This window comes from Flavobacterium sp. W20_MBD1_R3 (genome assembly GCF_052119725.1).
Taxonomy (GTDB): domain Bacteria; phylum Bacteroidota; class Bacteroidia; order Flavobacteriales; family Flavobacteriaceae; genus Flavobacterium.
In genome coordinates this window covers 1-57671 of sequence record NZ_JBGQOR010000009.1, presented here as the reverse complement: position 1 = coordinate 57671, position 57671 = coordinate 1, and the positions used below count along the sequence as shown (strand labels likewise).

Annotated in this window: 61 protein-coding genes and 1 tRNA gene (1 of these 62 running past the window's edge); 11 read left to right on the top strand and 51 right to left on the bottom strand. The window is 35.0% G+C overall.

Translation table 11 applies throughout. The features are described 5' to 3' along the window. From ACEN2F_RS12065 to recR, 3 genes are all read right to left on the bottom strand, one after another. Positions 1 to 1885, bottom strand: partial view of a polysaccharide biosynthesis tyrosine autokinase gene (locus ACEN2F_RS12065; RefSeq protein WP_441739384.1) — the 5' portion only. The gene continues 572 nt to the left of window position 1, outside the view; 1885 of the gene's 2457 nt are visible here — the first part of the coding sequence; its start codon is at positions 1883 to 1885; its stop codon lies off the left edge, out of view. A gap of 15 nt (positions 1886 to 1900) precedes the next feature. Beyond that, positions 1901 to 2692 (bottom strand): polysaccharide biosynthesis/export family protein, encoded by a 792-nt coding sequence (locus ACEN2F_RS12060; protein WP_441739383.1) that lies wholly within the window; start codon positions 2690 to 2692, stop codon positions 1901 to 1903. A gap of 72 nt (positions 2693 to 2764) precedes the next feature. Beyond that, positions 2765 to 3385 (bottom strand): recombination mediator RecR, encoded by a 621-nt coding sequence (gene recR, locus ACEN2F_RS12055; protein WP_441739382.1) that lies wholly within the window; start codon positions 3383 to 3385, stop codon positions 2765 to 2767. A 750-nt stretch (positions 3386 to 4135) separates the two neighbouring features. Here recR and ACEN2F_RS12050 point away from each other — a divergent pair. Further along, positions 4136 to 5644, top strand: a complete 1509-nt coding sequence (locus tag ACEN2F_RS12050; RefSeq protein WP_441739380.1) for a sodium:solute symporter — start codon at positions 4136 to 4138, stop codon at positions 5642 to 5644. 96 nt (positions 5645 to 5740) lie between these two features. Here ACEN2F_RS12050 and ACEN2F_RS12045 read toward each other — a convergent pair whose 3' ends face one another. Beyond that, on the bottom strand, positions 5741 to 6106 hold the full coding sequence (locus ACEN2F_RS12045; RefSeq protein WP_441739447.1) for a CoA-binding protein: 366 nt from the start codon (positions 6104 to 6106) through the stop codon (positions 5741 to 5743). A 305-nt stretch (positions 6107 to 6411) separates the two neighbouring features. Between ACEN2F_RS12045 and ACEN2F_RS12040 the strand changes: the two genes are divergently transcribed. Then, complete coding sequence (locus ACEN2F_RS12040) at positions 6412 to 7041, top strand: MarC family NAAT transporter (RefSeq protein WP_441739379.1); 630 nt, start codon at positions 6412 to 6414, stop codon at positions 7039 to 7041. 46 nt (positions 7042 to 7087) lie between these two features. Here ACEN2F_RS12040 and ctlX read toward each other — a convergent pair whose 3' ends face one another. The 4 genes from ctlX to eno all read right to left on the bottom strand — a co-directional run bounded on the left by ctlX (position 7088) and on the right by eno (position 11848). After that, positions 7088 to 8023 (bottom strand): citrulline utilization hydrolase CtlX, encoded by a 936-nt coding sequence (gene ctlX, locus ACEN2F_RS12035; protein WP_441739377.1) that lies wholly within the window; start codon positions 8021 to 8023, stop codon positions 7088 to 7090. Positions 8024 to 8137: 114 nt separating this feature from the next. Next, on the bottom strand, positions 8138 to 9052 hold the full coding sequence (locus tag ACEN2F_RS12030; protein WP_441739375.1) for a dimethylarginine dimethylaminohydrolase family protein: 915 nt from the start codon (positions 9050 to 9052) through the stop codon (positions 8138 to 8140). 66 nt (positions 9053 to 9118) lie between these two features. After that, entirely contained in the window at positions 9119 to 10402 is a 1284-nt protein-coding gene (locus ACEN2F_RS12025; RefSeq protein WP_441739373.1) for a citrate synthase, read from the bottom strand. Between the two features lie 153 nt (positions 10403 to 10555). Further along, positions 10556 to 11848 (bottom strand): phosphopyruvate hydratase, encoded by a 1293-nt coding sequence (gene eno, locus ACEN2F_RS12020; RefSeq protein ID WP_441739371.1) that lies wholly within the window; start codon positions 11846 to 11848, stop codon positions 10556 to 10558. Between the two features lie 362 nt (positions 11849 to 12210). Between eno and ACEN2F_RS12015 the strand changes: the two genes are divergently transcribed. Next, a complete protein-coding gene (locus ACEN2F_RS12015) occupies positions 12211 to 13548 on the top strand; it encodes an erythromycin esterase family protein (protein WP_441739370.1) in 1338 nt (445 codons plus the stop codon). Between the two features lie 76 nt (positions 13549 to 13624). Here ACEN2F_RS12015 and carA read toward each other — a convergent pair whose 3' ends face one another. The 33 genes from carA to rpsL form a co-directional block, all read right to left on the bottom strand. Then, a complete protein-coding gene (gene carA, locus ACEN2F_RS12010) occupies positions 13625 to 14731 on the bottom strand; it encodes a glutamine-hydrolyzing carbamoyl-phosphate synthase small subunit (RefSeq protein WP_441739368.1) in 1107 nt (368 codons plus the stop codon). Between the two features lie 329 nt (positions 14732 to 15060). Further along, positions 15061 to 15546 (bottom strand): 50S ribosomal protein L17, encoded by a 486-nt coding sequence (gene rplQ / locus ACEN2F_RS12005; RefSeq protein ID WP_441739366.1) that lies wholly within the window; start codon positions 15544 to 15546, stop codon positions 15061 to 15063. Positions 15547 to 15577: 31 nt separating this feature from the next. After that, the gene (locus tag ACEN2F_RS12000) at positions 15578 to 16570 is read right to left on the bottom strand and encodes a DNA-directed RNA polymerase subunit alpha (protein ID WP_441739364.1); all 993 of its coding nucleotides are present in this window, start codon (positions 16568 to 16570) and stop codon (positions 15578 to 15580) included. A gap of 21 nt (positions 16571 to 16591) precedes the next feature. Beyond that, positions 16592 to 17197 carry a 30S ribosomal protein S4 gene (gene rpsD, locus ACEN2F_RS11995; RefSeq protein ID WP_441739362.1) on the bottom strand — a complete coding sequence of 202 codons (606 nt, stop codon included), beginning with the start codon at positions 17195 to 17197 and terminating at the stop codon, positions 16592 to 16594. An 84-nt stretch (positions 17198 to 17281) separates the two neighbouring features. Then, positions 17282 to 17665, bottom strand: coding sequence for a 30S ribosomal protein S11 (gene rpsK, locus ACEN2F_RS11990; protein ID WP_024981527.1), 384 nt, complete (start codon positions 17663 to 17665; stop codon positions 17282 to 17284). A gap of 8 nt (positions 17666 to 17673) precedes the next feature. Further along, positions 17674 to 18048, bottom strand: coding sequence for a 30S ribosomal protein S13 (gene rpsM, locus ACEN2F_RS11985; protein WP_091173715.1), 375 nt, complete (start codon positions 18046 to 18048; stop codon positions 17674 to 17676). A 2-nt stretch (positions 18049 to 18050) separates the two neighbouring features. Beyond that, positions 18051 to 18167 (bottom strand): type B 50S ribosomal protein L36, encoded by a 117-nt coding sequence (ykgO, locus tag ACEN2F_RS11980; protein WP_008992256.1) that lies wholly within the window; start codon positions 18165 to 18167, stop codon positions 18051 to 18053. Positions 18168 to 18179: 12 nt separating this feature from the next. Next, positions 18180 to 18395, bottom strand: a complete 216-nt coding sequence (gene infA / locus ACEN2F_RS11975) for a translation initiation factor IF-1 (RefSeq protein WP_007136545.1) — start codon at positions 18393 to 18395, stop codon at positions 18180 to 18182. Positions 18396 to 18398: 3 nt separating this feature from the next. Then, a complete protein-coding gene (secY, locus tag ACEN2F_RS11970; RefSeq protein WP_441739360.1) occupies positions 18399 to 19745 on the bottom strand; it encodes a preprotein translocase subunit SecY in 1347 nt (448 codons plus the stop codon). A gap of 13 nt (positions 19746 to 19758) precedes the next feature. Continuing rightward, positions 19759 to 20211, bottom strand: a complete 453-nt coding sequence (gene rplO, locus ACEN2F_RS11965; protein ID WP_066081007.1) for a 50S ribosomal protein L15 — start codon at positions 20209 to 20211, stop codon at positions 19759 to 19761. Positions 20212 to 20222: 11 nt separating this feature from the next. Further along, complete coding sequence (gene rpmD / locus ACEN2F_RS11960) at positions 20223 to 20405, bottom strand: 50S ribosomal protein L30 (protein WP_027310825.1); 183 nt, start codon at positions 20403 to 20405, stop codon at positions 20223 to 20225. A gap of 12 nt (positions 20406 to 20417) precedes the next feature. Next, positions 20418 to 20945, bottom strand: coding sequence for a 30S ribosomal protein S5 (gene rpsE / locus ACEN2F_RS11955; RefSeq protein WP_035668102.1), 528 nt, complete (start codon positions 20943 to 20945; stop codon positions 20418 to 20420). A 6-nt stretch (positions 20946 to 20951) separates the two neighbouring features. Then, positions 20952 to 21302, bottom strand: a complete 351-nt coding sequence (gene rplR / locus ACEN2F_RS11950) for a 50S ribosomal protein L18 (protein WP_416853915.1) — start codon at positions 21300 to 21302, stop codon at positions 20952 to 20954. An 11-nt stretch (positions 21303 to 21313) separates the two neighbouring features. Next, the gene (gene rplF, locus ACEN2F_RS11945; RefSeq protein WP_035668106.1) at positions 21314 to 21856 is read right to left on the bottom strand and encodes a 50S ribosomal protein L6; all 543 of its coding nucleotides are present in this window, start codon (positions 21854 to 21856) and stop codon (positions 21314 to 21316) included. Between the two features lie 17 nt (positions 21857 to 21873). Beyond that, positions 21874 to 22272: a 30S ribosomal protein S8 gene (gene rpsH, locus ACEN2F_RS11940; RefSeq protein ID WP_441739356.1), complete on the bottom strand. Its 399-nt coding sequence runs from the start codon at positions 22270 to 22272 to the stop codon at positions 21874 to 21876. Between the two features lie 121 nt (positions 22273 to 22393). After that, the gene (rpsN, locus tag ACEN2F_RS11935) at positions 22394 to 22663 is read right to left on the bottom strand and encodes a 30S ribosomal protein S14 (protein ID WP_441739354.1); all 270 of its coding nucleotides are present in this window, start codon (positions 22661 to 22663) and stop codon (positions 22394 to 22396) included. A 3-nt stretch (positions 22664 to 22666) separates the two neighbouring features. Further along, complete coding sequence (rplE, locus tag ACEN2F_RS11930) at positions 22667 to 23218, bottom strand: 50S ribosomal protein L5 (protein ID WP_441739352.1); 552 nt, start codon at positions 23216 to 23218, stop codon at positions 22667 to 22669. A 2-nt stretch (positions 23219 to 23220) separates the two neighbouring features. Beyond that, complete coding sequence (gene rplX / locus ACEN2F_RS11925; RefSeq protein WP_441739350.1) at positions 23221 to 23535, bottom strand: 50S ribosomal protein L24; 315 nt, start codon at positions 23533 to 23535, stop codon at positions 23221 to 23223. An 11-nt stretch (positions 23536 to 23546) separates the two neighbouring features. Continuing rightward, a complete protein-coding gene (gene rplN, locus ACEN2F_RS11920) occupies positions 23547 to 23915 on the bottom strand; it encodes a 50S ribosomal protein L14 (protein WP_026717863.1) in 369 nt (122 codons plus the stop codon). Positions 23916 to 23917: 2 nt separating this feature from the next. Beyond that, positions 23918 to 24178: a 30S ribosomal protein S17 gene (gene rpsQ, locus ACEN2F_RS11915; protein WP_066081027.1), complete on the bottom strand. Its 261-nt coding sequence runs from the start codon at positions 24176 to 24178 to the stop codon at positions 23918 to 23920. Positions 24179 to 24195: 17 nt separating this feature from the next. Next, positions 24196 to 24381, bottom strand: a complete 186-nt coding sequence (rpmC, locus tag ACEN2F_RS11910) for a 50S ribosomal protein L29 (protein WP_441739348.1) — start codon at positions 24379 to 24381, stop codon at positions 24196 to 24198. A gap of 13 nt (positions 24382 to 24394) precedes the next feature. Continuing rightward, the gene (rplP, locus tag ACEN2F_RS11905) at positions 24395 to 24820 is read right to left on the bottom strand and encodes a 50S ribosomal protein L16 (RefSeq protein ID WP_007803637.1); all 426 of its coding nucleotides are present in this window, start codon (positions 24818 to 24820) and stop codon (positions 24395 to 24397) included. 19 nt (positions 24821 to 24839) lie between these two features. After that, positions 24840 to 25598 carry a 30S ribosomal protein S3 gene (gene rpsC, locus ACEN2F_RS11900; RefSeq protein ID WP_441739347.1) on the bottom strand — a complete coding sequence of 253 codons (759 nt, stop codon included), beginning with the start codon at positions 25596 to 25598 and terminating at the stop codon, positions 24840 to 24842. 5 nt (positions 25599 to 25603) lie between these two features. Further along, complete coding sequence (gene rplV / locus ACEN2F_RS11895; RefSeq protein WP_007136561.1) at positions 25604 to 26014, bottom strand: 50S ribosomal protein L22; 411 nt, start codon at positions 26012 to 26014, stop codon at positions 25604 to 25606. Positions 26015 to 26020: 6 nt separating this feature from the next. Further along, positions 26021 to 26299: a 30S ribosomal protein S19 gene (gene rpsS, locus ACEN2F_RS11890; protein WP_007136562.1), complete on the bottom strand. Its 279-nt coding sequence runs from the start codon at positions 26297 to 26299 to the stop codon at positions 26021 to 26023. Between the two features lie 6 nt (positions 26300 to 26305). After that, entirely contained in the window at positions 26306 to 27130 is an 825-nt protein-coding gene (rplB, locus tag ACEN2F_RS11885; RefSeq protein ID WP_059114053.1) for a 50S ribosomal protein L2, read from the bottom strand. Between the two features lie 9 nt (positions 27131 to 27139). Then, on the bottom strand, positions 27140 to 27430 hold the full coding sequence (gene rplW / locus ACEN2F_RS11880; protein ID WP_066081040.1) for a 50S ribosomal protein L23: 291 nt from the start codon (positions 27428 to 27430) through the stop codon (positions 27140 to 27142). A gap of 6 nt (positions 27431 to 27436) precedes the next feature. Continuing rightward, on the bottom strand, positions 27437 to 28066 hold the full coding sequence (rplD, locus tag ACEN2F_RS11875; RefSeq protein WP_441739344.1) for a 50S ribosomal protein L4: 630 nt from the start codon (positions 28064 to 28066) through the stop codon (positions 27437 to 27439). Continuing rightward, positions 28066 to 28683 (bottom strand): 50S ribosomal protein L3, encoded by a 618-nt coding sequence (gene rplC / locus ACEN2F_RS11870; RefSeq protein WP_035619642.1) that lies wholly within the window; start codon positions 28681 to 28683, stop codon positions 28066 to 28068. Before rplC ends, rplD begins: the two co-directional genes overlap by 1 nt. 155 nt (positions 28684 to 28838) lie before the next feature. Then, positions 28839 to 29144 (bottom strand): 30S ribosomal protein S10, encoded by a 306-nt coding sequence (rpsJ, locus tag ACEN2F_RS11865; RefSeq protein WP_011963470.1) that lies wholly within the window; start codon positions 29142 to 29144, stop codon positions 28839 to 28841. A gap of 11 nt (positions 29145 to 29155) precedes the next feature. Next, entirely contained in the window at positions 29156 to 31312 is a 2157-nt protein-coding gene (gene fusA, locus ACEN2F_RS11860) for an elongation factor G (RefSeq protein ID WP_441739341.1), read from the bottom strand. Positions 31313 to 31322: 10 nt separating this feature from the next. Beyond that, positions 31323 to 31799: a 30S ribosomal protein S7 gene (rpsG, locus tag ACEN2F_RS11855; protein ID WP_441739339.1), complete on the bottom strand. Its 477-nt coding sequence runs from the start codon at positions 31797 to 31799 to the stop codon at positions 31323 to 31325. A gap of 99 nt (positions 31800 to 31898) precedes the next feature. Then, a complete protein-coding gene (rpsL, locus tag ACEN2F_RS11850) occupies positions 31899 to 32282 on the bottom strand; it encodes a 30S ribosomal protein S12 (protein WP_007136570.1) in 384 nt (127 codons plus the stop codon). 179 nt (positions 32283 to 32461) lie between these two features. Between rpsL and ACEN2F_RS11845 the strand changes: the two genes are divergently transcribed. The 5 genes from ACEN2F_RS11845 (at position 32462) to ACEN2F_RS11825 (ending at position 45335) form a co-directional block, all read left to right on the top strand. Further along, a complete protein-coding gene (locus tag ACEN2F_RS11845) occupies positions 32462 to 34171 on the top strand; it encodes a hypothetical protein (RefSeq protein ID WP_441739337.1) in 1710 nt (569 codons plus the stop codon). A 663-nt stretch (positions 34172 to 34834) separates the two neighbouring features. Further along, positions 34835 to 38005 carry a SusC/RagA family TonB-linked outer membrane protein gene (locus ACEN2F_RS11840; protein WP_441739336.1) on the top strand — a complete coding sequence of 1057 codons (3171 nt, stop codon included), beginning with the start codon at positions 34835 to 34837 and terminating at the stop codon, positions 38003 to 38005. A 12-nt stretch (positions 38006 to 38017) separates the two neighbouring features. Then, positions 38018 to 39655 (top strand): SusD/RagB family nutrient-binding outer membrane lipoprotein, encoded by a 1638-nt coding sequence (locus tag ACEN2F_RS11835; protein WP_441739334.1) that lies wholly within the window; start codon positions 38018 to 38020, stop codon positions 39653 to 39655. A gap of 978 nt (positions 39656 to 40633) precedes the next feature. Beyond that, positions 40634 to 43753, top strand: a complete 3120-nt coding sequence (locus ACEN2F_RS11830; protein WP_441739332.1) for a SusC/RagA family TonB-linked outer membrane protein — start codon at positions 40634 to 40636, stop codon at positions 43751 to 43753. A 10-nt stretch (positions 43754 to 43763) separates the two neighbouring features. Then, positions 43764 to 45335, top strand: a complete 1572-nt coding sequence (locus ACEN2F_RS11825; RefSeq protein WP_441739330.1) for a SusD/RagB family nutrient-binding outer membrane lipoprotein — start codon at positions 43764 to 43766, stop codon at positions 45333 to 45335. Positions 45336 to 45680: 345 nt separating this feature from the next. On the opposite strand, the gene ACEN2F_RS11820 is transcribed toward ACEN2F_RS11825, so the two are convergent. Next, positions 45681 to 46658, bottom strand: coding sequence for a polyprenyl synthetase family protein (locus ACEN2F_RS11820; RefSeq protein WP_441739328.1), 978 nt, complete (start codon positions 46656 to 46658; stop codon positions 45681 to 45683). A gap of 306 nt (positions 46659 to 46964) precedes the next feature. On the opposite strand from ACEN2F_RS11820, the gene ACEN2F_RS11815 reads away from it, so the two are divergent. Next, complete coding sequence (locus ACEN2F_RS11815) at positions 46965 to 47831, top strand: hypothetical protein (RefSeq protein ID WP_441739326.1); 867 nt, start codon at positions 46965 to 46967, stop codon at positions 47829 to 47831. Positions 47832 to 47881: 50 nt separating this feature from the next. On the opposite strand, the gene rlmN is transcribed toward ACEN2F_RS11815, so the two are convergent. Further along, complete coding sequence (gene rlmN / locus ACEN2F_RS11810) at positions 47882 to 48928, bottom strand: 23S rRNA (adenine(2503)-C(2))-methyltransferase RlmN (RefSeq protein WP_441739324.1); 1047 nt, start codon at positions 48926 to 48928, stop codon at positions 47882 to 47884. 633 nt (positions 48929 to 49561) lie between these two features. On the opposite strand from rlmN, the gene ACEN2F_RS11805 reads away from it, so the two are divergent. Then, complete coding sequence (locus tag ACEN2F_RS11805) at positions 49562 to 50203, top strand: O-methyltransferase (RefSeq protein ID WP_441739322.1); 642 nt, start codon at positions 49562 to 49564, stop codon at positions 50201 to 50203. Between the two features lie 110 nt (positions 50204 to 50313). Here the strand turns inward: ACEN2F_RS11805 and ACEN2F_RS11800 are convergent, their stop codons facing one another. The 7 genes from ACEN2F_RS11800 to ACEN2F_RS11770 form a co-directional block, all read right to left on the bottom strand. Next, a complete protein-coding gene (locus tag ACEN2F_RS11800; RefSeq protein ID WP_441739320.1) occupies positions 50314 to 50889 on the bottom strand; it encodes a phosphatase PAP2 family protein in 576 nt (191 codons plus the stop codon). Beyond that, positions 50889 to 51290 (bottom strand): Sec-independent protein translocase subunit TatA/TatB, encoded by a 402-nt coding sequence (locus ACEN2F_RS11795; RefSeq protein WP_441739445.1) that lies wholly within the window; start codon positions 51288 to 51290, stop codon positions 50889 to 50891. Before ACEN2F_RS11795 ends, ACEN2F_RS11800 begins: the two co-directional genes overlap by 1 nt. A gap of 110 nt (positions 51291 to 51400) precedes the next feature. Beyond that, positions 51401 to 53644 (bottom strand): M1 family metallopeptidase, encoded by a 2244-nt coding sequence (locus tag ACEN2F_RS11790; RefSeq protein ID WP_441739318.1) that lies wholly within the window; start codon positions 53642 to 53644, stop codon positions 51401 to 51403. A 59-nt stretch (positions 53645 to 53703) separates the two neighbouring features. Then, the gene (locus ACEN2F_RS11785) at positions 53704 to 54210 is read right to left on the bottom strand and encodes a DUF6702 family protein (RefSeq protein WP_441739316.1); all 507 of its coding nucleotides are present in this window, start codon (positions 54208 to 54210) and stop codon (positions 53704 to 53706) included. Then, on the bottom strand, positions 54207 to 54962 hold the full coding sequence (locus ACEN2F_RS11780; RefSeq protein WP_441739314.1) for a hypothetical protein: 756 nt from the start codon (positions 54960 to 54962) through the stop codon (positions 54207 to 54209). Before ACEN2F_RS11780 ends, ACEN2F_RS11785 begins: the two co-directional genes overlap by 4 nt. Positions 54963 to 55214: 252 nt before the next feature. Continuing rightward, complete coding sequence (locus ACEN2F_RS11775) at positions 55215 to 55943, bottom strand: carboxypeptidase-like regulatory domain-containing protein (RefSeq protein WP_441739312.1); 729 nt, start codon at positions 55941 to 55943, stop codon at positions 55215 to 55217. Continuing rightward, complete coding sequence (locus ACEN2F_RS11770; RefSeq protein WP_441739310.1) at positions 55933 to 56688, bottom strand: hypothetical protein; 756 nt, start codon at positions 56686 to 56688, stop codon at positions 55933 to 55935. Before ACEN2F_RS11770 ends, ACEN2F_RS11775 begins: the two co-directional genes overlap by 11 nt. 145 nt (positions 56689 to 56833) lie before the next feature. Here ACEN2F_RS11770 and pepE point away from each other — a divergent pair, with 145 nt between their 5' ends. Beyond that, the gene (pepE, locus tag ACEN2F_RS11765; RefSeq protein WP_441739308.1) at positions 56834 to 57541 is read left to right on the top strand and encodes a dipeptidase PepE; all 708 of its coding nucleotides are present in this window, start codon (positions 56834 to 56836) and stop codon (positions 57539 to 57541) included. A 57-nt stretch (positions 57542 to 57598) separates the two neighbouring features. Here pepE and ACEN2F_RS11760 read toward each other — a convergent pair. Next, positions 57599 to 57671: transfer RNA gene (locus ACEN2F_RS11760), tRNA-Gly, on the bottom strand.

The window sequence follows — 57671 nt, the reverse complement described above, 5'->3', positions numbered from 1 at the left end:
CGCTCAATGCAAATACGGTAGCAATATTTATCGAACAAAAGGTTTTTCCTTCGCCACTGACAGAGGAGGTAATCATCAGTGTTTTGGCACCACCTACATTTTGTTGTTTGTACAAAAACTGAAGAGAAGACCGAATAGCTCTAAAGGATTCCGACAAAGCCGATTTGGGTCGGTCATAAACCGCTAAATTTGTATTTTCTTTATTGACACCCACAACACCAATCAACGGAATTTTTGTCATTTTACTGATATCCTCCGCATTTTGAATCGAATTATTGACAAAGAAAATTGCAAAAACAAAAATTAATGGAACTAATATTCCCAGAAACGCAGCCAAAATATAATTTACCGATGTTTTAGGTCCAATCAATCCGCCACCTGTATCTTTTGCTGGATCTATAAATTGAATATCCGACAAATTAGCCGCTTTAACAATATCGGCTTCACTCCTTTTTTGGAGAAAGGTGCTGTAGATGTTATCACTCAAATCATATTTTCTTTTGATTTTAATGAGCTCTTGCTGATCATCCGGCAATTGTTTTATTGTGCTTTCTGCTTCATTAATTTTACTGCTCACTTGCGCTAAATCATATTGCAATGCTGCTTTTGCCGTAGCAATATTCTCTAACAACACACTTTTGACGGCCTCCATTTGATTGTCAAAATCCTGAAATATTTTCTCGCTTTTTACGGCATACGCCATTTCAGATCTTTGTGTAGACAATGCAATCAATTTAGAAACATTAACTACAATATTAGGATCTTCAATTCCCGCTACCGAAGGTGCAGGGAGTTTTGCATAATTAGTGCTGTTTTTCAAATAAGCCTTCAGCGAATTGTAATAGGCTACTTGGCGGGTAACTTCATCCTTAGCAACATCAAATTCCAGAATTTTATCTGAGAACTTGGCACCACCGGCTTCAATATCATATATATTTTTACCCTGTCTGAAGGTCTTGAGCTCATTACCAGTTTCCTTAAGTTGAGATTCCATAGCAATCAAAGTACTGTCTATAAAAGCTATTGTATTGGTAGCAAACTGATTCTTGCTGTCTAATTTTCGTTTGATCAACATGGCAACAGTCGCATTCAAATACTCGACCATTCTGGCTTTATTGGTTCCCTGCATTCCCAAGGTCATTATAGAACCGCCTTTTTCATCGGAACGCACACTGAGACCTTTGTATCCTGCAACCGTTCCGTCAAAATCACTAAAACTAACATAATATTCATTCCCTTTGTATAAACCAGGATTGTCTTTTATTTGTAATTTCCAATTCAAAAATGGCAAAGATACTTGCTGTCCCACTTTGTATCTTTTGACAAAGTCTCCCGTTGCAACCGCTGTGTTGCTGTATGAATTTGTAGCATAAGTGAGCACTGAAGCATTTTGATTTTCAAATGGGATTAGGATTTCATACTCACTTTCACTGAGAAACGTAATTTTAATTAAATTTCCGGACAGTTGCCCTTTGGATTTGTCAATACTTACATAAAACGGAACTGCTCCATAAGCATCGATTTTTTTAAATTCGCCTTGTGCTAAATAATTAATGTAATACTGCAATTTATCAACCACTAACTCATTGTGTGATCTGGATTGTAATGTGGTAGAGATAGACTGAACCTGATCCGAAGTACCGCCCCAATTAAAAACCAAACTGGTATTAGAGGTAAAAAGAGGATTACTTTCTTCCTTGACGGCAATAAGGCTTTCCATACCATAAATTTTTTCTTTACGGATATTAACCTGATAAGCAATAGTAAAAGTGATCAACAAACTTAGTACGAACCACTTCCAATAACTTCCAATTTTTATCAGAAAACCTTTAAAATCAAAGTTGACTTGATTTTCAAAAATCGAAAAATCTTTTATATCTAACATTTTAGGAACGCTGTTTTAATTTCTTAATAATAAAAAGGTGGTTGTAGCCAAAGATAGTAACGTAATTATTGTCCCCAAGGATTCGATACCCGTTTTTCCGGTTCCCCACGTTTTTTGTTTCAGCGGTTTGATATAAATATAATCATTAGGCTGCAAATAATAATAGGGCGATTGCATTACATTAATGTCTGTAAGATCTAAATCATGCATTTGAATTCCTATTGGCGTTTTTCTCATGATGGTCACAGCTTTTCTATTTCCGGTAATAGAAATATCTCCTGCATTAGCAATTGCTTCCATTATAGTTACGTGTTCTTGGAATAATGTTTTAGTTCCCGTACTACCAATTTCCCCATTAATAGTATACCTAAATCCAGCTAATTTCACGGTTACAAAAATATTAGCCTCTTTATTAAAGTACTCCGCTAATAATTGCTTTTCGATTCTAACCCTGATTTCATCCAGCGTGTACCCAATTACCGTAATTTCTCCTAGTACTGGAATGCGTATGGCTCCATGATCATCTACGGTAAAACCGTCAAAATATAATCCTGACTCGGATTTTCCAGCCGCCGCACCTTCGCCTGTAGGACTAAAAATAGCGACTAATTTAGGATCTATAGCCTTTATGGTAATACTCAAAACATCACTTGTTTGCAATCGGTAAGGCTTAGCCTCTACTGCTGCGATAGCCGATGCTGAAGGAGCATTATCTTTTTTTTGTAGATAAATTAAATCTTTAGTTGGTATACATGAAGAGAGCAATACACTTACAATTAACAATAAACTCAGTACCGATCTGCTCATTTTCAATGTTTTTAGGCGACAAATATAGCTTTTCATTTACTATTTAAAAAGTGTCCCGATTCAATAAATGTATTAATTATTTTTAAAAGACTTTTCAAAAGGGACTCTTTGTAAGATGCTCCTTCCCAAGGTAACTTCATCTGCATATTCTAGCTCGTCACCCACCGAAATTCCTCTGGCGATTGTTGAAATTATAATTTCGCAATCTGTGATTTGCTTGTAAATATAAAAGTTAGTCGTATCACCTTCCATTGTAGAGCTTAAAGCAAATATAATTTCGTTGACACTCCCTGATTTTACTTTCTCGACTAATGTAGTGATATTAAGTTGACTTGGGCCAACCCCGTCAATAGGGGAAATTTTACCGCCCAACACATGGTAAATTCCTCTAAACTGTCCCGTATTTTCAATCGCCATGACATCGCGAATATCCTCGACAACACAAATAATGTGATGATTCCTGTTTTTGTTAGCACAAATTTCACACAGCGCGCTATCCGATATATTATGACAACTGGCGCAATACTTAATATCCTCTCGCATGGCCACCAAGGCTTGCGCCAAAAATCCTGTTTGTTCCTTTGGTTGTTTTAACAAATGCAACACCAGTCGCAATGCCGTTCGCTTACCAATTCCTGGCAACTGAGACATTTCATTGACTGCCTTTTCTATTAATTTTGATGAAAATTCCATAGCTGCAAATGTAGTAATTTGTTTAATTGATTATTTGTTGAATTGATTTTATACTACAGCTATTGTATTTTAAACCCTGTTTCTCGTATTTATCGAGTACACTATCTTTAAAGTTAAGCTCTTTCAACGGTTACTCTAAGCAATTTTGAATAGTAATTTGAAAGCTTAACGCTTGTAAATTATATCGATAAGCTATGAAAACATGCAGTTTCAGGAACCTTTACAGCTATTTTTTATCGCAAACTTATATTCAACTCGAACTGACGAATCCTTAACTTAATGACATTGCTTCTCGCCTGCACTCTAACTGACAATTAGATTTGGTTATAAGCAAGAAGAATAAAACAATGTCGCATTTTTTTTACCATATAAGTCATATAAGTTTAAGTTTCAATTGGGTTAGCCTTATGTAACTATAACAATAATAAGGTCATTTAAGGTTTAATTCTTATATGACTTATATGTTAAATATTATTTCACTCCTTTTTTAGTATGACATTAAATAGGTCCAACTACTTAATAGCTATGATGTAAAAAAGTCTTTTTTAGACAAAAGCACGTTAGATGTAAAACAATTCCATTGTTGGCTGCAGTATCGTCAAGCACTTATAATGCTGCACGCTAACCACCAATTAATTAGCAGCTAGTTGTGTTTCAAGAAATATAAGAGCTCAAGGCTAAAGGAAATAGCAAATTCAGATCTGAAGGATTGAACAAAAAATCGTATTTTGCTCCCTTTAAATTCAAGTCATGAGTCCATTCGCCATTCTATCGTTAATTGTAATCTACTTCGGAATTCTATTTTTGATTTCCCATTTTGTAAGCCGAAAGGACAGTGGTAATGCCGCTTTTTTTAAAGCGAACAAGAACTCGAAATGGTACTTAGTAGCTTTTGGAATGATTGGAACGGCACTTTCTGGCGTAACTTTTATTTCAGTACCGGGCGAAGTGGGTTCGCCAAACGGAGAGCAGTTCAAGTATTTTCAGTTTGTTCTGGGAAATGCAATTGGTTTCATCATTATTGCAAAAGTCTTGCTGCCGTTGTATTACCGCATGAACCTGACTTCTATATATGGTTATATTGAGCAACGGCTTGGCGTGTATTCCTATAAAACGGCTGCAACAATTTTCCTAATCAGCCGAACCATAGGATCTGCGTTTCGATTGTATCTTGTGGTGATTGTTTTACAGCGTTATGTTTTTGATTATTATAATATCCCATTTGCCGCTACCGTTTTGATTTCGCTGGCTTTGATCTTTGCCTATACCTATCGCGGCGGACTCAAAACGATTATTATTACGGATACGTTGCAAACTTTTTTCTTAGTGACTTCCGTTTTTATGACTATTTTCTTTATTTGCAGAAGCTTGAATTTAGATGCTTTTGAAGCTTTTGAAACCGTAAAAAACAGCAATTATTCTAAAGTATTTTTCTTTGAGGATTTCGTGTCGAGTAAGTTCCATTTTGTAAAACAAATTCTGGGAGGAATTTTTGTAACGATTGCTATGGTGGGATTAGATCAGGATTTAATGCAAAAAAACCTGAGCTGCAAGAATATTGGCGAAGCACAAAAAAACATGTATACATTTACCGGAATATTTGTACTTATCAATATATTTTTTCTCAGCGTAGGCGCGCTGCTATATGTTTATGCAGCCAAAAACGGAATTGAAGTTCCCACTGATTTAATCACCGGTAATCCCAGAACTGATTTGCTTTTCCCTGAGATTGCTTTTCATCATCTGACACTAATCCCATCGGTTATTTTCTTGTTGGGACTAACCGCGGCAACTTTTGCCACGACTGACTCCGCATTAACGGCCCTTACTACTTCGTTTTGTGTAGATTTTCTTGGCATGGACAAAGCGGAACATCAAAACAAACCCAATGTAGTCCGAAACAGACATCTGGTTCATGTTGCCTTTTCGTTTTTGATGTTTCTGGTTATACTATTTTTTAATGCTATTAATGACAGTTCTGTAGTAGGAATGATTTTCAGAGTAGCGTCGTACACGTATGGACCACTTTTGGGGCTGTACTGTTTTGGGCTATTTGTAAAGTCGAAAAAAGTCAAAGATAAACTGGTTCCGCTGATTTGTTTGTTGTCACCAGCACTCACTTATTTTGTCAGCGAAAATTCTAAAACATTGTTTTTTGGGTATGTATTTGACAATGAACTGATAATTATCAACGGACTAATTACTTTTGTTGGATTATTGTTGATCAGCCAAAAGACGACCTCAGGAACGAGATTTTAGTTGTAGCCCAGATGGCAGCGGCATCCTTTTCTTGTTCCGTTTTTTAACGGGGCAAGAAAAGATATAGCGTACAGCTGGAAAAAGCTCCTAAAAATATTAGTATTGGTTGGTACTCAATAAGACTAGGGTGCAGGATATTTCTACTTTGATATCATTCAGTTTCAGCAGTTGATATAATTCTGGGTTTTCAGTTCCTGGATTAAAAATGACACGTTTAGGTTTTGCCTCTACAATATAATTGTAATAATCGCGCTGGCGTGCAGGGTTCAAATAAAGGGTAACGGTATCGATGTTTTTTAGCGGAATGGCTTTGGTCTGGATTTTTACACCGGCAACTTCACCCGCGTTTTGACCTAGGGCAAGCACGGAATGTCCTTTATCTACGAGCATAGTGATCGCTTTGAAGGCGTATTTCTCCGGTTTAGTTGTTGCTCCAAGAACCAATGTTTTTTTATTCTTTATCATTTTCTATAAGTGTATCTGGCAAAAGTAATCAAAAAGGTTTATTCGTTCAGGAATTTTGCAGATTATACGATTTCTATTTTGAATTTTCTACCGAAAGATTTCAAAATTATTATCGTCTGTGCGAAGACCATGAAAAAGGGTTGGAATTGTTATAGCAGCCGCCCAAGATTTTTTTTACTACGATTTGAAAAAGGATTGCAGCATTTTGAAAGTCGAAAGGAATCCATTCTGCTGGCAATAAAAACATTTCCCTAACATTAAAAAATAAAAAAAGAGTATTTTTACACCCTTAAAAACAAAATATGGATCTTTTTATTTATCTGTTCGTCGCTCTTTTCTCTGTGTTAAATCCCATTGGGACTGTTCCTATTTTTGTGGGACTCACACAACACGACAGTAAAAAAGAACGATCCCGAATTTCGTTGTGGACCGCAATTAATGTGTTTATTATCTTGATTGTGTCGTTTTTTATTGGTCAGTATGTTCTAATATTTTTTGGAATTAGTATCGATGCACTTCGAATTGCCGGCGGACTAATCATTGTAAATTCTGGTTTTTCATTACTGTCAGGACAATTTAATAAAAAACGAGGTATCACTAAAAAAGCAGAAAACGATGCTCAAAAAAGAAATGACATCGCGTTGACACCACTCGCAATCCCCATGCTTGCAGGACCTGGATCTATTTCGTTGTTGATTGCTTTTTATCAAGAGCACAATGGTACAAGCGAAATTATCATTTCATCCCTTGCCATTCTTGCCATTGCAGTTGCGATTTTCATTATCCTAAAAAGTGCGCATTACTTATCAAAAATTCTTGGAGAGTCCGGAATTGTGGCAATTTCCAGAATTATTGGTTTCATTGTAATTGCGATAGGAATACAATATATTGTAAGTGCAATTATCAATATTATAAAGGGTAATTTGATTTAAATATTTAATTCAGGCAAATACTTTTCGCATTGCCTGAATTATAGAATTATTTTCTTGGCAAAAAGATTTCGGCCATCATACATCTAGCGCTTCCACCCCCACAAGCCTCAATAGTATCAAGACTTGAGCTCAATATCTCAGCATGTTGTTCCAGCTGCCCAATTTGTTTTGGAGTCAGACTCTGATGCGCAGCGGCACTCATCACTACGTATCTTTTGTCCATTGTACCTCGAATTTCAAGCATATTACCGGCAAAAGTATTCATTTGAGCTTCCGTAATTAAGATAATTTCTTTGCCGTTTTCTTTTAGATTGTCCAGCACCATTTTACGTTCTTTTTTATCATCGATACAATCAGCACAAATTACTGCAAACGTTTCTCCCAAACACATCATCACATTGGTATGGTAAATCAGTTTCCGTTCTGAATCGACAGTTTGATAGGCTTCGAAAATTACTGGCGCATAATCAAAATCCTCACAAAATTCGATAAATAATTCTTCATCTGCTCGTGGCGATAAAGCGCAATATGCTTTAGCGTTAGCTCTGTCCAGAAGCAAACTTCCTGTTCCTTCTAAATAGAATCCGTCTTCTTCAGCAGAAGTATAGTCGATAATATTATGAATCACGAATCCTTTGTCTTCCAGAACATCTAAAATTTCTTCGCGGCGCTCTTGACGTCTATTTTCAGCAAACATAGGATATAGGGCTACATCACCGTTTTCGTGAAAAGAAATCCAATTGTTAGGAAAAATACTGTCAGGTGTATCCGGGTTTAAAGTGTCGTCTATAACGGTTACATTTACCCCTACAGCTGTTAATTTTTCGACAAAAGCATCAAATTCCTGTTGTGCTTTAGCATTTACCGTAGCAGGCAGCAAACCGTCGATCACTTTTTGATAGTAATTATTTACCGCTGTTTGTTCGTTCATCCGAAAGGCCACGGGACGAATCATCAATATGGAATTTGTTGTTTGTTTCATGATTTTTTTGTTTTAAATTATTTCGTATGCAGAGACGCACTGCAGTGCGTCTCTAAGGTTACGTCTCTAAGGATGCGTCGCTACAGATGCGTCGCTGCGGTTGCGTTTCAATCTTTATTCCCGAATCAAAGGCAAGGTTGAACAGCGCAATAATCCTTCTTGCTTAGCGATTTCGGCATAAGGAACTTCTTCGACTACAAAACCGTTGGCACGCAACCAATTATTTAGTCGCGTGAAATTTCTTTCTGAAACAACAACTGCAGTATCGATAGAAAAAATATTTGAATTCATGTGATACATTTCGTCTCTGGTGATGTGAAATAAGTTTTCTTTCCCAAAAAGATTCACTAAAAACAAATAATCGGCTTCTTCACGAAAACCACCTTTGTATATAATTCCTTTGTTATTTCCTACAGGCTGAAAACAGCAATCTAGATGCAAGGCATTGTCACGAGCTTCAATTTTCGATTTTACTAAATCAAATTCCTTGACAATTTTATTTGGGAACAAATCTTTAATATATTGCACTCCTTGTACATTGGTTCGTGCCGTGATGTAGTCTTGATAATCGCTTCCTTTGTAGGTACCAACAAAAATATGATCGTTCCACAACATCACATCACCGCCTTCAATGTGCACTTCTGCTGGAGGGCGAACTACTTTTATAGGATCAACTTGGTCAATTATATACTGAATCGCATCTAATTCCCGCTCACGATCTGGTAATATGTTTGATTTTACAAACACGTCTCCAATTACAAATCCAATATCTCTCGTAAAAATTTGGTTATAGTTTTCAATCATTTCCGGGCGAAACACTTTTACATCATATTTAGTAAGGACGCGATTAAAGGCTTCCATTTCATTGACCATATCTTCCTCAATTGGATAGGTACCTGCCAATAGGTGTTCTAAAGATTTTGGATCATAGGCTTCTTCTTGTTTTGGAGTGGGCCCATTATCTATTGCTGTACCCAAAACAACTGCCTTGAGTTTTGAAGTTTCATTATTTATATTTAATTCTAACATATTTCTTTAGCTTTTGGCAAATATAAAAAAAGCTCCACAAATTTGTGAAGCTTTTTAACTATGAATTTATCTTTTATCAGCTGTTTTGAATTCGCGTAAAGGATGACCGGTGTAAATTTGTCTTGGTCTTCCGATGGGCTCTTTATTTTCACGCATTTCTTTCCATTGCGCGATCCAACCTGGTAACCGACCTATAGCGAACATTACTGTAAACATATCGGTAGGAATTCCCAGTGCTCTGTAAATAATTCCAGAGTAGAAATCTACATTAGGATATAAATTTCTGGATTTGAAGTATTCGTCTTCTAGTGCCGCTTCTTCCAGTTTCTTGGCAATTGCAAGAATTGGATCTTCAACACCAAGGGTTGCTAAAACTTCATTGGCTGCTTTTTTGATGATTTTAGCTCTTGGATCAAAGTTTTTATAAACTCTGTGACCAAAACCCATCAATCTAAAAGGATCATTTTTATCTTTGGCTTTAGCCATGTACTTATCAGCATCGCCGCCGTTTCTATGAATTTCTTCTAGCATTTCAAGAACTGCTTGATTTGCACCACCATGTAGTGGTCCCCAAAGTGCCGAAACTCCGGCAGATATTGATGCAAATAGCCCTGCATGTGATGAACCTACCATTCTAACGGTTGAAGTAGAACAGTTTTGTTCGTGATCTCCGTGAAGGATAAATAACTTATCTAGGGCATCTATAACTACAGGATTTGGCGTGTACGGCTCTGTAGGCAATTCAAACATTAAATGCATAAAATTCTCTACATAACCTTTGGTATTATCGTAATAATTCAAAGGGTATCCCATACTTTTTCTGTAGGTCCAAGAGGCAATAACCATGAATTTCCCCATAGTTTTACAAACGGCTTCATACATTTCTTTTTCATTGTCTACATTAACCGATTTTGGGTTGAATGCTGTCAATGCACTAGTCAAAGCTGCTAAAACGCCCATAGGGTGAGCCGTTTTTGGAAAACCATCAATGATGTTTTTCATTTCTTCATTGACAAGTGTGTATTTTCTGATATCCGTTTCAAATTGCACTAGCTGTTGAGCAGTTGGCAATTCTCCAAAGATTAAAAGGTAAGACACTTCTAGAAAATCAGCTTTCTCGGCTAAATCTTCAATAGAATACCCTCTGTAACGAAGAATTCCTAATTCTCCATCTAGAAAAGTAATATCACTTTTACAAGAACCTGAGTTTTTATAGCCCGGATCTAGTGTTATTATACCGGATAAATCACGTAATTTGTTAATATCGATGGCAACTTCATTTTCACTCCCTACAATTATAGGCAGTTCAATTTTTTTTCCGTCGATTTCTAATGTTGCTGTTTTTGACATAATATAGTTGAAAATAAACTTTTAAATAATAATTTATCAAATCTAGGGAATTAAACACTAATTAAAAAGAGAATAACACAATGATATTGTTAAATATTACCAAAAAAAAACCATTCACACGAAGTGAATGGCTAAAAAAGAGCTCAAAAGATGTTATTTTATTTTAAAAGCATTTTTTCCAGGAAAAAAAGCAGTTTCACCTAATTCTTCTTCAATTCGCAACAATTGATTGTATTTTGCCATACGATCTGAACGAGATGCAGAACCAGTTTTGATTTGTCCACAATTTAAAGCTACGGCTAAATCAGCAATGGTATTGTCCTCTGTCTCTCCAGAACGGTGTGACATTACAGAAGTAAATCCTGCATTTTTAGCCATATTAACTGCTGCAATAGTTTCAGTCAATGTTCCAATTTGGTTTACCTTAACCAAAATTGAATTGGCAATTCCTTTTTCAATACCGGTAGACAAACGCTCAACATTAGTAACGAATAAATCATCTCCAACTAATTGTACTTTATCGCCTATTTTGTCTGTAAGGTATTTCCATCCATCCCAGTCATTTTCATCCATTCCATCTTCGATAGAAATAATTGGATAATTTGCTGCTAAATCAGCTAAATAATCCGCTTGTTCTTCTGAAGTTCTAATTTTTCCTGTTTCTCCTTCAAATTTAGTGTAATCGTATTTTCCGTCTACAAAAAATTCTGAAGCAGCACAATCCAAGGCCACCATAACTTCATCGCCAAAAGTATAACCAGCTGCTTCAACCGCTTTTTTGATTGTATCTAAAGCATCTTCAGTACCTCCGGCAAGAGTTGGGGCAAAACCACCTTCGTCTCCTACAGCAGTACTCAATCCTCTATCGTGTAAAACTTTTTTAAGGCTGTGAAAAATCTCCGTTCCCATTTGCATGGCGTGCGTAAAAGTAGTGGCTTTTACCGGTATAATCATAAATTCCTGAAACGAAATAGGAGCATCAGAATGAGATCCTCCGTTGATGATATTCATCATAGGAACGGGCAATGTATTAGCAGAAACTCCACCTATGTATCTGTATAAAGGCAATCCTAATTCATTTGCAGCAGCTTTTGCAACAGCTAAGGAAACACCCAAGATTGCATTTGCTCCCAACTTAGATTTATTAGGTGTACCGTCTAAATCGATCATCATTTGATCAATGACGTTTTGTTCAAAAACGGAAACTCCAAGAAGTTCATCTGAAATAAGGGTATTCACATTTTTCACTGCATTCAAAACTCCTTTTCCAAGAAATGCTTTTCCTCCGTCACGTAACTCAACTGCTTCATGTTTCCCAGTAGAGGCTCCAGATGGCACTGCGGCTCTACCTAAAACTCCATTATCTGTAATTACATCTACTTCTATTGTAGGATTTCCTCTTGAATCGAAAATTTGTCTTGCGTGAATTTTGATAATAATACTCATATACTAAAATTTAAAATTATAATTACAAATATATTCTATCTATTGCAATGATTTAATGAAAATAATGAATGTTATTAACGATAACGTTATAATTTTTTCCCAAACAAATCATTTTTGCTTTTTAAAGAATTAATTTTCACAATATATGTTATTTTATAAATTTAAAATTAAATCATGGAAAGCCAATCTTGATCAAAAAAAAAACATCGCCAGTCAGAAACAAAAAAACAATTTAAATATGATTAAAATCCTTATTATCAATTATTTACATTAATTTTATATGTATTATAAGACCAAAAAAGATAGTATCAACACTACTTTTTGCTAAATTTTTTATGGTTTAATTTTTAAATAAAAAAGTAATGGAAACAAGAGGAAACCACAATAATTCAGCCCATTCTACTGATATAATAGAAATATTGGGCGGGATGACTACACCATTAGAAAACACATCAGATTTAGATCCATTAATCAAGTATATTGGAGAAGCAAAATATGTTCTTTTAGGAGAAGCCTCACATGGAACTCATGAATATTATACTTGGAGAGCTAAAATAACGCAACGTCTTATTCAGGAAAAAGGATTTTCTTTCATAGGTGTTGAAGGAGATTGGCCAGATTGTTATCGTCTGAACCGTTTCGCAAAAGGATATTTAGATTCCGGGAAAGACATCTTAAGCGTCATGAATGAATTCAAAAGATGGCCCACCTGGATGTGGGCAAATTGGGAAGTTGCCGCTTTTATAGATTGGCTCAAAAGCCATAATGAAAACATAACGGCCGATAAAAGAATTGGATTTTACGGCTTGGATGTATACAGCTTTAAAGAATCCATGCAAGCCATAATTCAATATTTAGAACAAAATGACCCAACGGCATTGGCTGTTGCCAAAAAAGCAATGGAATGTTTTGAACCGTACGAAAAAGACGAAGGTCAATCATATGCACGTGCCTCCTCATTTGTTCCAGAATTATGTGAAAAAGAAATACTGCACTTGCTTACTGAAATCTTAAAAAACAGTCCCAATTACAATCATGATCCAGAAAATGTTTTGAGCACAGAACAAAATGCGCACGTTATTCGAAATGCAGAAAAATACTATCGCGCCATGATCAAAAGAGGTTCTGCTTCATGGAATATTCGTGACGAACACATGGTTGCTACCATTGACCGACTTTTGAAATTCCATGGCAAAGATGCAAAAATAATAATTTGGGAGCACAACACCCACATTGGTGACGCACGAGCCACAGATATGGCAACTGAAGGAATGATCAACGTAGGTCAACTACTTAGGGAGCAACATGCCACAGAAGGCGTTGTAGCCGTAGGATTTGGATCATACAAAGGCAGCGTGGTTGCTGGCAGAGAATGGGGAGATTCCATGCGAAAAATTAAGGTTCCAGAAGCCGTTGAAGGCAGTTGGGAACATGCGATGCATTTAGCAAGTAAAGGTCAAAACCGCCTGTTATTGATGAACAAAATACAAACGGAAGAATGCATGTCTGCACCCATAGTTCATCGTGCAATAGGCGTAGTATACAATCCAGAACATGAAAAATTTGGCAATTATGTACCTACAATACTACCCAAAAGGTATGATGCTTTTATATATATTGATGAAACAACTGCTTTGCACCCTATAAATATCCCGCAGAATGGGGATCAAATACCTGCAACTTATCCCTTTGGTATGTAATCGTGATTACTAAAAAAAGGGCTGACAGGTAAATAAGTCAAGCCCTTTATAGTATTGTTTAAGCTTATCATTTACTCTAAATACTCCCCTTTATATTCTCAATAAACTGATCAAATAAATAAGAAGAATCATGTGGACCCGGGCTTGCCTCTGGATGGTATTGAACTGAAAAACAATTTTTGCTTTTCATACGCATACCTGCAACCGTTCCATCATTGAGATGAAGATGTGTAATTTCTAAATCAGGATGATTATCTAATTCTTCTTTATTAACGGCAAAACCATGATTTTGAGAAGTGATTTCTCCTTTTCCCGTGATTATATTTGTTACGGGATGATTAATCCCTCTGTGACCATTAAACATTTTATAGGTTGAAATGCCATTGGCTAAACCAATTATCTGATGTCCCAAACAAATTCCAAATAAGGGTTTGTCATTTTCAAGAATTTCCTTTGCAACCTGAATAGCTCCAAAAAGCGGCTCCGGATCACCGGGTCCGTTGGACAAAAAATATCCATCTGGATTGAATGCGGCTAAATCCTGATAAGTTGCATCAAAAGGATATACCTTGATATAACAATCTCTTTTAGCTAGATTACGGAGGATATTCATTTTTATTCCCAAATCTAGAGCGGAAATCTTATAGGTTGCATTCTCGTCACCAAAGAAATAAGGCTCCTTAGTTGATACTTTAGAAGCTAATTCTAACCCCTTCATGTCCGGAACTTTTGCCAATGCAATTTTTAAATCTTCAATTGAAGTTTCATCCGTGCAGATTACTGCATTCATCACACCATTATCACGAATGTAACTTACCAGAGCACGCGTATCAACATCAGAAATACAGATCAGGTTCTGCTTAATAAAATAATCTTCTAAACTCCCTGAAGCATCTTCACGAGAATAGTTGAAACTAAAATTTTTACAAACCAATCCAGCAATTTTGATGCTATCTGATTCTATTTCGTTCTCATTAACCCCATAATTTCCAATATGCGCATTTGTAGCAACCATTAATTGACCAAAATATGAAGGGTCAGTAAATATTTCTTGGTACCCTGTCATTCCTGTATTAAAACAAACTTCTCCAAAAGTCGTCCCTTTGATTCCAATAGATTTACCGTGGAAAATGGTGCCGTCACTTAATAGAAGAATTGCCTTTTGTCGTGTTGTATATTTCATTCGTTGATTTCTAATAATTTTTTTAAAGATGTCTTGTAACTAGAAAATGCGTTTTTATATGTAGTTAAATATTTTACAAATTTAATTGTTTAACGCAATGGATGCAAGTTTTTGAAATTTATTGCAAAAAAAAAATCAAAATAAATCGACCCAGATGATAACGTAGCCTTTTCAGGCACCTTTTACTCTTTTTGTTTAAAGCAAGAATACCTTGCACAGCATAACAATACACCAGTATATCAAATAGGATCTATTCCGAAAAAACCAAAAAAAAAGGATAAACTATTAATAGCTTATCCTTAATTTTTATTGAGTGACTATTTTCATAATTACTCAGCTGTCTCAGTAGTTGTTTCAGTTTCGGCAGTTGGAGCTTCAGTAGCTTCATCTTTCTTAGCTTTACCACCACGACGGCTTTTTGCTTTTTTAACTTCTTTTTTACCACCATTGTAAAGTTCATTGAAATCAACTAATTCGATCATTGCCATATCAGCATTATCTCCTAAACGATTTCCAACTTTAATGATACGAGTGTATCCACCTGGACGGTCTCCTACTTTAGCAGCTACGTCTCTGAACAAGTCAGTTACGGCATACTTGCTACGTAAGTAAGCAAAAACGATACGACGATTGTGAGTCGTATCCATTTTAGATTTTGTTATAAGCGGCTCAACAAATTGTTTAAGCGCTTTTGCTTTAGCGACAGTAGTGTTAATACGTTTGTGCTCGATAAGAGAACAAGCCATATTAGCTAACATAGATTTTCTATGTGCAGTCTGTCTGCTTAAGTGATTGAATTTTTTTCCGTGTCTCATTGCTGTGTAAATTTAAACCTTGCGGCTTAGATTATTCTTTATCTAATTTGTATTTTGCTAAGTCCATACCGAAGTTCAAATTCTTAACAGCAACAAGTTCGTCAAGCTCTGTTAAAGATTTTTTACCAAAATTACGGAATTTCATTAGGTCATTTTTATTGAACGATACTAAATCACCAAGTGTATCAACTTCAGCCGCTTTCAAACAATTTAATGCTCTAACAGAAAGATCCATATCAACAAGCTTAGTTTTAAGCAATTGTCTCATGTGTAATGATTCCTCATCATATGATTCCGTTTGTGCAATTTCGTCAGCCTCGAGTGTAATTCTTTCATCAGAAAATAACATGAAGTGATGAATTAAAACTTTTGCAGCTTCAGTAAGAGCATCTTTAGGATTAATTGATCCATCAGTTTTTATTTCGAAAACTAATTTTTCATAATCTGTTTTTTGCTCTACACGGAAGTTTTCTATCGCATACTTCACATTTTTTACCGGAGTAAAAATGGAATCTGTGAAAATAGTTCCAATTGCAGCATTCTGTTTCTTGTTCTCTTCAGCAGGAACATACCCTCTACCTTTCTCGATTGTTAAATCAAAATTAAGTTTGATTTTAGGATCTAAATTACAGATAACTAGTTCTGGGTTCAAAACTTGGAAACCTGAAATGAATTTCTGAAAATCACCAGCTGTCAATTGATCTTTACCGGATACTGATATAGTAACTGATTCATTATCGACATCTTCAATCTGACGTTTAAAACGTACTTGTTTAAGATTAAGGATTATTTCAGTAACGTCTTCAACAACTCCTGAAATAGTAGAAAACTCATGATCTACACCTTCAATACGAACAGATGTAATTGCATAACCTTCTAATGCTGAAAGCAAAACTCTTCTAAGTGCATTACCAACGGTCAGTCCGTAACCAGGTTCTAAAGGTCTGAATTCAAATTTACCTTCAAAATCGGTTGAATCGATCATGATAACTTTATCGGGCTTCTGAAAATTAAATATTGCCATAAATTTCGACTAAGTCAATTATTATTTGTTGTATAACTCTACGATTAATTGTTCTTTAATGTTTTCTGGGATTTGAAGTCTCGCAGGTACAGAAACAAAAGTACCCTCTTTGATATCATTATTCCAAGTAATCCATTCATAAACATGACTTGAATTAGACAAAGAACGTTCGATAGCTTCTAAAGATTTAGATTTTTCACGAACTGCGACTTTATCACCAGGTTTAAGGTGATAAGAAGCGATATTTACAATTTCACCATTCACAGTAACGTGTCTGTGGGATACAAGTTGTCTTGCACCTCTTCTAGATGGAGCAATGCCCATTCTAAAAACAACGTTATCTAATCTTGCTTCACATAATTGTAAAAGAACTTCACCAGTAACACCTTTGGTTGCTGATGCCTTTTTAAATAAACCTCTGAATTGCTTTTCTAAGATTCCATAAGAATATTTAGCTTTTTGTTTCTCCATTAACTGGATAGCAAATTCAGATTTTTTACCTCTTTTTTTAGCCATCCCGTGTTGTCCGGGTGGGTAATTTCTTCTTTCGAAAGCTTTATCGTCTCCGAAAATTGCTTCGCCAAATTTACGGGCGATTCTTGTACTTGGACCAGTATATCTTGCCATTTTAAATTGTTTAAGATAGAGATTATGAATTCAGGTCTCCTCCTTCGATAATCGATAATCTACCTTGGTTATACTAAAAATTTATTAAACTCTACGTCTTTTTGGAGGACGACAACCGTTGTGAGGCATTGGAGTAACATCAATAATCTCAGTCACTTCAATTCCACCGTTATGCAATGAACGGATTGCAGACTCACGTCCGTTTCCTGGTCCTTTAACATACACTTTTACTTTTTTAAGTCCTGCTTCTAGAGCTACTTTACTACAATCTTCTGCTGCCATTTGGGCTGCGTATGGAGTATTCTTTTTAGAACCTCTAAAACCCATTTTACCAGCTGAAGACCATGAAATAACTTCACCTTTCTTATTCGTTAAAGAAATAATGATGTTATTGAAGGTAGCAGAAATATGAGCTTCTCCCGTTGATTCAACGATAACTTTACGTTTTTTTGCAGTTGCTTTAGCCATATTACTTATTATTTAGTTGCTTTTTTCTTATTGGCAACAGTTTTTCTTTTACCTTTTCTTGTTCTAGAATTATTCTTAGTTCTTTGTCCTCTTAACGGAAGACCTGTTCTATGACGAATACCTCTATAACATCCAATGTCCATAAGACGTTTGATGTTTAACGAAACTTCCGAACGCAATTCACCTTCAATTTTGAAAGTTGAAACTGCTTCACGAATTGCTCCGATTTCATCATCATTCCAGTCCTGAACTTTTTTGTCTTGGCTTACTTGAGCTTTTTCTAAAATCTCAATAGCTCTACTATTTCCTAATCCGAAGATGTAGGTAAGTGCAATAACACCTCTCTTGTTTTTCGGGATATCTACCCCTGCAATTCTTGCCATAATTATCCTTGTCTTTGTTTAAATCTAGGATTCTTTTTGTTTATTACGTACAATCTCCCTTTTCTTCGCACAATTTTGCACTCGGGACTTCTCTTTTTTACTGAAGCTCTAACTTTCATTTTGAATATCCTTTAATATCTATAAGTAATTCTTGCTTTTGACAAATCGTAAGGGCTCATCTCTAATTTCACTTTATCACCAGGTAATAATTTGATATAATGCATGCGCATTTTTCCAGATATGTGTGCGATTACTATATGTCCATTTTCTAATTCTACACGGAACATTGCATTTGATAATGCTTCAATGATAGATCCGTCTTGTTCTATTGCTGATTGTTTTGCCATAAATTAAGCTACTGCTTTTCTATTTTTACCACTTTTCATTAAACCATCATAATGCTTATTTAACAAATATGAATTGATTTGCTGCATCGTGTCTATGGCAACACCAACCATAATTATTAATGAAGTACCTCCAAAAAACATTGCCCAAGATTGTTGAACATCCATAACACTAACAATTATTGCAGGGAACACAGCAATTAATGCAAGAAATACAGAACCTGGAAACGTAATTAAAGACATTACTTTATCAAGATAATCAGAAGTTTCAACACCAGGTCTAACACCAGGTATAAAACCGCCGCTTCGTTTTAAATCATCCGACATTTTGTTGGTAGGAACCGTTATAGCAGTGTAAAAGAAAGTAAATACAATGATTAACGTTGCAAAAACTAAATTATACCAAAAACCAAACATGTTACTAAATGCACCAACAATTGACTGCGATGCATCAGACTTAGAAAGCCCTGCTAAAGCAGCTGGAATAAACATAATCGCCTGAGCAAAAATTATAGGCATTACACCTGAAGCATTAAGCTTTAATGGTATCCACTGTCTATTCCCTCCTAACATATCTTGCTCAAAGTCACCTGAAGTGGTACGTCGAGCATATTGAACAGGAATTCTCCTGATCGCCATAACTAAAAGCACACAACAAACAATAACTAATAACCAGATAATGATTTCAATCACCAACAACATTGGTCCACCATTGTTATTTGTAACTCTGGTGGTAAATTCTTGTATGAAGGCCTGTGGAAAACGAGCCAAGATACCAACCATGATTAACAATGAAATACCATTACCAATACCTTTATCAGTAATTTTTTCTCCTAACCACATGGCGAAAATTGTACCCGTAACTAAGATAATAACTGAAGAAAATAAGAATTCAAAAGAATTAAAACCTAATAAAAAAGCATTACTAGGTAGTGTTCTGTATAAATTGTAAATGTAGGTAGGACCTTGAACTAATGTTATTCCAATAGTCAACCAACGTGTAATTTGATTTATTTTTTTTCTACCGCTTTCCCCATCGCTTTGAAGTTTTTGCAAATAAGGAACAGCTATTCCCATTAACTGAACAACAATTGAAGCAGAAATATAAGGCATAATACCCAAGGCAAAAACCGATGCCTGAGAAAAAGCACCTCCAGTAAACATGTCAAGAATTGAACCAATTCCTTCTTTAGTTTGCCCAGCCAAATTACCTAACTGTGTAGCATCAATTCCTGGTAAGGTTACTTGGGCTCCAAAACGATAAACTAAAAGTAGACCCAATGTTATTAGGATTCTATTTTTTAATTCCTCGATTTTCCAAACATTACTTATTGATTCAATAAATTTCTTCATATTAATTGAAAAATTACATGGTTACAGCTTCTCCACCAGCAGCTTCAATAGCAGCTTTTGCAGTAGCAGTAAATTTGTGAGCGGTTACTTTTAATTTTGCTGTCAATTCTCCTCTACCAAGAATCTTAACGATTTCGTTTTTGGTAGCAAGACGGTTGGCAACATAAACTGTCATGTCGACAGTATCCTTGATAACACCATTATCAACCAAAAGTTGAAGTGTATCAAGATTTACACCTTCGTAATCCTTACGATTGATGTTTGTAAAACCAAACTTAGGAACACGTCTTTGAAGTGGCATTTGACCACCTTCAAAACCAATCTTTTTGGAATAACCAGAACGAGATTTTGCTCCTTTGTGTCCTCTTGCTGAGGTACCACCTTTTCCAGAACCTTCTCCTCTACCTAATCTTTTGTTTTGATTGTGTGTAGAACCTTCAGCAGGTTGTAAGTTACTTAAATTCATAACAGTATTTGTTATTTAGCTTCTTCAACAGAAACTAAGTGTTTAACTTTATTTATCATCCCAAGGATTGTAGGGTTTGAATCATGCTCTACAACTTGTCCCATTTTACGTAGACCTAAAGCTTCTAATCCTCTTTTTTGAGTAAGGGGACAGTTGATTTTGCTTCTAACTTGTTTTACTAATAATTTAGCCATAATTTCCTTGAATTAACCTTTAAAAACTTTTTCTAAAGAAACACCTCTTTGTTTTGCAACAGTATAAGCGCTTCTCATTTGTAATAAAGCATCAAAAGTTGCTTTTACCACGTTGTGAGGATTTGAAGATCCCTGAGATTTAGATAATACATCATGAATTCCTACTGATTCAAGAACTGAACGAACAGCCCCACCAGCAATAACTCCTGTACCATGAGAGGCAGGAATTAAGAATACACGTGCACCACCAAATTTACCTTTTTGTTCGTGAGGAACTGATTGACCATTCAAAGGAATTTTTACTAAATTTTTCTTAGCATCTTCTACTGCTTTCGCAATTGCTTCAGAAACATCTTTCGATTTACCTAGTCCGTGACCCACCACTCCATTTTCATCACCTACAACCACAATAGCGGAGAACCCAAAAGCTCTACCACCCTTTGTAACCTTAGTAACACGATTTACACTTACCAAACGATCTTTTAATTCAAGACCACTTGGCTTTACTAACTCTACATTCTTGTATTTACTATTAGACATACTATATTAGAATTTAAGTCCAGCCGCTCTTGCGCCTTCTGCTAATGATTTAATACGTCCGTGATATAAGTAACCTCCTCTATCGAAAGTTACAACGTCTATCCCAGCCTTTAAAGCTTTTTCTGCAACTAGTTTTCCAACTGCCGTAGCCACCTCAATGTTCGTACCGTTACCTATTTCTTTTTCTCTTGAAGAAGCTGCCAATATAGTAACTCCATTTACGTCATCAATAAGTTGAGCATAAATTTCTTTGTTACTTCTAAATACAGATAGTCTCGGATTAGTAGCAGTACCACTAATTGATTTTCTAATTCTGAATCTAATTCGTTGTCTTCTTTCAGGTTTTGTTAATGACATAATCTTATTTTTTAAGCTGATTTACCTGCTTTTCTTCTTAATACTTCTCCTACAAATTTAACACCCTTTCCTTTGTATGGTTCAGGCTTACGGAAACCTCTGATTTTCGCAGCAACCTGACCTAAAAGTTGTTTGTCAAATGATGTTAATTTAACAATAGGATTTTTACCTTTTTCAGATATAGTTTCTAAAGTTACTTCTGGAGCAATTTCTAAAACAATATTGTGAGAGTAACCAAGAGCTAAATCTAACTTTTGTCCTTGATTTGAGGCTCTATACCCAACTCCTACTAATTCTAATGATTTAGTGAAACCATCTGTAACACCTATAATCATGTTATTGATTAAAGATCTGTACAAACCGTGTTTTGCTCTTTGGTCCTTGTGATCAGATGATCTGTCTACTTGTACTTGACCATCTTCAACCGTAACAGTAACGTCCGAAAACTCCTGAGTTAGTTGACCATTTTTTCCTTTTACTGTAATAATACCATTTGCAACTTCAACAGTTACACCAGCAGGGATTACAACCGGACTTTTACCTATTCTTGACATCTTATATAGTCTTTAAATTAGTATACGTAACAAATAACCTCACCACCTACGTTCAACTGCTTCGCTTTTTTTCCAGTCATCAACCCTTTTGAGGTAGATACAATAGCGATGCCTAACCCATTAAGGATTCTAGGAATACTTGAAGAACTTGAATATTTACGTAAACCTGGTTTACTAATTCTTTGGATATCTTTAATTACTGACTCTTTGGTATCTTTATCATACTTCAAAGCGATTTTGATTGAACCCTGAACAGCGTTGTCTTCAAATTTGTAACTCAAGATATAACCTTGATCAAATAAGATCTTAGTTATTTCTTTTTTTAGATTAGATGCAGGAATCTCGACAACTTTATGGTTTGCGGCCACAGCGTTGCGAATTCTTGTCAAGTAATCAGCAATAGGATCTGTATACATGTGTATTAATTTGCGGTTTTGGTTTTCAATAAACGATTTATTGAACCTGAAACCAATTTATAAATATTTATGATACAGACGTGACTAACGCCAAGTCTGTATCAAGACGTAAACTTACGTCCTACCAAGATGCTTTTTTGACACCTGGGATCAATCCGTTATTTGCCATCTCACGAAATGTTACGCGTGAAAGACCGAACTGACGCATATACCCTCTAGGTCTACCAGTTAATTTGCAACGATTGTGCAAACGAACAGGTGAAGCATTTTTCGGTAACTTTTGCAAACCTACGAAATCTCCAGCTTCTAACAAAGCTTTTCTTTTGTCAGCATACTTTGCAACTGTTTTTTCTCTCTTAACCTCACGGGCTTTCATTGATTCTTTAGCCATGTCTTAATTCTTTTTAAAAGGTAAACCTAATTCTGTTAATAGAGACTTTGCTTCTTTATCAGTTTTTGCAGTAGTCACAAAAGAAATATCCATTCCTGAAATCTTGTTTACTTTATCAATATCAATCTCTGGGAAAATGATTTGTTCTAAAACTCCAAGATTATAATTACCTCGTCCATCGAAACCAGTAGCTTTAATACCGCTAAAGTCTCTTACTCGTGGTAGAGCAGAAGTAATAAGTCTATCTAAAAACTCATACATTCTTTCTCCACGTAAAGTAACTTTGGCTCCAATCGGCATCCCTTTTCTCAATTTGAATGATGCAACATCTTTCTTTGAAATTGTAGATATGGCTCTCTGACCTGTGATCTTTGTTAACTCATCAACTGCATAGTCAATAAGTTTTTTATCAGATACGGCTGCACCAACCCCTTTACTCAAAACAATTTTGTCCAATTTTGGAACTTGCATTACGTTAACGTAACCAAACTCCTCTTTAAGAGCAGCAATTACTCTGCTCTTGTACTCTTCTTTTAGTCTAGGTATATACTCCATTACTATAATACTTGATTAGATTTTTTTGAAAATCTTACTTTCATATCTCCTTCAACTCTAATACCAACTCTAGTTGTTTCCTTAGTTTTAGGATCAATTAAAGAAATATTAGATATTTGTATAGAAGCTTCTTTCTTTACAATACCACCTTGAGGGCTTTTTGCACTAGGTTTAGTATGTTTTGAAACCATATTTACACCTTCAACAATTGCTTTGTTTTTCTCTCGATATACACGTAATACTTTACCTTCAGCACCTTTATGGTCCCCAGCGATTACTCTTACTATGTCACCTGATTTAATTTTTAGCTTTATCATCTTAAAACGAATTAAAGCACTTCTGGTGCTAATGATACAATTTTCATGAATTGTTTTTCACGAAGTTCTCTTGCTACGGGACCAAAAACACGAGTTCCTCTCATTTCACCAGCAGCATTTAATAACACACATGCGTTGTCATCAAATCTAATGTATGAACCATCGGCTCTTCTTACTTCTTTTTTGGTACGTACAACAACTGCAGTTGATACAGCTCCTTTTTTAACGCTTCCGTTAGGAGCAGTGTCTTTGATAGAAACTACAATCTTGTCACCAACAGAGGCATACCTTCTTTTGGTACCTCCTAAAACACGGATAGTTAAAACTTCCTTTGCTCCAGTGTTATCTGCTACTTTTAGTCTTGATTCTTGTTGTACCATAATTATTTAGCTCTTTCTAAGATTTCAACTAACCTCCAACATTTAGTTTTACTTAAAGGACGCGTTTCGCTAATCCTTACCGTATCTCCAATGTTACAGTCGTTCATTTCGTCGTGTGCATGATACTTTTTAGTTTTCAACACGAACTTACCGTATAATGGGTGCTTAACTTTACGTACTTCAGCAACAACAATAGACTTATCCATTTTGTCCGAAGTTACAACACCAACTCTTTCTTTTCTTAAATTTCTTTTTTCTTCCATCTTTCAGCAGACTATAATTATTGTCTTTTAGTAAGTTCGGTCGCTAATCTTGCAACTGTTCTTCTCATACTTCTTATTTGAAGCGGATTCTCAATTGGCGAAATGGCATGAGCCATTTTTAGATCAGCATATGTTTTCTTAGTCTGGCTAAGCTTTTCCTGCAACTCCGCTGCAGAAAGATCTTTTATTTCTGATTGTTTCATAATATACTATTAATTATGCTTCGAAATCTCTAGCAACGACAAATTTAGTTTTAACTGGAAGCTTTTGAGCTGCAAGACGTAACGCCTCTTTTGCAACTGACAAAGGTACACCACCAACTTCAAACATAATTCTTCCGGGTTTAACAACGGCAGCCCAATACTCAACTGCACCTTTACCTTTACCCATACGTACCTCAAGAGGCTTCTTAGTAATTGGTTTGTCTGGAAATATTTTGATCCATAATTGTCCTTCTCTTTTCATAAAACGAGTTGCAGCAATACGCGCAGCTTCAATTTGACGAGAGGTTAAGAACATTCCATCTTCATGTACAGATTTAATACCAAACATTCCATTAGAAAGTTCATGCCCTCTTTGAGAGTTCCCTTTCATTTTACCCTTTTGTACCTTACGGTATTTTGTTCTTTTAGGCTGTAACATTTTCTTTTAGTTTAAAAATTTACTTTCGTTTACGAGCATCTGGTTTTCCGCCTTTATTGAAAGGCTTTCTGTCTCCTCTTGAAGAGTCACCACCTTTACCACCAGCACCAGACTGTTTTTTGTCCATTCCGGCAAGTGGAGAAAGATCTCTCTTTCCATAAACTTCACCTTTCATGATCCACACCTTGATCCCCATTCTACCATAGGTAGTATGTGCTTCGGCCAATGCGTAATCAATATCAGCTCTGAAAGTTGATAGAGGAATTCTACCTTCCTTGAAACCCTCTGAACGAGCCATCTCAGCACCATTCAAACGACCAGAAATTAAAACTTTGATACCCTCTGCGTTCATACGCATCGAAGCAGCAATAGCCATTTTAATCGCACGTCTGTAAGAAATTCGGCTTTCGATTTGACGACAGATGCTTGTAGCAACTAGATACGCGTCAAGTTCAGGTCTTTTAATTTCAAATATGTTGATTTGAACCTCTTTGTCAGTAACTTTCTTAAGTTCTTCTTTCAACTTGTCTACCTCTTGTCCACCTTTACCGATAATAATACCAGGTCTAGCAGTAGTGATAGTAACGGTTACAAGCTTCAAAGTTCTCTCGATAATTACTTTTGAAACACTAGCTTTTGATAAACGAGCATGGATATACTTTCTGATTCTATAATCTTCGGCAAGTTTATCACCGTAATCATTTCCACCATACCAGTTTGAGTCCCATCCTCTGATGATACCAAGTCTATTTCCAATTGGATTTGTCTTTTGTCCCATCTTTATTAAATTGCTTGTGTGTTATTAATAGATCCAAGCACGATTGTAACGTGATTAGAACGTTTTCTAATTCTGTGAGCACGACCTTGTGGAGCCGGACGAAGTCTTTTCAACATCATTCCACCATCAACTGTAATCGTCTTAACAAATAACCCAGCTTCTTCCATATTAGCGTCAGGGTTTTTTGCTTGCCAGTTGGCAATTACAGATAAAACCAATTTCTCTAATTTTCTTGAAGCTTCTTTAGAACTAAATCTTAAGATGTTAAGTGCTCTCTCTACCTTCTGACCTCTTACCAAGTCCGCTACTAAGCGCATTTTTCTAGGTGAAGTAGGGCAGTTATTCAATTTCGCGAAAGCAATAGACTTATTAGCCTCTTTTCTCGCATCTGCTGTTTCTCTTTTACGAACTCCCATTGCTTCTTATTTTTTACCTTTATTTTTTGCTCCAGCATGACCTCTAAAAGATCTAGTTGGTGAAAATTCTCCTAATTTGTGACCTACCATGTTTTCTGTTACATAAACAGGCACAAACTGACGACCGTTATGCACAGCAATAGTTTGCCCAACAAAGTCTGGAGTAATCATTGAAGCTCTAGACCATGTCTTAACAACTCCCTTATTTCCACCTGCAATATTTTCCTGAACTTTCTTGTCTAATTTATAATGAACAAAAGGTCCTTTTTTTAATGAACGTGCCATATCTTATTATTTCTTTCTACGTTCTACGATATACTTGTTACTCGGGTTTTTCTTAGAACGAGTTCTATAACCTTTTGCTGGTATTCCATTTCTTGAACGTGGATGTCCACCAGAAGAACGTCCTTCACCACCACCCATTGGGTGATCGACAGGGTTCATTGCTACAGGTCTTGTTCTAGGTCTTCTACCTAACCATCTTGTTCTACCCGCTTTACCAGATACAACTAATTGGTGGTCTGAATTAGACACTGCTCCAATCGTAGCCGAACAAGTTAACAAGATTAACCTTGTTTCTCCAGAAGGCATTTTGATTGTAGCATATTTTCCATCTCTTGCCATTAATTGAGCAAATGTTCCAGCGGAACGAGCTATAACAGCTCCTTGTCCTGGTCTCAATTCGATACAAGAAATTACAGTTCCAAGAGGAATCCTACTTAAAGGTAATGTATTACCAATTTCAGGTTGAGATTCTGGACCAGAAACTAATTTCTGACCAACTTTCAAACCATTTTGAGCAATAACATACGTTTTCTCTCCATCAGCATAAGCTAACAAAGCGATAAATGCAGTACGATTAGGGTCATATTCAATTGATTTAACCGTAGCTGGAATTCCTTCTTTTGTACGTTTAAAATCAATAATACGATATCTCTGCTTGTGACCACCACCCGTATAACGCATGGTCATCTTTCCTTGACTATTTCTACCTCCAGAGTTTTTTATCGGCGCTATCAAAGAGCGTTCCGGCTTATCAGTTGTAATGGCGTCATAACCATTCACAACTCTAAATCGCTGACCTGGGGTAATAGGTTTTAATTTTCTTACTGACATTTTTCTATCTTAGATATTGTTGTAAAAATCAATTGTTTCTCCTTCTTGTACTTGAACAATTGCTTTTTTAATTGCATTAGTCTTTCCACTGATTAAACCACTTTTAGTGTATTTAGTAGTTCTATCCGGTCTTACGTTCATCGTGTTAACACTCAAAATAGTTACGCCATAAGCAGCTTCAATAGCTTTCTTAATTTGCACTTTGTTTGCCTTTTTGTCAACAACGAATCCGAAGCGGTTTAAAACTTCACTTTCTTTGGTTACTTTTTCCGTTACTATAGGTTTAATTATGATGCTCATATCCTATTATTTACTTAAATTTTCTTCAATTATCTCTAAAGAACTCTCTAAAAGAACTAAATTGTTAGCGTTTAGAATAGCATAAGTACTTAATTCTAAGCTACTTACTACACTAGAGCCTTTTAAATTGCGTGACGACAAATATACATTTTTATTCGTATCACCCAAGACAAACAGAGATTTTTTATTTTCTAACTCTAAAGCTTTCAAAACATTAATGAAATTTTTAGTGTTTGGTGCCTCAAAGGTAAAGTCTTCAAGAACAATAATATTTGATTCTTTAGCTTTAATGGAGAAAGCTGATTTTCTAGCCAAACGTTTCAAGCTTTTATTCAATTTGAATGAATAACTTCTTGGTCTTGGTCCGAAAACTGTTCCACCACCTTTAAACAATGGATTCTTTGCACTACCCGCACGAGCGGTACCAGTTCCTTTTTGTTTTTTAATTTTACGAGTACTTCCCGCTACTTCAGCTCTTTCTTTAGCTTTGTGCGTTCCTTGTCTTTGATTAGCAAGATATTGCTTTACATCAAGGTATACTGCGTGATTGTTTGGTTCTATACCAAATACTGAATCAGAAAGTTGCACTTTTCTTCCAGTATCTTTTCCGTTGAAATCTAATACTTTTGCTTCCATTACTTCTGAATGATTACATAAGAGTTGTTATGACCAGGAACACATCCTTTAATAACAAGTAGGTTCTTTTCAGCCACTACTTTTAAAACTCTAAGGTTTTGAACTTTTACATTGTCTCCTCCCATTCTTCCAGCCATACGCATTCCTTTGAATACTCTAGATGGATAAGAAGAAGCTCCTACAGAACCTGGCGCTCTTAAACGGTTATGTTGACCATGAGTTGCTTGACCAACACCACCAAAACCGTGACGTTTTACAACCCCTTGAAAACCCTTACCTTTAGATACACCTTGTACATCTACAAATTCTCCTTCAGAAAAAATAGAAACATCAATAAGATCTCCTAATTTTTGCTCTGTTGCGAAATCTTGGAATTCAACGACTTTTTTCTTAGCTACAGTTCCCGCTTTCTTAAAGTGACCTAAAGCCGCTTTTGTGGAATGTTTCTCGTTTTTGTCATCGAAACCTAGTTGCAACGCTTCGTACCCGTCAACACCTTTGGTTCTGACTTGGGTAACAACACATGGTCCAGCTTCGATTACTGTACAAGGAATATTCTTCCCGTTCTCGTCGAAAATGCTAGTCATGCCGATTTTTCTACCAATTAACCCAGACATAATTATTAATTATTAATTATTAAATATAAATATAGAACGCAGCTTTTAAACGAATCCTATTTTTTTAGTGGGTGCAAATGTATAACATATTTACAAACAAACCAAAAAAATGTTTTTCGTCTAAAAACAGCGCCCTTTTCTTACTAGTAAGCTATTTAAACTTTGATCTCTACCTCAACACCGCTAGGCAATTCCAGTTTCATCAAGGCATCAATAGTTTTTGATGAAGATGAATAAATATCAATCAATCTCTTGTATGACATAACTTCAAATTGCTCTCTCGCCTTTTTGTTAACGTGTGGAGAACGTAATACAGTGAAAAGTTTTTTATGGGTTGGTAACGGGATTGGACCTGTTACAACTGCTCCAGTACTTTTTACAGTTTTTACAATCTTTTCAGCAGACTTATCTACCAACATGTGATCGTAAGATTTTAGTTTTATTCTAATTTTTTGACTCATTTTCTTAAAGATTAAGCGTTTCCTTTTGCTTTTTTGATGACTGCTTCTGAAATATTTGATGGTGTTTCAGAATAGTGTGAAAATTCCATTGTTGATGTTGCACGACCAGAAGATAAAGTTCTCAAGGTTGTTACATATCCAAACATTTCTGATAATGGCACATCTGCTTTGATGGTTTTTGCACCAGCTCTGTCACCCATATCACTTACCTGACCTCTACGACGGTTGATATCTCCTACGATGTCTCCCATGTTTTCTTCAGGCGTAATCACTTCCATTTTCATAATAGGCTCAAGAATTACAGCTCCCGCAGCTTTCGCTACTTCTCTGTACCCCATTCTTGCCGCTAACTCAAAAGAAAGTGCATCTGAATCGACTGGATGAAAAGATCCGTCTAGTAAAGTAACTTTCAAACTATCCACTTGATATCCTGCTAAAGGACCAGTTTTCATAGCTTCTCTAAAACCTTTCTCCACAGATGGAATATATTCTTTAGGAACGTTTCCTCCTTTTACTGCATTAACAAATTGCAATCCCACAGGAACTTTACCGTCTACTTCATCAGCAGGTTCAAGTCTAAATACGATATCACCGAATTTACCACGACCTCCAGATTGTTTCTTATATGTTTCTCTATGTTGTGCAACTTTAGTAAAAGCTTCTTTGTATTCTACTTGAGGCTCCCCTTGGTTAACTTCAACTTTAAATTCGCGACGCATACGATCTACTAAGATATCTAAGTGAAGTTCACCCATACCTGAGATAATAGTTTGTCCTGAAGCTTCATCTGATCTTACAGTAAATGTTGGATCCTCTTCTGCTAATTTAGCCAAAGCCATACCCATCTTATCTACGTCAGCTTTAGTTTTAGGCTCAATTGCTATACCAATAACTGGCGCAGGGAATTTCATACTTTCTAGTATAATTGGGTGTTTTTCATCACACAATGTATCTCCAGTTTTGATATCCTTAAAACCTACTGCAGCACCAATATCACCTGCTTCAATATAGTCGATTGGGTTTTGCTTGTTTGCGTGCATTTGGTAAATACGCGAAATTCTTTCTTTGTTACCTGAACGTGTGTTCAAAACATAAGAACCTGCATCTAAGCGTCCTGAATAAGCACGGAAAAAAGCTAAACGACCTACGAATGGGTCAGTAGCAATTTTAAATGCTAAAGCCGCGAAAGGCTCTTTCACATCTGGCTTGCGCAAAATCTTAGTTTGATCTTCTTCTAATAAATCAGCATCATCAGGATGAATTCCTTCAATACCTTCTTTATCCATCGGAGACGGTAAATATTTACATACTGCGTCTAACATGAATTGAACTCCTTTGTTTTTAAAAGAAGAACCTGCAATCATTGGAATGATGGCCATATCCATGGTAGCTGCTCTTAGAGCAATATTAATTTCTTCCTCAGTAATAGACTCTTCATCTTCCATGAATTTCTCAAGTAAGTTCTCATCATAATCAGCTACGGCTTCAATAAGAATTGATCTGTACTCTTTAACTTCTGCAAGCATATCTTCTGGAATAGGTACGATCTCGTAAGTAGCTCCTAAACCCTCTTCATCCCAAACTATAGCTTGGTTTCTTACTAAATCCACAACACCTTTGAAATCATTCTCTTCACCAATTGGCAAAGTGATCGCTACTGCATTTGATTTTAGCATATCTCTAACTTGCTGACAAACCATCAAAAAGTTAGACCCTTGTCTGTCCATTTTATTGACGAAACCAATACGTGGCACTCTATATTGATCTGCTAATCTCCAGTTTGTTTCTGATTGTGGCTCAACACCATCAACAGCACTAAACAAGAAAACCAAACCATCAAGCACACGTAAAGAACGGTTTACTTCAACTGTAAAGTCAACGTGTCCGGGTGTATCGATAATATTAAAGTGGTAAGGCAATGTCTCAGGTAAAACTTTACCTTGAGTAGTTGGAAAATTCCATTCACAAGTTGTAGCGGCAGAAGTAATAGTAATACCTCTTTCTTGCTCTTGTGCCATCCAGTCCATTGTTGCAGCACCATCATGTACTTCACCAATTTTATGTGATTTTCCAGTATAGAACAATATGCGCTCTGTTGTTGTTGTTTTACCAGCATCAATGTGAGCAGCAATTCCTATGTTTCTTGTATATTTAAGTTCTCTAGCCATTTCTTACGAATTAAAATCTAAAGTGAGAGAATGCTTTGTTAGCCTCTGCCATTTTGTGAGTATCCATTCTTTTCTTAACCGCTGCTCCTTCTTCTTTAGCCGCAGCTAAACATTCTGAAGCTAACCGTTGAGCCATAGATTTTTCGTTTCTTCTTCTAGCATACATAATTAACCACTTCATCGCCATAGAAATTTTTCTATCTGGACGAATCTGCATTGGAATTTGAAATGTTGCTCCACCTACTCTACGGCTACGTACTTCTACGTGAGGCATAACATTAGTTAACGCATCTTTCCAAATTTCTAATGACGGTTTCTCTGCATCTTGTTTTTTAGACTCAATGATGTCAATTGCATCATAAAATACTTTAAACGCTGTCGATTTTTTTCCATCCCACATTAAGTTGTTCACAAAACGTGTTACCAGTTGGTCATTAAACCTTGGATCTGGTAAAAGTGGTCTTTTCTTTGCCGCTCTTTTTCTCATGTCTTTTTGTTTAAAAAAAGCCTTTTTGCCATAAGAATACAACCACAATGCATAAAATACATTTTGAGCTGTAAGCTTTTAGACTTTAAGACTAATTAATTACTTTTTTGCTTCTTTTGGGCGTTTAGCTCCGTACTTAGATCTTCTTTGCGTTCTTCCTGCTACACCTGATGTATCAAGTGCACCACGAACGATATGATATCTAACTCCTGGTAAATCTTTTACCCTTCCACCCCTAACTAATACTATCGAGTGCTCTTGTAGATTGTGTCCTTCACCAGGGATGTAGGCATTTACTTCATTACCATTTGTCAAACGTACACGCGCTACTTTACGCATTGCAGAGTTTGGTTTTTTTGGTGTTGTAGTGTAAACACGCGTACAAACCCCTCTTCTTTGAGGACAAGAATCTAAAGCAACCGATTTACTCTTCTTAGTTATCTGAGTTCTTCCTGTTCTTACTAATTGTTGAATTGTTGGCATAATTAATACTAAAAATTTCTTATTATATTAAAATCCCGCTTTTTACGGGGATGCAAATGTAGAAAATATTTTTTATACTACAAACGTTAATTAACTAATTTTCAATAAGATTATTTTACTGTTCAGTTTTTATCACAAAAAGCAGATATTTACATAACATTGCAAAAACAAATATTCTCTTGAAACATTTTCTTCTTTTTATATGCATTTTCAATTTAGGCCTACAAGGTTATGCTCAAAACTTTGACCTACTTATTACGGGAAACTCTGCTCTAGAAACAAAAACACTAGATTCATTGACCTACAACTTGCACCATGCAAACACTAAATCAATTGAGATTGAAGTAAACAGGTTGTTTCAATCTCTATATAAAATTGGATACATTGATGTGAATATTGAACCTCTGATTAAAATAAAAGACTCGAGCTATCTTGCAAAAATCAGTTTAGGGAAAAAGATAAAAAACATACATATATATAGTAGTACTATCAAAAAACAGAACTACGATACAGCTTCAAAGAAAAAAGAAGATTCAATCACTATTCCTTATTCATCACTAGATTTTTTCTTAAACCAAAAAATACAGGAATTAGAACAAAACGGATTTGCTTTGGCTAAACTAAAACTAATAAACATACAAAGAAGAAACACCGATTTACAAGCCAACTTGATAATAGAAACTGATACGAAAAGAACCCTACATTCGATTATCGTAAAATATGAAGATAAAAATCCAAATACTAAATTCCCATCCGGACATTTTGCTCACATAAACAGAAAATATAAAAAAAGTATTTTTAACCAAAAGGTACTTGATGAAATTCATAATGATTTTGAAAATTTCAGTTTTGTAAATCAAATAAAATATCCAGAAATATTATTCACGAAAGACACCACTAAAGTATATGTATATCTTCAAAAAAGAAAGTCAAACACATTTGACGGTTTCATAGGATTTGCCACCACTGAAAATAAAAGAATCACACTAAATGGCTATTTAGATGTACAACTGCAAAACATTTTAGGAACTGGAGAACAACTTTCCATTTATTGGAAAAGCGATGGAAATGATCAGAAAACATTTAGAGCAAGTATGGAATTACCCTATTTATTTAAAACGCCAATAGGTTTAAAAGCAGAGATTCAACTTTTCCGACAAGACTCTACCTTTCAAAACACAAAAACAGCGATCGATTTAAGCTATTTTGCAAAATACAACAGCCGGTTTTATTTGGGGTACCATAAAACAGAATCAAGCAACATCCAAAACCTAAACAACAACGCAATTAGTGATTTTAACAATTCATTTATCACCTCAAGTTTTAATTTCAAACAACTAGATCAAACAAATTTGACTTTTCCGACAAAATCTAGTTTAATTATTCAGACTGGCATTGGCGATAGAAAAACATTAAATGCCGCAGAGAGCACTACAAAAAGCAAACAGTTTTTCTTCAACATTCAAGCAATGCACAACTTTAACCTAAATAAAAAAAACTCAATTCATGTAAACAGCCAGAATTATTTACTGGAAAGCAATAATTATGTAGTAAATGAACTATTTCGTTTTGGTGGATTCAACAGCATAAGAGGTTTTGCCGAAAATAGTCTACAGGCATATCTCATGACGTCATTACTGACCGAGTATCGTTATATTGTATCGTCAAATATTTACGTTCACTCTATTTTTGATTACAGTATTTACAAAGACAGACCTACATTATATCAACAAGACGAAACTAAAAATTTAATAGGTATTGGAATAGGACTGGGTTTGCAGTCAAAAAATGGATTGCTGAGATTAGCTTTTGCGAATGGCAGTACAAAAAACCAATCCATTACAGTCAATAATACAATTGTACATATTAGCTATTCTGTTAATTTTTAAAAGACATTTTCAAATGACCTTCATCGCACTAAAACAAACTTTTGTGACTTAATCATTGAACACTAACTTAATACAAGCAAAAATTATCTAAAAACACCGATTTACCCACTAAACTAAAGCCTTTTTTACTAAATAGAACCAAAGCAATTCTAGCTAAATACCTATTCAATACCTTTTTGAAGCTTATATCTACCTACCCAATATTATCCATTTATTGTCACCCCTATCACAACGATTTTTATCAAAGCCTCTCAGAATAAAACGTTAATATTGCTGCGCTATGACTTAATCCGAACTAAAATGAAAATCTGTGCTAAATAAAACAAATCATCAATATGATTGCCTATTAAATTTTAGCAATCACTTACATTCATTTCTTTAGACGAAAGACGATTTACTTGGCGAATTGCACAATCAGACTACTTTTATTTTAAAAACATTTCCATATCTTTAAATTTTATACATATAATTATTATAATATCTATATAAAAATACATTTATACCACTAAAAATCTTGAATTTCATTCTTAAAAACAAAAAAAACTGACTAATCACTAACAAACAGTACATATATTAAATAATTGTTAATATTTAACAGTTCCTGATTAGGAATATTATGAAATTATTAAGAAGTTTGCGGAACTAATTCAAATTTTATTAAAAATGAAACTAAAGTTCAATGGAATCTTAGTACTACTCGTAGTACTTGTGGCGCAACTAACTTTTGCGCAAGAAAGAGCTGTTTCAGGAGTTGTTTCTGACAATGCAGGATTGCCTTTACCAGGCGTGAGTGTATTAGTAAAAGGAACTAATACCGGAACACAAACTGATTTTGACGGAAAATATTCGATCAGAGCCTCATCAACCCAAGTACTAATATTTAGTTACATTGGGATGAAAACACAGCAAATGAGTGCTACAACCAGCACTTTGAATGTTAAATTAAAAGACGATTCTATTGAATTAGAAGGCGTTGTTGTTGGAGCATTAGGTATTAAAAGAAAGCAAGATGCTGTTACCTCTTCGAGCCAAGTAGTTAAAACAAAAGAACTAACTCAAGCTGCCAATCCAAACATAGTTCAATCTCTTACTGGTAAAGTATCTGGATTACAGATCAACACAACAAGTAATGGAGTTAATCCAAACACAAGAATTGTATTAAGGGGCTCACGTTCAATAAGCGGTAACAATCAGGCTTTAGTAGTTATTGACAACGCAGTTTCAACAGCTGCCGTTTTACAACAATTACCACCAGAAACGGTTGAAAGTATAAACATTATTAAAGGACAACAAGGTGGTGCATTGTACGGAGAACAAGGTTCTAACGGTGTCATCATCGTAACAACAAAAAAAGGAACTGCTAACTCAAAATTATCTGTTTCTGTAAACTCTTCAGTTGACTTTGAGCAAGTAGCATACCTTCCACAAAGACAAACTAAATATGGACAAGGATGGTATTCTGACCAAGGATTTTTATTTGGTGATGCGAGAGATGGTCAAAACTTTGTAGCAGTAGAAAATGGTGCTTGGGGTCCCGCTTTCAATAATCCAGATTTTGCAGGAACACAAGTTCCCGTTGGCTTGCCTCAAGCAGATGGCAATTTCTTAATGACTGATTGGAAATCTTTAGGCTCTGATAACATCAAAGATTTTTTCAAAACTGGAACTATTATACAAAATGGTATAACTTTGAATGCTGGAGGAGAAGATGGATATGCTTTACTTAATGTAAACAAACAAACTTCTGAATTTGTTGTTGAAGGCGATCAATTAAAAAGAACAAGCTTTTTGTTTAAAGCAGGTAAAAAAATTGGCAAATTCTCTGTAGATGGTAACATCAACTATACAAATCAATCCGTAACTCAAACTACTCCGGATTTATATGATGATTTATTGCAAGCCGCAACAAATATTCCAGTTACTCAATTTGCAAACTCAGGGCATGTGGGCCACTGGACAGTTTATGGTAAAAACCCATACGAATACATTAAACAAATTCGTTTTGACGACAAAAGCGACTTATTCAATGGTATTTTAAATTTAGGATACGAGTTTAACAAACATATTAGCGTAAATTATACTGGAAATGTACAGTTAAGATCTACAATATCTGAATCTCATGATGATGGTTTCTTTGATATAGGATACGAATATGATTTTGCACCGTATGATTATTATGGTCAGTACCAAACTTACGAAGGTATGGGAGGAACAGCTGAGACATCATCTTATTACAGAAGTCAATCAAAAACTAGAAATATATACAGCGATTTCCTTATCAATTTTGATTACGATTTGACAGAAGACATTAACATGAAGTTAAATATTGGTAACAATATTCAAGACAGTAACTTTAATACAATAGAGCAAGGTGGTATCAATTTAGACACTCCGGGCTATTACAACATAAATAACGTAAATAAACCTGCAAACCCTTCAACTTTATCTAATTTTTCTCGTGTACAAAGAAAAGTAGCTGCTTTTGCAAATGCTGATTTTTCATACAAGAATTATTTATTTTTGAACGCAACTGGTCGTTACGAACAATCTTCTACGGTTAAAGATCCTTTTTTCTATCCAAGTGTAGGAGTTTCATTCATTCCAACTAAAGCTTTTGAAAGCTTAAAAGAAAGTGGTGTTTTAAGTTATGCAAAATTATCTGCTAGTTACGTAAGAATAGGGAATACAACTCCAGTAGCCCCTTACAAAACAAGCATAACAGGCGTGATTGCTCCAGGTTTCTCTTTTGGAGATCTAGCCGGATATCAATTTGACAGAGCAGGTGTTAACTCTGCAATCACTCCAGAATTTGTAACTACAAAAGAAGCAAACATAAGTTTAGGTTTCTTAAAAGATAGAATAACACTTGAAGCATCTTATTACATTGCAGACACAAAAGATTTGATTACAGCCTCTACATCATCAACAACAAGTGGTTTAGTATCGATATTAGACAACACCGGAGATCTTCAAAACAAAGGATACGAAATTGATTTAGGAGTTACGCCTTTCAAATCAGATTCTTTCACTTGGAATATGAGAGGTAGTTATGCTACATCAAAAACGGTAGTAAAAGCCTTATCAGCGGGAGTTGATCAAGTTAACTTATTCTCAAACACTCACATCGGAGTTTTTGCTGAAGTTGGTGAAGAATTCCCAATATTAAAAGGTACAGCTTACGTTAGAGATCCTGAAGGCCGTATCATCGTAGGTTCAAACGGAATTCCTGAAAGAACTTCCACTTTTGAAAAATTAGGAAAAACAACTCCTGATTATATATTAGGATTTACAAATACATTTAATTTCAAAGGTCTTGCACTAACGGTAGTTGCTGATTACAGAACTGGACATAGTTTCTATTCTGAAGGTTACCGTCGTATGGCTACTTTTGGTTATTCTGAAGAATCTGCTTCTCAAGATAGATCTATAGGATATGTTGTTCCAAACTCTGTTCAGCAAACTACACCAACTTCAGGAGTGTTCGTAACAAATACTACACCTGTTAATGGTGGCGGTTACACGGGCGTAGGTGATTATTTCACACAACGTTATGTATCAACAGGAGAATCTTTAATTCTAGATGCCACAGCTTTAAAAATTAAAGAAATTGCATTAAGTTATAATTTACCTTCTCAAATTCTAAAAAGAACTGGATTAGAGTCTGTCAAGGTTGGGGTTAACGCTAGAAATCCTTTTGTAATACTTTCAAAAAACAATAAAGGATACGCAGACCCTGAATCAGCAAACACAGGTGGAAATGCAGCCGGGATTGCAAACGTAGGACAATATCCTACGACTAGAACATACGGTTTTAGTATTAATTTAACATTCTAAATTTTGACTAATATGAAAAATATAAAAATTTTATTACCTCTTATAGCGATCATGCTCTTTTCGTGTGATGATTATTTGGATGTAAACGTAAGTCCGGACCTACTTCTTATTGACCAAGTGGGTCCAAGTAAATTGTTACCAGCGGCACAGGTTGGAACTTACAGAGTTCAAGCCACTACTATGAACCAGCTGGGCAATGTATTCTCTAACTCTTGGGCTTCAAATGTTCAAAGTTACACTGGAGGATATTCAAGAGAATTCCAATTAACTATTGATAATTCATTTTATACTGGTATTTGGGACGGATTATATCTTAATGTTAATAATTTTCAGAAAATTATTGAATATCCAAATCCAGATGGTAAATATGACTACTATATTGCTGCTGCAAAAATATTAAAAGCACATTATATGCAACATATTGTAGATTTATATGGTGATGCTCCTTATGATGAAGCATTTAATGGATTGACAAATAAAACTCCTAAATACAACGATGATCAGTACATTTATCGCAAACTATTAGGAGAATTAGATGAAGCGCGAACAATAATAGAAAATTCTGATCCATCTATTGCAGAAGACATTGCAAGCACTGATGTAATGCTTCATGGAGACATGGACCAGTGGTCAAGATTTGCTAACACAATCGAATTAAGAATGTTATTGAGAATGTCGAAAAATACAGGAACTGTAGCAACATACCGCGATACAAGACTTACTGCGCTTTCATCTAAGGACTTCCTAACGACAGATGTGGCAATAAATCCTGGTTATTCAGATAATAATGACGGCCAACTAAATCCTTTCTACGCTGTATTTGGTTGGGATGCTGCATTTACTGCCACTGCAAACCGCACTTTTGTTTGTCCATCCGGACATGCTTACAAATCCATGTTAGCTTCTTCAAATTATTCTACTACAGGTACTCCAGAAATCATTACAGGTTCAGGAGTGTTTTATGCTAATTTAACTGACCCTAGATTTACTCGAATATTTACAACTGGTGCAGGTCAATCATACAGAAGAGCCGTTACACAAGGCAGCACAGTTTGTGACGTGTTCCCTACTACGGGTGTCATTGGTCTTCCTGGAAGAATTGGCACTGGCAACTTAAACCCTTATAATTTAGTACCTGCTTCTGTTACTAGTGACTATGCAGATGCCAACGGCTACGTAATGACTTTGTCTGAAGTTAAATTTTTGCTTGCGGAGGCTGCACTCCGCTATCCTGCTTTTGGTAGTGCTCAAACTTATTTTGATGAAGGTGTTACGGCTTCATTCGCTTATTTTGGTTCAACCATTGGAACATATTTAACTACCGCAAATACTACTAAACCAAACTTTGGTTTTAATACGGCAAATACATTTGATCAAAATTTACATGCCATAATGTATCAAAAATGGATCGCATTAATTGGTGTAAATGGTATTGAAAGTTTTATTGATTATAACAGAACTGGCTTCCCTTTGACTCCTCTTGCTATTACAGCAACTAAAACTAGAAAACCAAGACGATTAATTTATCCAATCTCTGAGTATGTTGCTAACTCAGCAAATGTACCAAACTTAACAGAATCTCAAATATTTTCAGAAACTGATCCTTCTTTCCCTTTCTGGCTGTTAGGAAATCCTACTCTAGGAAACTAATTCTTAATTTTATTGAAAAAGGCTGTTCGAAAATTATTTTTCGGACAGCCTTTTTTTTTTAATAAGAAGTGAACTTTTTATTATACTTTATAAATAACTCAACTTACACATAAAGTAATTGCTTAACCAATACACCTAAGAATCATATAACGGTGTTCTTTCATAAATAATTGATTACCTCCACTTAATAATAAACTTACTGTCATATTTTAAATGTCAATTCTTAACTGTTTTCTCATTTATATTACTGGACTTAGCGCTTCATGCCACCATATTTAAAAGTATTCCTTTATATCTACTAGAGTCCGAAATAAATAATAATGAAGGCTAGATTATTTTTAAATAACTTCCGTTGTCAAACTTCAATTCCATCTAACAAAATCCAAAAGATCAATGCCACTTGTATCTTGGAGCCAATTATCATTTCAGAATATAATTATCATATGCATGAAATTTTCATTCTTGAAAATAATAGTTAAGGTCCGAAATTCAAATTAACTTATTATTTACAAAATGATATTCCAATAACAACACACTGTTGAAATTGTAAGAAATCAAACGATCCTTTAATTTTTTCCATATTTCACATCGATAACAAAACAATTCAGGTATCCTTAAATTTAATAATTGCTTGTAAAATAGACTGCTCGTTACTTCAACCCCAAAGTTTGTCTACAAAGAAATCAACATATTTGACAGAAAAAACAATTTATACCTATATCAAATTACCACTCAATAAAAGAAAAAAAACAAAACACCCATTTTAGGTATCTCTACTTATTTAGTACTAAAAGTACTTAATCTACTGTTTTTTAAGATTATTTTGATAATATATACTATTTTTTATATTAATAAAAATTGAAGTATTATCAGTATTTGACTCATATATTAAGTTATCGTTAATAATTAACAAGTATCTATTAGGAATATTAAGAATTAATTAAGAATTTTGAAAATCTAAATTCAAAATATTTTAATATGAAATTAATGTTTAAAAGCTTTTTAGTGTTGGCAATAGCACTGATTTCGCAAATCACATTGGCTCAGGAACGAATGGTTTCCGGAACGGTTTCTGACCAAAGCGGTTTACCAATACCTGGAGTTAACATTGTGATTAAAGGAACTTCAACTGGAATTCAAACTGATTTTGATGGTAAATTTCAAATCATGGCGACACCGGTTCAAATCTTGGTTTTTTCCTATATCGGAATGATCAACAAAGAAGTTTCAGCTTCATCAACCAATTTAACAATCAAATTGAAAGATGACGCGGTACAATTAGAAGGCGTTGTGGTTACAGCTCTCGGAATCAAGAGAGAGAAAAAATCTCTTGGATATGCCGCTCAGGAAGTTGGCGGTGAATTACTATCTCAAGGCGGTCAAAACAATGCAGTATCTGCACTTTCTGGTAATGTAGCGGGTGTTCAAGTTGTTGCACCATCAACAATGGGCGGATCTTCCAGAATTATTATGAGAGGTATTGGATCTGTAACCGGAGAAAACAAACCTTTGATTGTAATAGATGGTATTCCTTTAGACAATGGAAATTATAACGACTCCAATACTGAAAGAGGAGCCGGAGGTAGAGATTATGGTGACGCTTCTGCGGATATCAATCCAGATGATATCGAATCAGTTACGGTATTAAAAGGAGGTCCTGCAGCTGCCTTGTACGGTAATAGAGCTGGTAACGGTGCTATTTTATACACTACAAAATCAGCTAAAAAAGGAAAAGGTGTCATTGAATTCAACAGCGGAATCACGCTTGAATCGATAAACATTATGCCAAACCTACAAAACTCTTACGGCGGGGGTAATTCAACAACTTTTGGAACTGCAAATATCAACGGAACCACTTATAATGTAGCTGATTATGGAACTGACGAAAGTTGGGGACCAAAATACGATACCAATTTAAAATACCTTCCTTGGAATTCTTTTGATCCTGAATTTTCTAATGATTTTCTTAAAGAAAAATCATGGGTTGCGCCTACTAACGATGTCCGTTCATTTTTCAATACGGGTGTAACACGCAACAACTCGCTATCCTTCATGAAAGCGACCGAAGATTCTAATGTTAGAGTTTCCTATGCAAACCAAAGTACAGATGGAATTGTTCCTAATAGTAGATTAGCAAAGAATACATTTTCATTTAATGCAAGTACTAAAATAACAGATAAATTGAAGATAGAAGCTATGGCTACCTATACTTTAACTAAAGGTTTTAACAGACCAGAACAAGGATATGGAGACAATAGTTTAGGACAAAAGTTCTTTCAATGGGGACAAAGACAATTAGATTACAATGAATTAAAAGACTATAAACTGGCCAATGGCGACCAAAGAACTTGGAATAGAAAAAGTTTTGACGATGCAACGCCTAATTACTCTGATAATGCGTATTGGACCATCAACGAAAACACATCCGAAGACAAAAGAAACCGTCTTTTTGGAAATGCAAAATTGACTTACAACATAACTCCAGAATTATATGTAGTAGGAAACGTATATGCAGATACCTATACTTTTAGAATAAGTGAAAGAGTAGCTGTTGGTTCACAAGCACAACCAAGCTATACGGATCAAACTAGAACTTTAAGTGATTACAACTACGAAGGAAGAGTCCATTTTGACAAAAAAATAGGCAAATTCAGTGTTAATTCATTTTTAGGTGGAAACAGAAGAACTTACTCTTTCAATTCCGTTAGCGGACAATCTGTTGGAGGATTAGTGTTGCCAGGATTGTATAACTTATCCAACAGTACTGAACAAGCTTTAGCAACTAATGAACAGCAATTCATGACTACTAACAGTCTTTATGGCTTTGCTTCCGTAGGTTATGACAACATGTTATTTCTTGAAGTTACGGATAGAAATGACTGGTTTAGTACCACTAGCAAATCCGTAAACTATGCATCAGTAACTGGTAGTTTTATTTTTTCTGAACTGACTGATATCAATTGGTTGGATTTTGGTAAACTAAGAGCTGGTTGGGCACAAGCCGGAAACAGTACATCCCCTTACCGTCTTCAAAATTATATAGACGTTTACTCCCCTTTTCAAGGTGATCCAAGATACAGTACAGCTTTAAGTTCTAATAATGCTGATCTTGTACCTGAATTAAAAACTACCAAAGAAATTGGTCTTGAATTCAGTTTATTCAAAAAAAGAGTAAATTTAGACGTATCCTATTACGACGTAATCACAACCGATTTGATTACACCAATCCAATTAGAAACTAGCACAGGATTTAGTTCTAAACTGATTAACGCGGGTAAATTACAAAATAGAGGTATTGAAACCACTTTGAATATTAACCCGATACGAACAGAAGATTTCAACTGGGATATTACTTGGAACTTTGCTAAAAACAACAATAAACTAGTCGAATTATTCGAAGATGTAACAAGTTTACAGTTAGCACAAGGACCTTTTAGAGCACGTTTGTTAGCTGTGGTAGGACAAAAATACGGTCAACTCTACGGAACTGACTTTGTATATGACAATAATGGAAACAAGCTGGTAGGAGCGGATGGAAATTATGTAGCCTCTGAACAAAAATCACTCGGATCTATTATTCCGGATTACAACATGGGAATAAGAAATGCTTTCCGTTATAAAAACTTTAGCTTGAGTGCTTTAATTGATATTCAAAAAGGTGGAAGTTATTTCTCTACAACTCATATGTGGGGAACTTATTCTGGTATGCTAGAAAATTCTGCAGCAAACGGAATAAGAGAAAATGGAATTGTTGTAGATGGTGTTTTGGCTGACGGAACACAAAACACACAAAATATTTCTGCTAGAACTTGGGCACAAGCACATTACAACACTGTAGATGCTCAAAATGTTTTTGATGCTGATTATATCAAATTAAGAGAGGTATCGTTTGGATACAACTTACCAATCAAAAAAGAAAGTCCTTTTACAAGTATTAAATTATCTGTTTACGGACGAAACTTATTTGCTTGGGGATTAGCCTGGAAAGGAATGGATCCAGAAATGGCTTCTTACGGAAGTGGGAATACACAAGGTATCGAAGGAGGCTCTTTGCCTTCTACCAGAACGTACGGAATGAATCTGGAATTTAAATTCTAATAAAAAAAACATGAAAAAAACAATCATATCTGCCTTAGCATTTATTGCACTACTTGTAACTACGAGCTGCACCGCTGATTTAGAAGAAATCAACGTTGACCCAAACAGACCTGTGTCAGTTCCCACTTATGGAATATTTAACTTTGCGAATAAAGCCATCATGGACGGAACCAGAGGCCCATTCTCTTCTGCAAGAATGGCTCTTCCATGGGTTCAATATTCGGCACAAACAAATTACACTGAAGAAGATCGCTTCCAATTCAGGCAAGAAACAAATACTGCACTATTTAATTCCTATTTTTTAGCAGCTAATAATTATAAATTAGTTATTGATTTGAATGTAGATCCCGCAACAAAAGATGAAATGTCGTCTTTTGGGAATAATGACAATCAAATAGCTGCGGCAAGAATAATGCTGGCGTATACTTTTTCCCAATTAGTGGACACCTATGGCGATGTTCCTTATTATTCTTATGGAAATAGTGATGCAGATTTTCAGGCTTTGCAATTAGATGAAGGTATTCTGAAGCCCAAATATGCAAGTCAGCAAAAGATATATGCTGACCTTTTAAAAGAGTTACAAGAAGCGTCAGAAATGATCGTACTTTCCGAAGTCGTTTTTACCCAAGGAGATCAACTTTTTCAAGGAAATGCTGAAAAACTAAAAAGATTCTCTAACTCTCTACGTTTACGAATAGCAAACAGAGTAAAAGGAGTTGTTTCTGGTGCCGAAGGTCACATTACTGATGCAATTGCTTCAGGAGTTATGCTTTCAAATTCAGATAATGTTGGTTTGACTTATCAAAACGACGCTATCAATCCTAGCCCGCTCTATATTGCTTTTTTTATAAACAATAGAGATGATTTTACGATTTCTAATACTTTCGTAGATTTGTTAAAAGGAACCTTAGGAAACAATAGTGCTGATCCAAGATTGCAGAAATTTGCTGCCCCAATAACTGCATCTTTAGAAGATGTTGGTAACAACTTGTATACAGAAACTGATGATTTAACAAAATACGTTGGAATGCCTTATGGAATTCCTAGTGCATCAGCACCGTCACAGCTACCTAATACATCAAGATTTAGTTCTAATATTCTTAAAACTGATTATACTGAATACTTTATGGAGTATGCGGAGGTTGAGTTTTTATTGGCGGAAAACAACAATTGGAATACAACAAACTATACCAATGGCGTAAAGGCTTCAATGGAACGTTGGGGAGTAACATCAGCTAAAATCAGCACCTACTTGACGAACCTAGCACCAGCATCAGAAGAAAATGTATTGACTCAAAAATACATAGCACTCTATATGCAACCTACAGAGGCATGGTCAGAATACAGACGAACTGGGTTTCCTAAGACAATCTTGAAACCAGGCGGAACATATGCTTTAAACAATCCTTTTGAAGGAGCAACAACCTATACCTTTCGAGCTTTAAACAATTTGACAGAAATGCCAAGTCGTCTTAATTATCCTGTAAACTCGCCTCAGTTAAACGGTGAAAATTACCAGGAAGCTTCCACAAACATAGGAGGTGATTTGCTTACCACTAAATTGATTTGGGATAAAAACTAATTAGTTTTTAAAAAATAGAATACTAAAAATTACGATTTTTAAACAGTAGTAAACAAATGTTTGCTACTGTTTTTTTTTTGTGCCATTTTTGAATAATGCGTAGCATTACTAGCCAAGTAGAGGGCTAACGATTCAAAATTATTCCTTTATAACTAGGCTATTAATGATTAAAAAATGCAAATACACTGATCCACATGACCCTTAGGGACTGGGTTTTTAAGATCAATCTCAAAATTCAACATTAATATTTTTGAAATATATACTAATCAGTGGAGTGTGTGCTAGTTTTCTTTTTATGATTAGAATTTAAATCTAAAAAAAAATCCATAAAAGTTAATGAAAAAATTATTTTTTTCTTTCAATCACATAATTAACCATCAAAATCAACGCGTCTTTGAATTCTGAATTGGGATAGTTATCTAAAAGCAGCAATGCTTCTTGTTGGAATTCGACCATTTTTTGTTCGGCGTACAACAAACCATTATTGTTCTTTACAAAAGCGATCACTTCTTTAACCCGCTTTTTATCTTTATTATGATTTTTTATGGAGTTGATTAACCACGTCTTTTCTTTAGAAGTACACATATTCAAAACGTGAATAAGTGGTAAAGTCATTTTTTGTTCTTTGATGTCAATTCCTGTAGGTTTACCAATTGCTTCCTCAGAATAATCGAATAGGTCATCTTTTATTTGGAAAGCCATTCCGATTAACTCTCCAAATTTTCTCATATTCTCTACCTCAGTCTCCTCTTCAATAACAGATTTAGCACCAAGAGCGCAACAAGCAGCAATAAGTGTCGCTGTCTTCTTGCGTATAATTTCATAATAAACAGCTTCCGTAATATCAAGCTTACGGGCTTTTTCAATTTGGAGTAACTCTCCTTCACTCATCTCGCGAACCGCAACGGAGATAATACGCAGTAAATCAAAATCACCATTATCAATAGAAAGCAGTAACCCTTTAGACAATAAATAATCACCTACAAGTACCGCAATTTTATTTTTCCAAAGTGCATTTAAAGAGAAAAATCCTCTACGTCTGTTGCTATCATCAACCACATCATCATGCACTAATGTTGCAGTGTGAATAAGTTCAATCACACAAGCACCTCGATAGGTTCGTTCATTGACAACACCTTCCGAAACCATTTTAGCGGTCAGAAAAACGAACATTGGTCGCATTTGTTTCCCCTTCCGATTAACAATATAATAAGTTATTCGATTTAACAAAGCTACCTGCGAAGTCATCGATTCATAAAACTTTTTTTCAAAAAGTTCCATTTCGTCAAAGATGGGCTGTTTTATTTGTGAGGTAACATTCATTTAGAATTCAAAGATACTATTTTAAAATAAAATATTTAATACATATTTGAATATAGAATTTTAAATTGTATTATATTTTTTAGTAATTTTAAGTAACAGATGATACCAAGTTGTACTACCTACAGGCACTTTTTATTGTTTTTAAATCTGTTAAATTACGAAGTATATCCCCAAAAGAGTTTTGAATTATTTTATTAACACTAAAACCTCCACTTAACAGAGGATGACGAAATTATTACGCTTATAGTTAAATAAAAACACATTTAAATCCCACTGAACTATTAGTATAAATTAAAATAAGATATCATGAAAACAAAAATTTTATCAGGTATAGCATGCGTATTGCTAGGATTTTTTAGCAGTTGCGATTCTAACAATAATGACGAAAACGAACCAAATCCGACTCTGTCACTAACCAGTGAAGATGTAAGCATTGAATCAAAAATTGATGTCGCTATTGATGATGTAGTTTTTATTGTTGAAGATCAATATTCCGCACAGCAAAATTCGCCCAACAAATCCATTAGCACATTGAAGGGGTTTTTACCAACATGCGCAGCAATTACAACAGTCTTAGCGGATGGAGTTTGGACTAGAACGATTGATTTTGGAACGGAAGGTTGCTTGCTTCCCAATGGAAACATAGTGAAAGGAAAAATAATCATTACGTTTTCTAGTAATTTTACTAGTCCGGTAAGAACTATTTCCTATACTTTTATCGACTTCTATCACAACAACAAACTCCTTCAAGGAAACAAAACAATTGCTTACGAACTTAAAAGTACAACTTTACTAACAGAAGTTCACCCCGTAATGACCTTTTCTGTTGATATGAAAATCACCTTTGATGACGGTAGAATCTATGCAAGAACCGGCACTAAAACTAAGGAAACCGTTGAGGGATATGGAACACCACTTATCTGGGATGATAATGTTTTTTTAGTAACCGGGAATAGCACAACCGTTTTACCTGACGGTGAAGTCATTGCAAAAAATATTACTACTCCTTTGCGCTACGTGATGAGTTGCAACTTACCTTTTCCAGTAAGCGGAATTGTTAGTATCACTAAAAATGATTCAGAGGGTATTTTAAATTTCGGAAATGGCACTTGTGACAACCTCGCATCATTAACAATAAATGGCATCACAACTGAAATTGTACTTCAAAAATAATAATAATCAGAAGCAGAATAAAGCATTAAGATGAATATCATCTTAATGCTTTATTCTGCTTCCTTATTCGCTAGTTGTCCACAGGCAGCATCTATATCTTTACCACGACTCCTGCGAACCTTAACTACAATTCCTCCCGCTTCCAGTGCCTTGATATAAGCATCTATTGATTCCTCTGGAGCTTGTTGAAATTCACCATCATCAATGGGATTGTATTCAATCAAATTAACTTTACAGGGCACGTATTTACAAAATTTCACTAAGGCGTCTATCGAAGCTTTGTTATCATTTATACCTTTCCAAATTACATATTCATAGGAAATTTTACTTTTAGTCTTTCTGTACCAATATTCTAGAGATTCGCGTAAATCTGCCAATGGAAAATTTGCACTAAAAGGCATGATTTTAGATCGAATTTCATCAATTGCGGAATGTAATGAAACTGCTAATTTAAATTTGACATCATCGTCTGCTAATTTCTTAATCATTTTAGGAACGCCTGATGTTGACAGCATAATTCGCTTAGGAGACATGCCTAAACCCTCAGGAGAAATGATCATATCAATCGCTTTCAAAACATTATTATAATTCATCAGCGGCTCTCCCATTCCCATAAACACAATATTAGACAATGGGTGATTGTAGTACAAACGACTTTCTTTATCAATTGCAATTACCTGATCATAAATTTCAGCTGGTTCTAAATTTCGCATTCTTTTTAATCGCGCTGTAGCGCAAAAGCTACAATCCAAACTACATCCTACTTGGCTAGAAACACAAGCTGTGGTCCTAGTATTAGTAGGAATCAAAACGGATTCAACAACTAGCCCATCATGCAGCCGAACAGCGTTTTTTACTGTTCCATCTGCACTGCGTTGCATCGTATCTACTTTGATGTGATTGATAACAAAATGTAATTCCAGCATGGCGCGCGTTTCCTTAGACACATTGGTCATGTCCTCAAAACTATGAGCTCCTTTACTCCACAACCACTCATAAACTTGATTTCCGCGAAAAGCTTTATCTCCATTGGTCACAAAAAATTCTCGTAATTGTTCCTTAGATACTGCTCGTATGTCTTTTTTCTCAATTTGCATGCTGCAAAGTTAATGACAATTTGTCGATTTGTTGAATTCATAATTTGATAACTTTGCAACAAACAAAAAAAATTAATTTCATTCTGCAAAAATCCGATAACCAACTCCTAATTATTTCCAAAATACCGCACCACTAACTCAACGCACCTGATAAACCAAATGTAATTTTTTGTAAATTTGCATATAAATTTTAGGAGCTTTTTTTGGCGCAGAATCAAACTTATTTAATTATATTAAAAGGTGCTACATAAATCAATATGTTTGGGGAAATATAAAATAATGATAAGTGAAAAGATAGGAACACAGTAGCGTAATTTTGAGAAATTTTATTGAAGAAAAATAATCCATCATTAACGATTTATCGCACTAAAATCATAAAACTTATTGTAGAAGAAAGTTACTTTTCATTGCTGCAAATAAAAACTTATCCTAATGATATTCTAAGTGATCAATAACCTTTTTAAAATTTAAAATAAAACAACTATTCTGATTAATTTACTTTTGACTAATACCAATTTGATAATAGAAAAATAATTATCTATAAATTCAAAATACGTGATCAGTTCCATCACAACACGATTAACGCTGGTACAATTTAAACACATTTCAAGACCTAATAAAAAGATTAAAATAATGCATTTCATATCCCAAGAATTAGAAGACTATATCGAGCAACATTCTGAAAAAGAACCCCTTTTGCTGTCAGCATTAAATAAAGAAACCTATCAAAAAATCTTATTACCAAGGATGTTGAGCGGCCATTTTCAAGGTCGGGTTTTGAGCATGTTATCAAAATTAATTCGACCGGTAAATATTCTCGAAATTGGAACTTATACCGGGTATTCGGCTTTATGCTTGTGTGAAGGAATGCGGGAAAATGGGCAGTTGCATACAATAGACATCAAAGAAGAATTAGTTGATTTCCAGCGTAAACATTTTGACAAATCACCATGGGGCAATCAAATTTTTCAACATTTAGGAGAAGCAATTGATATTATCCCTACGCTTGATTTAAAATTTGATTTGGTTTTCATTGATGCCGATAAAGAGAATTACATCAACTATTTTGAACTGATTGTTCCAAGGATGAATAAAGGCGGCATCATTCTCTCAGATAATGTTTTATGGAGCGGTAAAGTATTAGAACCACTAAATCCTAAAGACATAAGCACAAAAATATTATTGGAATACAATCAATTACTTGCAAATGACCCCCGGATAGAAACCGTTTTACTACCTATTCGAGATGGCTTGACAGTCAGCAGAGTTCTATAATTTAAGATTGCAGCATACCTAAGGATACATTCGCTTTGAGATCATAGGCATGATTTTCTAACTAGCTTTTTTTAAACCAGAAAAATAATGCACAAACAAGGAGGTTACTTCTAGTCCTTTTTTCGCAACGGAAAATATCTTTCTTGGGCTATTTTGTATACATAATATACAAAAAAACCTGTAGTAAATCCAAATAAATAGCCTGATACAATATCTAATGGATAATGTAATCCAAGGTAAATTCTACTATAGGCAAATACGAGAGGCCATAAAAACAGTAACCAAAAGTGTGTAAAATATCGCCTTAAAGTAAAATATAAAAGTGTTGCTACAGCCATTGAATTCGAAGCGTGACCGGAGAAAAAACTAAAAGATCGTCTGATTTGAACAACTCGGATAAAAGAATTGATTTCAGGATTGCTACATGGTCGTAAACGATGAAATTCACTCTTGAAAACATTCGTCATTTGATCGGTAAAAGTTACTAAAGCAGCAACAAACAAAAGCAAATAAAGTGTTTGCTTTGCTCCTAGTTTTTTAAAAATGACAAATAGTAAAATTAGAAAAAGTGGAATCCAGTTACTTTGTTGGGTAATGAATGACCACAACTCATCATACGTTTCGGACCCCAAACCATTTAAAAAAATAAATAATTCCGTATCTAGAGAAAGTAATTTATCTAACATTATACTTGACGTTTTATAGGCCCTGCAGCTTCTTCAACAATTTTTTTTGTTGCATCAATCTGTGAAGTCGTTTCGTCTACCAAACTATCTTTTGTTTTGTTAATTTCGGTTGAAACACTTTCAGAAATATTTTTAAATTGTGAAGTTTCACCCATAAGATTATCTTTTGCTTTATTGATTTCCGTAGAGATATTACCTCTAAAATCGCTCAAAGACTTGGTGTCAAACCCATTCGCTTCTGCTCCTTTTTGAATTTCACTTTTTATGTCATTTGTCGCATTTTTTAATTGCGCCATTGCTTTACCCATCGTACGTGCCATTTCGGGTACTTTATCTGACCCAAAAAGCATGAGTACAATAAACATAATGAAAATTAATTCTCCTCCTCCTATGCCAAACATATTTTTTGTTTTAGTTGCTACAAAGATACCTAATTTTGAAACCTTGCGTTTTAATTTTTTCATAAAAAAAAAGACTCTTTTCAGAGTCTCTTTTTTTTAGTGCTTTTTGTTTAATCAAATTTAGACTTTACTTCCTCTTTTGGCCACATATTATTAGTGACATCAATATCGGCAGTTTCTAATTTTGGATCTATCTGAATTTTTTTGATTGCTTTTTCAGTCGCATAAACCTTCTTAGCTGTATCATTGTTTTTTCTCCAAATTTGAGCTGGGTATTTGAAGGTTTCTTTTGAATCATCATCGTATGTTAACTCAACAATAATTGGCATTAGCATCCCTCCAGGTTTATTGAACTCTACTTCGTAGAAATATTTAGGCGATTTTAATTTAGATTTTTCAGCAGCTGTAAAGTTTTTATTTACATAATCTGATAATAAATTCACATCCGAAATAGCTAATGCTTTCTTGTCTTTAGATGATAATTCCTCGCTAGTTCCAGGAACTAAATATACAAAAGGTCCTTTTTCCTGACCAAAACGTCCTCTTCTAACTACCGCATCTTTTAGTTCTTTAGTTGCAGCCTCAGACACATAATATTGTTTTACTTCTTTGACACCTATATCTACAAAATCAGTAGAGTAAAACCATCCTCTAAAAAACCAGTCTAAATCAACTGCAGAGGCATCTTCCATCGTTCTGAAAAAATCTTCAGGGGTTGGGTGTTTAAATTTCCATCTATTTGCATATACTTTAAATGCATGGTCAAATAATTCTCTTCCCATGATTGTTTCTCTTAGAATATTCAATCCTGTAGCTGGTTTTCCGTACGCATTAGAACCAAATTGAACAATCGTCTCTGAGTTAGACATGATTGGTTCTAAGAATTTTTGATCACCACTCATATAAGGAACAATTTTACTTGCAGGACCACGATTAGAAGGAAAATTAGTTCCCATTTCTTGTTCGGCCATATATTGCATAAAGGTATTTAATCCTTCATCCATCCAAGACCACTGACGTTCATCAGAATTAACGATCATAGGAAAAAAATTGTGTCCTACTTCGTGAATTGTTACACCAATCATTCCATTTTTTATGCGATCACTAGTAACACCTTTTTCATCTGGACGCCCATAATTCCAACAAATCATTGGATACTCCATTCCTTGATCTTCAGCAGAAACTGAAACTGCTTTAGGATAAGGATAGTCAAAGGTATGCGCTGAATAACTTTTCAGCGTATGTGCTACTGTTCTTGTTGCAGTTTCTCCCCAAAGTGGATTCGATTCTTTTGGATAAACTGAAATTGCCATTACCGTTTTATCATTCAATTTAACGGCCATTGCATCATATATAAATTTTCTAGAGGTAGCAATACCAAAATCTCTAACGTTTTTAGCGCTAAATTTCCAAGTTTTTTTCTTGTCTGAAAATCCTTTTTCGCTAGCTTCGGCCTCTGCTTGCGTAACAACAACTACAGGTTTGTCATACGTTTTTTGTGCTAACTCATATCTTTTTACTTGTGCCGCCGTAAAAACTTCACTCCTATTCATAAGATCACCCGTAGCTTCCATAATGTGATCTGCAGGTACCGTGATGTTCACATCAAAATCACCAAAAGGCAACGTAAACTCTCCCGTTCCCCAAAATTGCATATTCTGCCATCCTTCAACGTCATTGTATACAGCCATTCTAGGATAAAACTGCGCAATTACATATAATTTATTTCCTGATTTCTCAAATAATTCATACCCTGATCGGCCGCCTTCAGCTCTGTAATTATTAATATTATACCACCAATTAATTGCAAAAGAGAATTTTTCGCCAGGTTTCATAGGTGTTTCTAAATTAATACGCATCATGGTCTGGTTGATCGTAAAGGATAACGGATTTCCTTTCGTATCTCTTACAAAGTCAATATTAAAACCCCGTTCTAATTCTTGTTTTAAAAACTTATTAGTGAAGTTTCCCGCCGGAAAAACCTGCTCCATTCTTTGGCTTTCTGCTAAAGGAGTTTGCGAATTTTTAGCCGATTGATTTTGGTCTAATTGAACCCATAAATATTCTAAAGTATCCGGTGAATTATTGTAATACGTAATAGTTTCTGAACCTGTTAGCTTAGAATTTTTGTCATCTAAATCAATATTAATTTTATAATCAGCTTGTTGCTGGTAATAAGCGGGGCCCGGAGCTCCTGAAGCCGTACGAAACATGTTAGGCGTAGCTAACAAATCATACATTTGACTAAACTTATTAGTGTCGTACTTTCCGGTTTGTTTTGGTGTCACCGACGTCGATTTTTCCTGTGCAACTAACAATGCAGGAAGAAATAAAAATAAAAATATTTTTTTCATAGTAAATTTATGGTTCTTTTATTGTGTGAAATTAATATTTTAAATAGAGGTTTCAAAATTTATTCATACTTTAAAACTCCCGTCGATGAAGAATCTGTAAATAATAACGTGTTTTTAATCCCAAAAACCTTAAAATGCATAATGTTTTGCTGATCACTATTTCCCTCAATAATAACGGTATTGTACACTTCGAGAGTTATTATTTTTGGAACATCTTTAATAGTCAAATAACAAATAAGAACATCGCCTTCCATTTCTTTACTCAAAAGATGCATGGCTGTAGAATGCCCATTTATTTTTATAGAAAATTTTTCGGTTAAGTACTTTTTCAATAAGACCAAATCCTCAGCAGTTTCCTTTTGAGAACCTAAATTAATTTTTTTATTGTATTTTTTTCCAATGGCACTAGTCAAATCATCCACAAAAATACGAGAGGTGATTTCCAGCATTTTCTTTTCTGGAGCATAATTTACTTGATACAATGCCACGTAAAATTTATGCGCATTGAATGAAGTCAACGTTAACAGTAGTAACCCAAAAAAAGTAATTAAGATTGTTTTTTTCATTTTTCAAAAGTAGTAATTCTTTTAAACTCTTCGTTCTTGGTGATTAAGAAATCAATCAGTAAAAATTCATCTTCTTGTTTCAAAAGATTTTTTGCTTTGGGATCACCCTCGCAATAATCCAGAAAAAGATCAATTTCATCTTTTTTTAACTTTAAAGTATTGGTAAAAAAATAGGCATCCATTCCCTTCGAAACTACATCCGAAAAATCTACATTTGGATTTAAACCTGCTTTTTCTTCTGAATTTTTCTTAAATAATTTAGAAACCATTTTGAAGACTCTAACAAAATCCATTCCGTTTTCTATAGTTCCATCTGACGGCATCGTCCTATTTATAGGAGATGATTTCTCATCATCTACAAATTGCATATCTACAATACGCTGCGTATTTTCTGCGATAGGCTTGATTTCGGCTTTGCGTTTCACTATAACTTCATTAAGCAGCGTAGTTTGCGTTTCTAAGTTAATGACAAATAACGTTTTTGCAAAGTCTTTTTCCTCGACTACTATTTTTTTTGACTTGAATAAATTACTTGAAACCAGCAACGTATCTTTGGCTTTGGCCAAAATATCAAAAAAACCCTGATCGCTTATAAAAGTTCTCGTTTTTGAATTCAGATTAAAAACATATCCATGATCTACTAAAGCGGATTCGTTGGCAAACTGACCGTGCAATGATTTTCTGCTTTCATTTTGACCAAAAGAAAGTTGGCAAAAGAAAAGTAAACAGATAATTTTTATTATTGTTTTCATTGTGATTTTTTTAGTGTTATTTTTTCAAAATTCATTATTAAAAATTTTTCTGAACAGTAAACGTTTTCCGCAGTAAAGACCAAGATACACTTGGCTTTCGCCAAAATAAAAAAGGCTCCTGCACTATTTGTTTGCGTTAAATTTAAGATATTTATTTCATTTACGCCAATAGAATCTATTCTGATTATTCCTTGCAGCAACTATTAATCGAGCTTTAGTCCAAAAGAAATCTGGCCCAGTACAGATAAAATTCTATTTATTTTCAAGGATTATTATTTGGTTATAATTTTCCGCAAGCTTGACGATTAAATACATGACTAAAGTCTTGTTTTTAGCTCGTAACGCATTGGCAAAAGCGACATCATCAACGCAATAATACTGGAATCCTTTGATATAATCTGAAGGAATTCTTAATGTTTCCGTATAATATTTATCCTCAAAAAGCACATCAATTCTCGCTAATAACTGTTCTTTCTTCTCAATTATAATTTCTTTTTTCAGCATGGCTTTACGTCCAGAAATAGTGTTCAGCAATCCATCGATTCCTCCACCCGAAGTTGCAGTGTATAACTTTCTTTCGGCAGCTGTGTATTTTTTTTGACCGTAAGGAATAATGCCTAAACTCTCCGCCGAAATAGCAGATTCATTAACCACAACCTCTTTCAAAATAATACTTTTAGGCATCATCAGGACCGTAATAACTTCCTGCAGCATATCCTGTTTGCTGATTTTCCTCCGGACGCCTTCTAAATTTACGGCTGTAAAGACCAGAACATCGCCTTCTTTTACGGAGATTGTAAAAAAGCCATTTGCATCTGAAACCGTTGCTTTTTCTGTTGACACATTTACAATATTAATGCGATCCACTGCAACAGAATCTGCGGTGATTTTTCCTCGAATTTCCTTTATAACATTGGTCTGTCCAAAAACAACTTGAACCAAAAAAAGGACTATTAACTGTAGCGTATTTTTAATTTTCACTTGCAATTATTTCTTTATACTTTGTTGCTAATTCTCCTATCAAAAAAGTAGTCATTGTAACATTTTTAGATTTGAGAACAGTTACAAATCGTTCATTTTCGACACTGTAATACTCAAATCCTTTGACATACTTAGCAGGTATTTTTAATGTACTCACAAAATAATCGGTAGTAAACAGATTCTCCAATTGTCTTAAATAAGATTCTTTCTTCTCGACTTGAAGTTCTTTTTTCAGCATTTTCGTTCTTCCTGAAAACCAATTTAACAATGGATCTGCCGAAATAGACCCGCCCATCATGCTACCCGCATTAGCACTAGCATTAAGATGACTAGCAGTATATAACTTTCGTTCTGCAGGCGTGTATATCTTTTGACCCTTTGGAACAATTCCTAATGAAACGGCGTTAATCCCATTTCGAACAATAACCTCTCGCAATTGATTCACGATAGGCATCACCTTCACATAAAAAGTTTCTTGAGCAAAATGATCTTGTGTCAAAAGTAATGTAGTTTCCTTGAATTGCGATGCCGAAAACAATAACGTATCTCCCACCGCTGCCTGAATAGAGAAACTACCTTCTTGATTTGTAACGGAAGCCTTCTCTGTTTTTTTATTTATGACATAAATACCTTCCAAAACCGAAACATCAGCAGTCACTTTTCCGTTCAATTGCATTCGGGAGGCTTCTTGTGACAGAACATTCGTCGCAGCAAAAGCCAAAAATAAGTACACAATTCTAATCATCTTTTTGAAAGCCATTATTGACACCTCGTAAAAGTATCTTAATGCATTCTAAATTAATTACTAATGGGTTGGTAAAAAAATGTTAATTAAAAACTTGAATTAAAAAAGACTGATTTAATACCTTTAGCACAAATTAGCACTAAAAATGAAAAACATAATAATCGCAAGTACCTCAACGCTTGCAAACGAGAATTATCTAGAGTATTTATTACCGGAATTACAATTGCATTTTCAAAACTGTAACACGATTCTTTTTATTCCTTACGCCAGACCTGGCGGCATTTCGCATGAGGAATACACTACGATGGCACGCTTGGCTTTCGCCAAAATAAATAAAAAAGTAATCGGAATTCATGAGTTTGAAGATGCCAAATTAGCTGTAAAAAAAGCAGAGGGAATTTTCACGGGAGGAGGAAGTACATTTGTTTTAGTATCCCAATTATACAAAAGTAATGTTATGGAAATTCTCTCAGAAACAATAAAAAACGGAACGCCCTATTTAGGAACAAGCGCTGGAAGTAACATTTGCGGATTAACAATGCAAACGTCAAACGACATGCCGATAGTTTATCCGCCAAGTTTTAAGACTCTGGGATTAATTCCTTTTAATTTGAATCCGCATTATTTAGACCCAGACACTACTTCGACACACATGGGCGAAACTCGTGAAACCAGAATTAAAGAGTTTCATGCTTATAATACGGTTCCCGTTTTAGGGTTAAGAGAAGGAAGCTGGCTAGACGTAAAAGGAGACACAATTACTCTGAAAGGCGATTTAACCGCACGATTATTTCGGCAAAATCAAATTCCAGAAGAACTGGAAAGTGGAACAGATTTGAATTTTGTAAAATGATTTTGAAACGAGTACAGCATAAATAAAAAAAACCTCAAACAAAGTTTGAGGTTTTAGAGCGAAAGACGAGGCTCGAACTCGCGACAACCAGCTTGGAAGGCTGGAGCTCTACCAACTGAGCTACTTTCGC

Bases quoted from the DNA above. Each gene is read 5' to 3' on its own strand.
- ACEN2F_RS12060 (WP_441739383.1), bottom strand. From the start codon at position 2,692: ATGAGCAGATCGGTACTGAGTTTATTGTTAATTGTAAGTGTATTGCTC.
- recR (WP_441739382.1), bottom strand. From the start codon at position 3,385: ATGGAATTTTCATCAAAATTAATAGAAAAGGCAGTCAATGAAATGTCT.
- ACEN2F_RS12050 (WP_441739380.1), top strand. From the start codon at position 4,136: ATGAGTCCATTCGCCATTCTATCGTTAATTGTAATCTACTTCGGAATT.
- ACEN2F_RS12040 (WP_441739379.1), top strand. From the start codon at position 6,412: ATGGATCTTTTTATTTATCTGTTCGTCGCTCTTTTCTCTGTGTTAAAT.
- ctlX (WP_441739377.1), bottom strand. From the start codon at position 8,023: ATGAAACAAACAACAAATTCCATATTGATGATTCGTCCCGTGGCCTTT.
- ACEN2F_RS12030 (WP_441739375.1), bottom strand. From the start codon at position 9,052: ATGTTAGAATTAAATATAAATAATGAAACTTCAAAACTCAAGGCAGTT.
- ACEN2F_RS12025 (WP_441739373.1), bottom strand. From the start codon at position 10,402: ATGTCAAAAACAGCAACATTAGAAATCGACGGAAAAAAAATTGAACTG.
- eno (WP_441739371.1), bottom strand. From the start codon at position 11,848: ATGAGTATTATTATCAAAATTCACGCAAGACAAATTTTCGATTCAAGA.
- ACEN2F_RS12015 (WP_441739370.1), top strand. From the start codon at position 12,211: ATGGAAACAAGAGGAAACCACAATAATTCAGCCCATTCTACTGATATA.
- carA (WP_441739368.1), bottom strand. From the start codon at position 14,731: ATGAAATATACAACACGACAAAAGGCAATTCTTCTATTAAGTGACGGC.
- rplQ (WP_441739366.1), bottom strand. From the start codon at position 15,546: ATGAGACACGGAAAAAAATTCAATCACTTAAGCAGACAGACTGCACAT.
- ACEN2F_RS12000 (WP_441739364.1), bottom strand. From the start codon at position 16,570: ATGGCAATATTTAATTTTCAGAAGCCCGATAAAGTTATCATGATCGAT.
- rpsD (WP_441739362.1), bottom strand. From the start codon at position 17,197: ATGGCAAGATATACTGGTCCAAGTACAAGAATCGCCCGTAAATTTGGC.
- rpsK (WP_024981527.1), bottom strand. From the start codon at position 17,665: ATGGCTAAAGCAACTGCAAAAAAACGTAAAGTTATCGTTGAATCAACG.
- rpsM (WP_091173715.1), bottom strand. From the start codon at position 18,048: ATGGCAAGAATTGCAGGGGTAGATATCCCGAAAAACAAGAGAGGTGTT.
- ykgO (WP_008992256.1), bottom strand. From the start codon at position 18,167: ATGAAAGTTAGAGCTTCAGTAAAAAAGAGAAGTCCCGAGTGCAAAATT.
- infA (WP_007136545.1), bottom strand. From the start codon at position 18,395: ATGGCAAAACAATCAGCAATAGAACAAGACGGATCTATCATTGAAGCA.
- secY (WP_441739360.1), bottom strand. From the start codon at position 19,745: ATGAAGAAATTTATTGAATCAATAAGTAATGTTTGGAAAATCGAGGAA.
- rplO (WP_066081007.1), bottom strand. From the start codon at position 20,211: ATGAATTTAAGTAACTTACAACCTGCTGAAGGTTCTACACACAATCAA.
- rpmD (WP_027310825.1), bottom strand. From the start codon at position 20,405: ATGGCTAAATTATTAGTAAAACAAGTTAGAAGCAAAATCAACTGTCCC.
- rpsE (WP_035668102.1), bottom strand. From the start codon at position 20,945: ATGTCTAATAGTAAATACAAGAATGTAGAGTTAGTAAAGCCAAGTGGT.
- rplR (WP_416853915.1), bottom strand. From the start codon at position 21,302: ATGTCATTAACAAAACCTGAAAGAAGACAACGAATTAGATTCAGAATT.
- rplF (WP_035668106.1), bottom strand. From the start codon at position 21,856: ATGTCAAGAATAGGTAAAAGTCCGGTTGTAATCCCTGCTGGTGTAACT.
- rpsH (WP_441739356.1), bottom strand. From the start codon at position 22,272: ATGTATACAGATCCTATTGCTGATTACTTGACAAGAATTCGCAACGCT.
- rpsN (WP_441739354.1), bottom strand. From the start codon at position 22,663: ATGGCTAAAGAATCAATGAAAGCCCGTGAGGTTAAGAGAGAAAAAACA.
- rplE (WP_441739352.1), bottom strand. From the start codon at position 23,218: ATGGAGTATATACCTAGACTAAAAGAAGAGTACAAGAGCAGAGTAATT.
- rplX (WP_441739350.1), bottom strand. From the start codon at position 23,535: ATGATAAAGCTAAAAATTAAATCAGGTGACATAGTAAGAGTAATCGCT.
- rplN (WP_026717863.1), bottom strand. From the start codon at position 23,915: ATGGTACAACAAGAATCAAGACTAAAAGTAGCAGATAACACTGGAGCA.
- rpsQ (WP_066081027.1), bottom strand. From the start codon at position 24,178: ATGGAAGAAAAAAGAAATTTAAGAAAAGAAAGAGTTGGTGTTGTAACT.
- rpmC (WP_441739348.1), bottom strand. From the start codon at position 24,381: ATGAAACAATCAGAAATAAAAGATCTTTCTGCAGCGGAGTTGCAGGAA.
- rplP (WP_007803637.1), bottom strand. From the start codon at position 24,820: ATGTTACAGCCTAAAAGAACAAAATACCGTAAGGTACAAAAGGGTAAA.
- rpsC (WP_441739347.1), bottom strand. From the start codon at position 25,598: ATGGGACAAAAGACAAATCCAATTGGAAATAGACTTGGTATCATCAGA.
- rplV (WP_007136561.1), bottom strand. From the start codon at position 26,014: ATGGGAGTTCGTAAAAGAGAAACAGCAGATGCGAGAAAAGAGGCTAAT.
- rpsS (WP_007136562.1), bottom strand. From the start codon at position 26,299: ATGGCACGTTCATTAAAAAAAGGACCTTTTGTTCATTATAAATTAGAC.
- rplB (WP_059114053.1), bottom strand. From the start codon at position 27,130: ATGTCAGTAAGAAAATTAAAACCTATTACCCCAGGTCAGCGATTTAGA.
- rplW (WP_066081040.1), bottom strand. From the start codon at position 27,430: ATGAGCATCATAATTAAACCTATAGTAACGGAAAAAGTAACCAAAGAA.
- rplD (WP_441739344.1), bottom strand. From the start codon at position 28,066: ATGGAAGCAAAAGTATTAGATTTCAACGGAAAAGATACTGGAAGAAAA.
- rplC (WP_035619642.1), bottom strand. From the start codon at position 28,683: ATGTCTGGGTTAATTGGTAGAAAAATCGGCATGACTAGCATTTTCGAC.
- rpsJ (WP_011963470.1), bottom strand. From the start codon at position 29,144: ATGAGTCAAAAAATTAGAATAAAACTAAAATCTTACGATCACATGTTG.
- fusA (WP_441739341.1), bottom strand. From the start codon at position 31,312: ATGGCTAGAGAACTTAAATATACAAGAAACATAGGAATTGCTGCTCAC.
- rpsG (WP_441739339.1), bottom strand. From the start codon at position 31,799: ATGAGAAAAAGAGCGGCAAAGAAAAGACCACTTTTACCAGATCCAAGG.
- rpsL (WP_007136570.1), bottom strand. From the start codon at position 32,282: ATGCCAACAATTCAACAATTAGTAAGAACAGGAAGAACTCAGATAACT.
- ACEN2F_RS11840 (WP_441739336.1), top strand. From the start codon at position 34,835: ATGAAACTAAAGTTCAATGGAATCTTAGTACTACTCGTAGTACTTGTG.
- ACEN2F_RS11835 (WP_441739334.1), top strand. From the start codon at position 38,018: ATGAAAAATATAAAAATTTTATTACCTCTTATAGCGATCATGCTCTTT.
- ACEN2F_RS11830 (WP_441739332.1), top strand. From the start codon at position 40,634: ATGAAATTAATGTTTAAAAGCTTTTTAGTGTTGGCAATAGCACTGATT.
- ACEN2F_RS11825 (WP_441739330.1), top strand. From the start codon at position 43,764: ATGAAAAAAACAATCATATCTGCCTTAGCATTTATTGCACTACTTGTA.
- ACEN2F_RS11820 (WP_441739328.1), bottom strand. From the start codon at position 46,658: ATGAATGTTACCTCACAAATAAAACAGCCCATCTTTGACGAAATGGAA.
- ACEN2F_RS11815 (WP_441739326.1), top strand. From the start codon at position 46,965: ATGAAAACAAAAATTTTATCAGGTATAGCATGCGTATTGCTAGGATTT.
- rlmN (WP_441739324.1), bottom strand. From the start codon at position 48,928: ATGCAAATTGAGAAAAAAGACATACGAGCAGTATCTAAGGAACAATTA.
- ACEN2F_RS11805 (WP_441739322.1), top strand. From the start codon at position 49,562: ATGCATTTCATATCCCAAGAATTAGAAGACTATATCGAGCAACATTCT.
- ACEN2F_RS11800 (WP_441739320.1), bottom strand. From the start codon at position 50,889: ATGTTAGATAAATTACTTTCTCTAGATACGGAATTATTTATTTTTTTA.
- ACEN2F_RS11795 (WP_441739445.1), bottom strand. From the start codon at position 51,290: ATGTTTGGCATAGGAGGAGGAGAATTAATTTTCATTATGTTTATTGTA.
- ACEN2F_RS11790 (WP_441739318.1), bottom strand. From the start codon at position 53,644: ATGAAAAAAATATTTTTATTTTTATTTCTTCCTGCATTGTTAGTTGCA.
- ACEN2F_RS11785 (WP_441739316.1), bottom strand. From the start codon at position 54,210: ATGAAAAAAACAATCTTAATTACTTTTTTTGGGTTACTACTGTTAACG.
- ACEN2F_RS11780 (WP_441739314.1), bottom strand. From the start codon at position 54,962: ATGAAAACAATAATAAAAATTATCTGTTTACTTTTCTTTTGCCAACTT.
- ACEN2F_RS11770 (WP_441739310.1), bottom strand. From the start codon at position 56,688: ATGATTAGAATTGTGTACTTATTTTTGGCTTTTGCTGCGACGAATGTT.
- pepE (WP_441739308.1), top strand. From the start codon at position 56,834: ATGAAAAACATAATAATCGCAAGTACCTCAACGCTTGCAAACGAGAAT.